The sequence below is a fragment of the Streptomyces daliensis genome (genome assembly GCF_054782395.1).
Genome location: NZ_BAAGSO010000094.1, coordinates 384481 through 439710, shown reverse-complemented (window position 1 = coordinate 439710; position 55230 = coordinate 384481). Strand labels below are relative to the sequence as shown.

The 55230-nt window shown below is 70.8% G+C and carries 51 protein-coding genes (1 of these 51 only partly in view); 25 read left to right on the top strand and 26 right to left on the bottom strand.

From position 1 onward, the window contains the following. Positions 1-41 precede the first annotated feature (41 nt). Positions 42-1322, bottom strand: a complete 1281-nt coding sequence (locus ACYVOO_RS24405) for a lytic transglycosylase domain-containing protein (RefSeq protein WP_461017826.1) — start codon at positions 1320-1322, stop codon at positions 42-44. A 616-nt stretch (positions 1323-1938) separates the two neighbouring features. Here ACYVOO_RS24405 and ACYVOO_RS24400 point away from each other — a divergent pair. Next, positions 1939-3207 carry a helix-turn-helix domain-containing protein gene (locus tag ACYVOO_RS24400; RefSeq protein WP_461018108.1) on the top strand — a complete coding sequence of 423 codons (1269 nt, stop codon included), beginning with the start codon at positions 1939-1941 and terminating at the stop codon, positions 3205-3207. A gap of 81 nt (positions 3208-3288) precedes the next feature. On the opposite strand, the gene ACYVOO_RS24395 is transcribed toward ACYVOO_RS24400, so the two are convergent. Continuing rightward, a complete protein-coding gene (locus ACYVOO_RS24395) occupies positions 3289-4092 on the bottom strand; it encodes an alpha/beta fold hydrolase (RefSeq protein ID WP_461017825.1) in 804 nt (267 codons plus the stop codon). Positions 4093-4164: 72 nt separating this feature from the next. Further along, positions 4165-5427, bottom strand: coding sequence for an MFS transporter (locus tag ACYVOO_RS24390; RefSeq protein WP_461017824.1), 1263 nt, complete (start codon positions 5425-5427; stop codon positions 4165-4167). Between the two features lie 98 nt (positions 5428-5525). On the opposite strand from ACYVOO_RS24390, the gene ACYVOO_RS24385 reads away from it, so the two are divergent. After that, complete coding sequence (locus tag ACYVOO_RS24385; RefSeq protein ID WP_461017823.1) at positions 5526-6122, top strand: TetR-like C-terminal domain-containing protein; 597 nt, start codon at positions 5526-5528, stop codon at positions 6120-6122. A gap of 28 nt (positions 6123-6150) precedes the next feature. Here the strand turns inward: ACYVOO_RS24385 and ACYVOO_RS24380 are convergent, their stop codons facing one another. The 3 genes from ACYVOO_RS24380 to ACYVOO_RS24370 form a co-directional block, all read right to left on the bottom strand. Then, positions 6151-6396 (bottom strand): ferredoxin, encoded by a 246-nt coding sequence (locus ACYVOO_RS24380; protein ID WP_461017822.1) that lies wholly within the window; start codon positions 6394-6396, stop codon positions 6151-6153. After that, positions 6393-7592 (bottom strand): cytochrome P450, encoded by a 1200-nt coding sequence (locus tag ACYVOO_RS24375; RefSeq protein WP_461017821.1) that lies wholly within the window; start codon positions 7590-7592, stop codon positions 6393-6395. The genes ACYVOO_RS24380 and ACYVOO_RS24375 overlap by 4 nt, the downstream gene beginning before the upstream one ends. Before the next feature lie 193 nt (positions 7593-7785). Then, positions 7786-8895 carry a terpene synthase family protein gene (locus ACYVOO_RS24370; RefSeq protein WP_461017820.1) on the bottom strand — a complete coding sequence of 370 codons (1110 nt, stop codon included), beginning with the start codon at positions 8893-8895 and terminating at the stop codon, positions 7786-7788. A 313-nt stretch (positions 8896-9208) separates the two neighbouring features. Here ACYVOO_RS24370 and ACYVOO_RS24365 point away from each other — a divergent pair, with 313 nt between their 5' ends. Beyond that, the gene (locus ACYVOO_RS24365; RefSeq protein ID WP_461017819.1) at positions 9209-9634 is read left to right on the top strand and encodes a helix-turn-helix domain-containing protein; all 426 of its coding nucleotides are present in this window, start codon (positions 9209-9211) and stop codon (positions 9632-9634) included. A gap of 146 nt (positions 9635-9780) precedes the next feature. On the opposite strand, the gene ACYVOO_RS24360 is transcribed toward ACYVOO_RS24365, so the two are convergent. Together ACYVOO_RS24360 and ACYVOO_RS24355 are read right to left on the bottom strand one after the other, a co-directional pair. Then, positions 9781-11001 (bottom strand): beta-ketoacyl-[acyl-carrier-protein] synthase family protein, encoded by a 1221-nt coding sequence (locus tag ACYVOO_RS24360; protein WP_461017818.1) that lies wholly within the window; start codon positions 10999-11001, stop codon positions 9781-9783. After that, positions 10998-11240: an acyl carrier protein gene (locus tag ACYVOO_RS24355; RefSeq protein WP_461017817.1), complete on the bottom strand. Its 243-nt coding sequence runs from the start codon at positions 11238-11240 to the stop codon at positions 10998-11000. Before ACYVOO_RS24355 ends, ACYVOO_RS24360 begins: the two co-directional genes overlap by 4 nt. Positions 11241-11522: 282 nt before the next feature. Between ACYVOO_RS24355 and ACYVOO_RS24350 the strand changes: the two genes are divergently transcribed. Both ACYVOO_RS24350 and ACYVOO_RS24345 read left to right on the top strand, forming a co-directional pair. Beyond that, the gene (locus tag ACYVOO_RS24350; protein ID WP_461017816.1) at positions 11523-13523 is read left to right on the top strand and encodes an ATP-binding protein; all 2001 of its coding nucleotides are present in this window, start codon (positions 11523-11525) and stop codon (positions 13521-13523) included. After that, positions 13520-15076: a type 1 periplasmic-binding domain-containing protein gene (locus tag ACYVOO_RS24345; RefSeq protein ID WP_461017815.1), complete on the top strand. Its 1557-nt coding sequence runs from the start codon at positions 13520-13522 to the stop codon at positions 15074-15076. Before ACYVOO_RS24350 ends, ACYVOO_RS24345 begins: the two co-directional genes overlap by 4 nt. Before the next feature lie 51 nt (positions 15077-15127). On the opposite strand, the gene ACYVOO_RS24340 is transcribed toward ACYVOO_RS24345, so the two are convergent. Together ACYVOO_RS24340 and ACYVOO_RS24335 are read right to left on the bottom strand one after the other, a co-directional pair. Continuing rightward, positions 15128-16594, bottom strand: coding sequence for an aminotransferase class I/II-fold pyridoxal phosphate-dependent enzyme (locus ACYVOO_RS24340; protein ID WP_461017814.1), 1467 nt, complete (start codon positions 16592-16594; stop codon positions 15128-15130). A 128-nt stretch (positions 16595-16722) separates the two neighbouring features. After that, positions 16723-17334 (bottom strand): hemerythrin domain-containing protein, encoded by a 612-nt coding sequence (locus ACYVOO_RS24335; protein WP_461017813.1) that lies wholly within the window; start codon positions 17332-17334, stop codon positions 16723-16725. 303 nt (positions 17335-17637) lie between these two features. On the opposite strand from ACYVOO_RS24335, the gene ACYVOO_RS24330 reads away from it, so the two are divergent. Both ACYVOO_RS24330 and ACYVOO_RS24325 read left to right on the top strand, forming a co-directional pair. Beyond that, a complete protein-coding gene (locus tag ACYVOO_RS24330) occupies positions 17638-18174 on the top strand; it encodes a Dps family protein (RefSeq protein ID WP_453350608.1) in 537 nt (178 codons plus the stop codon). A 225-nt stretch (positions 18175-18399) separates the two neighbouring features. After that, positions 18400-18816 (top strand): CBS domain-containing protein, encoded by a 417-nt coding sequence (locus ACYVOO_RS24325; RefSeq protein WP_461017812.1) that lies wholly within the window; start codon positions 18400-18402, stop codon positions 18814-18816. A 142-nt stretch (positions 18817-18958) separates the two neighbouring features. On the opposite strand, the gene ACYVOO_RS24320 is transcribed toward ACYVOO_RS24325, so the two are convergent. The 4 genes from ACYVOO_RS24320 to ACYVOO_RS24305 form a co-directional block, all read right to left on the bottom strand. After that, positions 18959-19522: a hypothetical protein gene (locus ACYVOO_RS24320; RefSeq protein ID WP_461017811.1), complete on the bottom strand. Its 564-nt coding sequence runs from the start codon at positions 19520-19522 to the stop codon at positions 18959-18961. A gap of 81 nt (positions 19523-19603) precedes the next feature. Beyond that, positions 19604-20551: a TauD/TfdA family dioxygenase gene (locus ACYVOO_RS24315; RefSeq protein ID WP_461017810.1), complete on the bottom strand. Its 948-nt coding sequence runs from the start codon at positions 20549-20551 to the stop codon at positions 19604-19606. 37 nt (positions 20552-20588) lie between these two features. Then, complete coding sequence (locus ACYVOO_RS24310) at positions 20589-22535, bottom strand: ABC transporter ATP-binding protein (protein ID WP_461018107.1); 1947 nt, start codon at positions 22533-22535, stop codon at positions 20589-20591. Between the two features lie 167 nt (positions 22536-22702). Continuing rightward, on the bottom strand, positions 22703-22918 hold the full coding sequence (locus ACYVOO_RS24305) for an MbtH family protein (RefSeq protein ID WP_453350612.1): 216 nt from the start codon (positions 22916-22918) through the stop codon (positions 22703-22705). A gap of 249 nt (positions 22919-23167) precedes the next feature. Between ACYVOO_RS24305 and ACYVOO_RS24300 the strand changes: the two genes are divergently transcribed. Together ACYVOO_RS24300 and ACYVOO_RS24295 are read left to right on the top strand one after the other, a co-directional pair. Next, positions 23168-24760 (top strand): MBL fold metallo-hydrolase, encoded by a 1593-nt coding sequence (locus tag ACYVOO_RS24300; protein WP_461017809.1) that lies wholly within the window; start codon positions 23168-23170, stop codon positions 24758-24760. Between the two features lie 39 nt (positions 24761-24799). Next, positions 24800-25633, top strand: coding sequence for an alpha/beta fold hydrolase (locus tag ACYVOO_RS24295; RefSeq protein WP_461017808.1), 834 nt, complete (start codon positions 24800-24802; stop codon positions 25631-25633). Positions 25634-25675: 42 nt separating this feature from the next. Here the strand turns inward: ACYVOO_RS24295 and ACYVOO_RS24290 are convergent, their stop codons facing one another. The 4 genes from ACYVOO_RS24290 to ACYVOO_RS24275 all read right to left on the bottom strand — a co-directional run bounded on the left by ACYVOO_RS24290 (position 25676) and on the right by ACYVOO_RS24275 (position 30703). After that, positions 25676-26365: a response regulator transcription factor gene (locus ACYVOO_RS24290; protein WP_461017807.1), complete on the bottom strand. Its 690-nt coding sequence runs from the start codon at positions 26363-26365 to the stop codon at positions 25676-25678. A gap of 169 nt (positions 26366-26534) precedes the next feature. Continuing rightward, positions 26535-28433 (bottom strand): molecular chaperone HtpG, encoded by a 1899-nt coding sequence (gene htpG, locus ACYVOO_RS24285; RefSeq protein WP_461017806.1) that lies wholly within the window; start codon positions 28431-28433, stop codon positions 26535-26537. Between the two features lie 225 nt (positions 28434-28658). Beyond that, the gene (locus ACYVOO_RS24280) at positions 28659-29705 is read right to left on the bottom strand and encodes a transcriptional regulator (RefSeq protein WP_461017805.1); all 1047 of its coding nucleotides are present in this window, start codon (positions 29703-29705) and stop codon (positions 28659-28661) included. Between the two features lie 116 nt (positions 29706-29821). After that, positions 29822-30703 carry a transcriptional regulator gene (locus ACYVOO_RS24275; RefSeq protein WP_461017804.1) on the bottom strand — a complete coding sequence of 294 codons (882 nt, stop codon included), beginning with the start codon at positions 30701-30703 and terminating at the stop codon, positions 29822-29824. Positions 30704-31445: 742 nt separating this feature from the next. On the opposite strand from ACYVOO_RS24275, the gene ACYVOO_RS24270 reads away from it, so the two are divergent. The 3 genes from ACYVOO_RS24270 (at position 31446) to ACYVOO_RS24260 (ending at position 34668) form a co-directional block, all read left to right on the top strand. Next, positions 31446-31916 (top strand): cold-shock protein, encoded by a 471-nt coding sequence (locus ACYVOO_RS24270; RefSeq protein WP_461017803.1) that lies wholly within the window; start codon positions 31446-31448, stop codon positions 31914-31916. Between the two features lie 383 nt (positions 31917-32299). Next, on the top strand, positions 32300-33505 hold the full coding sequence (locus ACYVOO_RS24265; RefSeq protein ID WP_461017802.1) for an MBL fold metallo-hydrolase: 1206 nt from the start codon (positions 32300-32302) through the stop codon (positions 33503-33505). 41 nt (positions 33506-33546) lie between these two features. Next, complete coding sequence (locus ACYVOO_RS24260) at positions 33547-34668, top strand: VOC family protein (RefSeq protein WP_461017801.1); 1122 nt, start codon at positions 33547-33549, stop codon at positions 34666-34668. A gap of 73 nt (positions 34669-34741) precedes the next feature. On the opposite strand, the gene ACYVOO_RS24255 is transcribed toward ACYVOO_RS24260, so the two are convergent. Further along, positions 34742-35758, bottom strand: a complete 1017-nt coding sequence (locus tag ACYVOO_RS24255; RefSeq protein ID WP_461017800.1) for a LacI family DNA-binding transcriptional regulator — start codon at positions 35756-35758, stop codon at positions 34742-34744. A gap of 318 nt (positions 35759-36076) precedes the next feature. On the opposite strand from ACYVOO_RS24255, the gene ACYVOO_RS24250 reads away from it, so the two are divergent. The 4 genes from ACYVOO_RS24250 to ACYVOO_RS24235 all read left to right on the top strand — a co-directional run bounded on the left by ACYVOO_RS24250 (position 36077) and on the right by ACYVOO_RS24235 (position 41248). Further along, positions 36077-37393 carry an ABC transporter substrate-binding protein gene (locus ACYVOO_RS24250; protein ID WP_461017799.1) on the top strand — a complete coding sequence of 439 codons (1317 nt, stop codon included), beginning with the start codon at positions 36077-36079 and terminating at the stop codon, positions 37391-37393. 263 nt (positions 37394-37656) lie between these two features. Beyond that, on the top strand, positions 37657-38694 hold the full coding sequence (locus tag ACYVOO_RS24245) for a carbohydrate ABC transporter permease (protein ID WP_461017798.1): 1038 nt from the start codon (positions 37657-37659) through the stop codon (positions 38692-38694). After that, positions 38691-39623 carry a carbohydrate ABC transporter permease gene (locus ACYVOO_RS24240; RefSeq protein WP_453351227.1) on the top strand — a complete coding sequence of 311 codons (933 nt, stop codon included), beginning with the start codon at positions 38691-38693 and terminating at the stop codon, positions 39621-39623. The genes ACYVOO_RS24245 and ACYVOO_RS24240 overlap by 4 nt, the downstream gene beginning before the upstream one ends. 146 nt (positions 39624-39769) lie before the next feature. Beyond that, positions 39770-41248: a GH1 family beta-glucosidase gene (locus tag ACYVOO_RS24235; RefSeq protein ID WP_461017797.1), complete on the top strand. Its 1479-nt coding sequence runs from the start codon at positions 39770-39772 to the stop codon at positions 41246-41248. Positions 41249-41316: 68 nt separating this feature from the next. Here the strand turns inward: ACYVOO_RS24235 and ACYVOO_RS24230 are convergent, their stop codons facing one another. Both ACYVOO_RS24230 and ACYVOO_RS24225 read right to left on the bottom strand, forming a co-directional pair. After that, complete coding sequence (locus tag ACYVOO_RS24230; protein ID WP_461017796.1) at positions 41317-42327, bottom strand: Gfo/Idh/MocA family protein; 1011 nt, start codon at positions 42325-42327, stop codon at positions 41317-41319. A gap of 93 nt (positions 42328-42420) precedes the next feature. Beyond that, on the bottom strand, positions 42421-43083 hold the full coding sequence (locus ACYVOO_RS24225) for a hypothetical protein (protein WP_461017795.1): 663 nt from the start codon (positions 43081-43083) through the stop codon (positions 42421-42423). Between the two features lie 188 nt (positions 43084-43271). Here ACYVOO_RS24225 and ACYVOO_RS24220 point away from each other — a divergent pair, with 188 nt between their 5' ends. Beyond that, complete coding sequence (locus ACYVOO_RS24220) at positions 43272-43877, top strand: GNAT family N-acetyltransferase (RefSeq protein WP_461017794.1); 606 nt, start codon at positions 43272-43274, stop codon at positions 43875-43877. A 45-nt stretch (positions 43878-43922) separates the two neighbouring features. Here the strand turns inward: ACYVOO_RS24220 and ACYVOO_RS24215 are convergent, their stop codons facing one another. Together ACYVOO_RS24215 and ACYVOO_RS24210 are read right to left on the bottom strand one after the other, a co-directional pair. Beyond that, positions 43923-45197: a ricin-type beta-trefoil lectin domain protein gene (locus tag ACYVOO_RS24215; RefSeq protein WP_461017793.1), complete on the bottom strand. Its 1275-nt coding sequence runs from the start codon at positions 45195-45197 to the stop codon at positions 43923-43925. A gap of 185 nt (positions 45198-45382) precedes the next feature. Next, complete coding sequence (locus tag ACYVOO_RS24210) at positions 45383-46702, bottom strand: glycosyltransferase (RefSeq protein ID WP_461017792.1); 1320 nt, start codon at positions 46700-46702, stop codon at positions 45383-45385. 144 nt (positions 46703-46846) lie between these two features. Here ACYVOO_RS24210 and ACYVOO_RS24205 point away from each other — a divergent pair, with 144 nt between their 5' ends. Then, positions 46847-47254 carry an SH3 domain-containing protein gene (locus ACYVOO_RS24205; RefSeq protein ID WP_461017791.1) on the top strand — a complete coding sequence of 136 codons (408 nt, stop codon included), beginning with the start codon at positions 46847-46849 and terminating at the stop codon, positions 47252-47254. A 75-nt stretch (positions 47255-47329) separates the two neighbouring features. Here the strand turns inward: ACYVOO_RS24205 and ACYVOO_RS24200 are convergent, their stop codons facing one another. Then, a complete protein-coding gene (locus ACYVOO_RS24200) occupies positions 47330-48217 on the bottom strand; it encodes a ScbA/BarX family gamma-butyrolactone biosynthesis protein (protein WP_461017790.1) in 888 nt (295 codons plus the stop codon). 180 nt (positions 48218-48397) lie between these two features. Between ACYVOO_RS24200 and ACYVOO_RS24195 the strand changes: the two genes are divergently transcribed. From ACYVOO_RS24195 to ACYVOO_RS24185, 3 genes are all read left to right on the top strand, one after another. After that, positions 48398-49012 (top strand): ScbR family autoregulator-binding transcription factor, encoded by a 615-nt coding sequence (locus ACYVOO_RS24195; protein ID WP_461017789.1) that lies wholly within the window; start codon positions 48398-48400, stop codon positions 49010-49012. Then, entirely contained in the window at positions 49009-49941 is a 933-nt protein-coding gene (locus tag ACYVOO_RS24190; protein ID WP_461017788.1) for an NAD-dependent epimerase/dehydratase family protein, read from the top strand. Before ACYVOO_RS24195 ends, ACYVOO_RS24190 begins: the two co-directional genes overlap by 4 nt. A 162-nt stretch (positions 49942-50103) precedes the next feature. Next, positions 50104-50757, top strand: coding sequence for a TetR family transcriptional regulator (locus tag ACYVOO_RS24185; RefSeq protein ID WP_461017787.1), 654 nt, complete (start codon positions 50104-50106; stop codon positions 50755-50757). A gap of 105 nt (positions 50758-50862) precedes the next feature. On the opposite strand, the gene ACYVOO_RS24180 is transcribed toward ACYVOO_RS24185, so the two are convergent. After that, entirely contained in the window at positions 50863-51174 is a 312-nt protein-coding gene (locus ACYVOO_RS24180) for a hypothetical protein (RefSeq protein WP_461017786.1), read from the bottom strand. Between the two features lie 142 nt (positions 51175-51316). Further along, positions 51317-52006 carry a TetR family transcriptional regulator gene (locus ACYVOO_RS24175; protein ID WP_461017785.1) on the bottom strand — a complete coding sequence of 230 codons (690 nt, stop codon included), beginning with the start codon at positions 52004-52006 and terminating at the stop codon, positions 51317-51319. Positions 52007-52276: 270 nt separating this feature from the next. Here ACYVOO_RS24175 and ACYVOO_RS24170 point away from each other — a divergent pair, with 270 nt between their 5' ends. From ACYVOO_RS24170 to ACYVOO_RS24155, 4 genes are all read left to right on the top strand, one after another. Continuing rightward, on the top strand, positions 52277-52552 hold the full coding sequence (locus ACYVOO_RS24170; RefSeq protein WP_461017784.1) for a hypothetical protein: 276 nt from the start codon (positions 52277-52279) through the stop codon (positions 52550-52552). A gap of 101 nt (positions 52553-52653) precedes the next feature. After that, on the top strand, positions 52654-54498 hold the full coding sequence (locus ACYVOO_RS24165) for a S8 family peptidase (protein ID WP_461017783.1): 1845 nt from the start codon (positions 52654-52656) through the stop codon (positions 54496-54498). Between the two features lie 81 nt (positions 54499-54579). Then, positions 54580-54834, top strand: coding sequence for a hypothetical protein (locus ACYVOO_RS24160; protein WP_453349454.1), 255 nt, complete (start codon positions 54580-54582; stop codon positions 54832-54834). A 17-nt stretch (positions 54835-54851) separates the two neighbouring features. Next, positions 54852-55230: the 5' portion of a hypothetical protein gene (locus tag ACYVOO_RS24155; RefSeq protein WP_461017782.1), read on the top strand. It continues 11 nt past the right edge of the window; the window shows 379 of its 390 coding nt (coding positions 1-379); it begins with the start codon at positions 54852-54854; its stop codon lies beyond the right edge, outside the window.

The following is a 55230-nucleotide window of genomic DNA, read 5'->3' as shown; positions in this document are numbered from 1 at the left end:
CCGCCCCTCCGTTCCGCGCCGCGCGGCGCACCTCGCCCCCGTCAGCGGCAGATCTCACCAGGCGAGGGCGACGCGGTGGGTGAGCCGCTTCCCGAGGGGGAGGCGGACGGCGAGGGCGAGCCGGGCGAGGGCCCCGAGCCGCTGGGCGAGGGGCTGCCCGTAGGGGAGGGGCACGGCGGCTCGGAGGGATCAGGGCCGCCCGGGTCCCCACTCTCCGAGGGGGTGGGTTCTGGCGGCTCGGGGGCGGGGGAGTCGTCGCCGGGACGCTGCGGGCCGCCGCCGGAAGAGCCGCCTCCGCCCGAACCGTTCCCTCCTGACCCGCCCCCGCCCGATCCGGCGCCTCCGCCCCCGCCTCCGCCGCCGTTCCCGCCCTCGCCCCCGCCCCTGCTCCCGCCCTCGTGCGCGCCGGAGCCCTTGCCGCCCCGGGGACGTTCGGCGGGCCGCTCCTCGTTCCCGGCGCCCGCTGACGTCGGCAACGGACCCTGCCCGTCGGGCACCTCGTGGACGCCCTCGCGGTAGAAGGCGTACCAGGACAGCACCGTGCGCAGATACGCGCGGGACGCGTTGTAGCTGAGGACCGCCGCCTCCAGACCGGCCCGCGACGTCAGATCCCGGCCGCCCGTGCACAGATAGCGGCCCGCGGCGAGGGCCGCGTCGTAGATGTTCGCCGGGTCCTCGCGTCCGTCCGCGTTGCCGTCCGAGCCCCAGCGCGCCCAGGTGGAGGGGATGAACTGCATCGGGCCGACCGCGCGGTCGTACACGCCGTCCCCGTCCCACCGCCCGCCGTCGGTGTCCGTGATGCGCGCGAACCCGTTCCCGTCGAGCACCGGCCCGAGGATGGGCCGCAGCGTGGTGCCGTGCGCGTCGACGGCGCCGCCGCGCGCCTGCCCCGACTCCACCTTGCCGATGGCGGCGAGCAGTTCCCAGCGCAGTCCGCACCCCGGCGCGGAGGCGGCCAGCGCTCGCTCGGCCCTCCGGTACGCGTCCAGCACGGTCGCGGGGAGGCCCGACTGGCTCGCCCTGTCCGCGCCGGGCGACCAGCCCGGTGTGCCCGGAGAGAGCGCCGGGGACTCCAGGGGCGGGAGTTCCGTGTGGTACGAGTCGTCGCCCTGCGCACCGTCCCGCGCGCCGCCCTCACCGGGTGCGGAGTCGGCGCGTACGGAGCCGCTTCCCTCGTCGCCGAACCCGTCAGGCGCCTGCGAGGCGGTGAGCGCGGCCATCGCCGCCGTGGCCAGCGCGGCGGCGCTGACTCCCCTGCGCAGCCTGCCCGTTCGCCGCCGCACCCCCCTGGCCGCCGCGTGCCGTCCCCGGTACCGCGTCATGAGCCGACCTCCCTCTTCCTCGCCTCTTCCTCACCCTGGAATGCGCAGTCGTGCGGCCGTTCCACGGATCTTGCGCGGATCTTTCGCGGCACGACGTTACGAGCGGGTAATGTGCGGTGCAATGCGTCCCCCGGCCGAATGGGACCGCTCCGTAATGCCGGAGCATTTCTTGTTCGCGCGGCGACAAGGAACCGCTATTCCTTTGTACTGAAGTGAGCAAGGACGGGGGCGCGCGGAACATCTCCCTGGCGACTCCTCATGCGAGGGTGAGCACGGCCGCCTTTTTTCTGTGCGCGAGGTGCTGTGTTCCGGGGCGCGTTGGCCTATGTTGCGTACCGGACATCACATGTCATCCGTATTTCGGAGTGCTGTCACCACCCCGGTGCCCCCACGGCACCACTTCGCCGACGCACCACGTCGGTCCACCGGCATGCACGGCCGTGCCCGGCCGGACGTCCGCACCGTCCGGAGCCGACCAGTGCCCAGGAAGCAAGGGGAGAGCATGACCAGTGCGACAGAGGCAACCGAACTGAACGGGCTCACCTTCGACGGCCCGGCAGCGCCCGGCACCCCCGGCACCCTCGGCGGGACGGGCGGTGCGGGCAGCCCGAGCGGCATGGGCGGCATGGGCGGCCTGAGCGGGGAGCACGGCACCATGGGGCGGCTGCCGCCCGAGTTCGCCGCCATCATGCGCCCCGAACTCTCCAGCCTCCTGCTGGAGATCTACACCGAGATCCGCCGCACCATCCCCGAGTACGGCCCCGTCCTCGCGGGCCCCTACGGCCGCTCCATCCAGCTCGCCGTCGAGCAGAACCTCGTCACCTTCGTCGACAAACTCACCTCGCCCACGGCACCCTCGGCCGAGCGGCGCGACAAGATGTGCCGCAGGCTGGGCCGTTACGAGGCGTACGAGGGCCGCAGCCTCGACTGCCTCCAGGCGGCGATCCGGCTCGGGGCCCGGCTCGGGCTGCGCCGCGCGCAGAAGGTCGGCCGCCGCTACAACCTGTCGCCCGCCGTCCTCCTCACCTTCGCCGACGCGCTCTTCGGCTACGTCGAGGAGCTGGTCAGCGTCGCCAGGGAGGGCTATCTGGAGGCCAAGGCCGAACTGGAGGGCGGCCAGGACATCTTACGAAGACGGCTCCTCCAGCTCATCCTCGCGGGCGGCACCGTCGCCCACGCCTCCCTCGCAGAGCTGTCCGACCAGACCGGCTGGCCCCTGCCCGACGAGGTCACCCTCGTCGCCGTCAGCCCCGACGCACGCCCTGAGCGCGGCACCCTCTCCGGGGACGTGCTCGCCGACCTCGACGGCGCCGAGCCGCACTTCCTCATCCCCGGCCCCGTGGACGCCGACCGGCGCACCGTGCTGGAGGCGGCCCCCGACGGGATACGGCTCGCCGTGGGCCCCACCGTGGCCAGGGGCGAGGCCGCGCAGTCGCTGCGCTGGGCGCGGCAGACCCTGGGGCTCGTCGAGTCGGGAGTCCTGGAAGAGCGGCCCGTCACCTTCAGCGAGAACCATCTGATCACCCTCTGGCTCCAGTCCGACGCCGCGCTCCTCGACCAGCTCGCCAAGCGCCAGCTCGCCCCGCTCAGCGACCTGACGAGCAATCAGCGCGAACGGCTCGTCGAGACACTGGAGGCGTGGCTGGCCACCCGCGGCAACGCCGTACGGATGGCGGAGCTGCTGCATCTGCACCCGCAGACGGTGCGCTACCGGCTGCGCGGCCTCGACCGGGCCTTCGGCGACCTCCTCAACGACTGGGACCACCGCTTCGCCACCGAGGTGGTGCTGCGGGCCCTGCATCTGCGCGAGCGCTCCGCGCTTCCTCCCCCGAGGTCCGCTGCCGCCAACGGGGGCACGTCGCCCCGCAGCCCCCGCCCTCTCTGACGGGGCACGCGGAGGACGTCACCCGGTTGAGGGCGACACCCTCAAGGGGCCGCCCTCAACAGGGGCCCTCAACAGGGGCCCTCAAGAGGACGGCATCACCCCGGCCAGCAGCCGCGCCGTGGCCTCGGGGGCCTCCACAGGGAAGTGGTGGCTGCCGAGGTCGGTGAGCACGATGTCGAGGCGGTCCCCGTAGCGGTCCACCGCCTCGCGGGCGACCAGGTCCCGGATGGCGAACACCGTGACCGGCTGCACCGTCGCACGCAGCGCCGCGTCCATGTCCCAGCGCACCAGACCCTCGATGGCACGCAGCCCCGCGGGCTGCCTGACCTTGACCATCTTCTCGAAGTACGCCTCCACGAGGGCGGGGTCGGTGCCTGCCGGTGAACCTCCCTCGACGAGGCCCCGCACCCCTCGGGCGAAGTCCTCGCGGAACACGCGCACCACCGCCTCGGTCCGTTCCTCGCTCATCGCGGGGAAGAGGGACAGATAGTGCAGCGCGTCGAGCCCGACCACATGGGACACCGTGTCAGGGAGCAGCCGTGCGGTCTCGACGGCGACAGCGCCGCCGAGGGAGTGCCCGGCCACGACCGCCGAGTCCACCGACTCGGCCTCCAGCACGGCGGCCACGTCGCGCGCGAACTCCTCCATGGTCCACACGTCCCGCGTCGAGCGCGACTCCCCGTGCTCGGCGAGGTCGATCGCGAGGACGCGGTGGTGCTCGGGCAGATGGGCGGTCACCGCGTCGAAGTCGCCGCGGTCGCACGCCCAGCCGTGGACGAGCGCCAGGACGGGGCCTCCGGCCGGGCCGCTGGCCGTGTACCGGATCGTCGTGTGGTCCGCTCGCCGAACCGTGCGGTTCTTCTTGGTCCTGCCGGTGGTCGTCATGGTGTCTCCGTGAGTTCGGTGTGCTGACGGGCCGTATGTATCGGTCGGTGTGCGGGAACCGGTGCGGATGGCTCAGCCGCACGGTGCCACGACGGCGCGGCGCCGCCGCGCCCGTATCCGGTTCAGGCGCAGGAGGAGGGCAGCGAAGGTGATCAGCACGATCGCCAGCGCGTAGATCCCGGTGGCGGTGCGCAGCCCCAGCGCGGTGACGGCGATTCCGCCGAGCACGGCGGGCACGCTGTTCCCCAGGTAGCTGATGACGTTGGCCAGGGCGAAGACCGCGCTGCGTTCGTGCGGCCCGGCGACCCGGGCGAAGGTGCCGAACGTCGCCAGCACCGACGCGCCGAAGCCGAGACCCGCGACGAGGGTGCCGACGGCGGCGAGCGGGAGGATGTCCTCCGTCACCCCGGCGAGCGACATCAGGGTGCCGAGCCCGAGCAGCGCGGACGAGGGTGCCAGCAGCCAGGACGCGGGGCGGGACCGGAGCAGGAAGACCGCGAGCGCCCCGGTGCCCGCCAGGAGCGTCACGACGACACCGCCGATCAGATGGTTCCGCAGCCCCAGCAGTTCGGCCGCGACGGACGGACCGAGCGAGAGGTACATCCCGGCCAGGGCCCAGGCGGCGATCATCGCCGGTATCACCGGGAGGAGGTCGGCGCGCAGGTGCGGTGGCATCGCGACGCGCGGGCGCAGGGAGGCCAGGGCTCCGGGGCGGCGGAGCGACGTCTCCGGCAGGAGGGCCACACCCACCGCGGCCAGCAGCATTCCGCCGAGCAGCAGGGCGTAGACCAGCCGTGTGGGCGCGGGGCCGAACTCCACCAGCACACCGCTGCCGAGCGCGCCGAGGGCGAGCCCGGTCAGGGGCGCTACCGAGGTGACGACACCCGCCCGCCCACGTGACGGTTCGAGATCGGCGAGGGTGGCGCTCAGCGCTGTCGTCGCCGCTCCGGTCGCGATGCCCTGGAGCACGCGGGCGGCGGAGAGCACGAACACGTTCCCGGCGGTGAGGAACAGGACGAGCGCGGCCACCTCCAGCCCGATCGCCGCGGCGAGCACCGGTCGTCGGCCGAGGTGGTCCGACAGCGCTCCGACGACGAGCAGCGAGCCGAGCAGGCCGAACACGTAGAGGGCGAAGACGACGGTCAGCACCCACGCGGTGAACTGCCATTGCTGCTGGTAGATCACATAGAGGGGGGACGGGGCGCTGGAAGCGGCGAGGAAGAGCACGAGGACGGCGCCCACGAAGGGGAAGGCGCCCTTCCATGGCGCGCGGCGCTGACCGCCGACGGGCGGTGCGGTGGTGGGCGGTGTGGTGGCGGAGGATTCCGTAGGCATACGAGCCTCGCAGTGATCGTTGCGTTAGTGGTGAGAACGTACCACAAACGCAGCGATCACTGCGCTAAAAATGCAGTGATCAGTGCAATAATGAACGCATGCCCGCTCCGACATCCCCTCCGTCCTCCACTGGCGGCCCCGCTGGCGGTCCCACCGGCAGCCGCCCGGGCGGCCGGTCGGCCCGGGTCCGCGTCGCCGTCCACCGGGCCGTCCAGGAACTGGTCGTCGACGAGACCGGCGAAGGGCTGACCATCCCGGTCGTGGCCGCCCGCGCGGGCGTGCACGCCACGACGGTCTACCGCCGCTGGGGCTCCGTCGGCGAACTGCTCGCCGACGTCGCGACCAGCCGCTTCTCCGGCGACATCGTGGTGCCGGACACCGGAAGCCTGCGCGGGGACCTGGAGCGCTACGCGTTCGATCTCGCGAAGGACCTCGGCGACCCGGACACCCTCGCGCTGGTGCGGGCCACCATCGGCACGGGCGGGGAGCAGGGCGCCGCCGCGTGCCGCGGGGAACGTCAGCGGCAGCTCGAAGCCATCCTCGGACGGGAGCAGGCACGGGGCGAAGAGCCACCGAGCCTGGAACGCACCACGGACGCCGTGCTCGCCCCCCTCTACTACCGGGCCGTCTTCACCGACGACCCCCTCACCCCCGACTGGGCCCGCGGCCTCGTGGCGCACCTGCTGGCGGACTGAGCGCCATGGGACCCGGCGAAGGTGCGTCTCACACGGGCCGGTGCGGGTCCTCGTCGTCGGACGTGTGCTCCCGGAGGGTGATCGCCCCGGCGGGGCACGCACCGGCGGCCGTCCGCGCGGCCGTGCGACGAGGGGCGGGCGGCTCGGCGTCGAGCAGGAGCACGAGGCCGTCGTCGAGGTCCTGGTCGAAGACCTCGGGGGCCGTCAGCGCGCACATCCCCGAGCCGATGCAGCGCTCGCGGTCGACGTCGACGCGCAGGCGCGGTGTCGTCATGACTCCTCCCTGTCCCAGGTGACGGGGAGGCTCTTCACCCCGTAGATGTCCGCGGTCTCCGGGCGCAGCCTGACCTCCTCGGCCGGTACGGCGAGACGCAGCGTGGGGAAGCGGTCGAGCAGCGCGCGGAACGCGACCCGCATCTCGACGCGGGCCAGTTGCTGCCCCAGGCACTGGTGGATGCCGTGGGTGAAGGCGAGGTGCCCGTCCTGCTCCCTCCGGAGGTCGAGCACATGGGGGTCGGGGAAGCGCTCCGGGTCGCGGTTGGCGGTGTGGTACGACAGGACGACCGTCGTCCCGGCCTCGATGGTGTGGCCGCCCAGCTCGACGTCCTCCAGCGCCGTCCTCATGGACGACTTGGCGACGCTCAGATACCGCAGCAGCTCCTCGACGGCGCCCTCGGTGAGCGAGGGGTCGTCGCGCAGCGCGGCCAGTTGCTCCGGGTTCTGGAGCAGTGCGAAGGTGCCGAGGGCGAGCATGTTCGCGGTGGTGTCGAACCCGGCGGCCAGCAGGACCAGGCTGATCCCCTTCAGTTCCTCGTCCGTCAGATCGCTGTCGGTGAGTTCGCTGAGCACGTCATCGGTGGGGTGCGCGCGCTTGGCTGCCACCAGCTTCGCGAGGTACTCCTGGGTCGCGGTGTAGGCCGCTATCAGCTCCTCGTCGCTCGTCTCCCCGCCCATGAAGGTGTCGATCTGCTCCTGGAAGGATCCCCGGTCCTCGTACGGCACCCCCAGCAGTTCGCAGATCACGATGGTGGGGATGGGCTTGGCGAACGCGGTCACCAGGTCCGCCGTCGGCCCGGCCTTCTCCATGGCGTCCAGGCAGTCGGCGGTGATCTCCTCGACGCGCTCGGTGAGCAGACGCATCCGCCGCACGGTGAACTTGCCCGCCAGCGGCTTGCGGTAGCGGCGGTGCTCCGGGTCGTCCATGAGCAGGAACTCGCCGGGGGGTGCCGGGGGCACCTCGAAGTCGACCACGTTCAGAAGGTCCTTGCGCGAGCTGAACCGCGAGTCGGCCAGGACCGATCTGGCGAGGTCGTATCCGGTGATCAGCCAGCCGGTCTGCCCGCCGGGGTGGGTGAAGCGGCTGAGGGGTGCGTGCTGACGGGCCTCGATCAGCTCGGCCGGAGGGTCGAAGGGGCAGCCCGGCCGGCGCTCTGTCGGCAGGGTTGCGATGGTGTGGACGGGCTCACCCATGACCATTCCTCTTCTCGCGATATGACGTGTTCAAGGTGCTCGAAAGCTACGTTGCATTCAGGGTGAGGTCAATCAATCGAAGGGCGATCAAAGGGCATTCCCCCAGGTGCATGCCCCGATTTTGATGCAATGGCGCTGCAAGTGAATGCAACGACGTGTTGCAATGAATGGCGGCGAAGGCAATGCCGTCGGCCTACGTGCGGTCCGGCGCGAGCTGCTTCCACCACCAGGCGACGCTCGGGTAGGGCAGTGGTCCGGGGGAGGGGTCAGAGGGGTGCTCCGCCCACCCGGGACGGGCGCCGTCACCCGCCCGCGAGGGCGGGCCGGACTCACGCATGAAGTGGTAGCGGTGGACGTCGAAGCTCCACTCCAGATTTCCTCGCACCACGTGGCCGAGACCGGTGAGGTAGGCCCGCAGCGGATCGCTCGCGTGGGGCATGAGCTGTTCCCGCAGCCGGAGAAGCAGCGCCGAGGTGCGGTCCCGGACGGCGACGGTGCGGCTGAGCGCTTCCTCGGGAGAGCAGCCGTGCGCGGCGCACAGCACATTGATCATGTCCTGGTCTCCTGTGGGCTCCAGCAGCCCCTTCTCGCGGGACACCAGATCGTTGTCGAGCGCGGCCGTTCCCGAGGTCGCTTCGGTGGCGGCCCGCACGGCCGGGGAATCCTTCTCCGCCTCGGGAATCTCGTCGCCGTTGACGAGTTCCATGAGGGTGAGGACCATTCCGCCCCCGGCGTCCTGGATGCGCATTGCCAGGTAGTCGTCCGGGCGGGGCAGCACACCACGCCGGTGGTTGCTGAGATGCCACAGGGCGCCGAAGAGGAGCTTCCTGACTTCGTGGATCCAGCGCGTCACCTGCGTGGGAGTGCAGTCGCGGTGGAAGAACGCCGCCACGTCGTGTGCCGCTGCCACGAACGGGTCGGCACCGGCGGGCAGTTGGTAGTCCGGCCATTCGATCGCGGTCATGATGCGCCCCGCCAGCTCGGCGAACTGTCCGGCCCCGCCGTGGGCGTACGCGGTTTCGCAGTGGTCGTCGAGGGTGAATGCCAGGTAGGTGAAGCACACGGCCTTGAGGAAGCGCTCCGGATGACCGGCTCGGGCGGCGCACCGTCCGAAGAACTCGGGCGTGTTCGTCTTCAGCGTCCAGTCACGGCGTTCCGCTGAGTCGCAGAAGCCGAAGTGGTCCATCCACGCGATGGCCTCGCTCCCGACGCTGTCCGTGTACGGGCTGCGGGCGAGTTCGAAGGGGCAGTACAGGGGAGGCAGACCAGGTGCGGGAGCCGCCTCCAGGATGGTGTCCGGCATGGGAACGTCCTCCTTGCGGGCTCTTGACGACGAGTGCGACGGGTAAAACGGGGGTACGGGTGCGTTCACCACACCGTGACGCCGCGTACGGCGAAAGCCCTCACCGGCAGCCCGTCACGTGAACACGGTGAACGCCCACACCCGCGGCCTCCGTCGGCGACGCGGCAGCACCGGATTTCGCCTCCCGCTTTCACCGCATTCAACAGCGCGGCCATCGGCGTCGGCTTCCGGGCCTGCTGGGAGGGTAGTCAGAGCAGGCACGCGGTTCATGCGGACTGGAGCTTTCATGGGTAACCCGACAGGTCGGTCAAGAGTGCCGAAGTACATTGAAGAAGCGACCGAGGAGCTTGAATTACTACAGGGCCGGATAACTCAGCTCCGGCAACACCTTTTGGCGGTGTCACGCGATCCGTGCGTGAACAACACGTCGCATACCGGCAATTCGCCTTCCTCTCCACCGGCGACGCCTCCTCCCCGTCCTTCGGAGGAATTCGCGAGTCTCACCCAACGGGAAGCGGAAATACTGACCCTCCTCTCGCAAGGACTCACGAACCGTAAGATCGCCCGCAGGCTCAGCATCGCCGAACTCACGGTGAAGAGCCATATGCGGGTGATCTTCCTCAAGCTCGACGTGGAGGACAGGACGCAAGCCGCGCTGAAGGCCGCGCTCGCGTCGAAGCCCCGACTGAACGGAGACGCCCTGAACCTGGACGGAGACGCGCCGAAGCGGTTCCGCTGAGGCCGCTGACCGCCTCCCGGCAGGCTCAACGCACGTTGCCGTAGAGGTAGTGGGTCCGGTCCGCTGCCGACACACGATGTGGACACGGCCGGGAAACCGGCGTCGACGTTCCTCCTCGGAGCACGCCAGCTCGGAGCACGCCGGGCTCATGTCCCCGCCACGGCGAGCACGGCGTTGTGTCCGCCGAATCCGAAAGAGTTGCTCAGCGCGAGGCCGGTGCGGTGCGGCCGGGCCGCGCCCCGCACCGTGTCGATCTCCATCCCGGGATCGGTGCGGTCGAGGTTGGCGGTGGGCGGCACGACGTTCCGCTCGGTGGTGAGGACCGTCAGCGCGGCTTCGACGGCTCCGGCCGCGCCGAGAGCGTGTCCGATGGCGCCCTTCGCGGAGGTGACAGGGGGGCGGTGGCCGCACACGCGGTGGATCACCTCGGACTCGATGCTGTCGTTGGGCCGCGTCGACGTACCGTGCGCGTTGACGTGGTCCACATCGCCGGGTCCGGCTCCGGCGTCCCGCAGCGCGGAACGCAGGGCCTGTTCGGCGCCGCGCCCCTCCGGATGCGGGGCAGTGGCGTGGTGGCCGTCGCCGCTCGCCCCGTACCCGATGATCCGTCCCCGCACGGGCGCGGCCCGCGCCCCGGCATCCGTCACCCGCTCCAGGACCAGCACGCCCGCGCCCTCGGCCAGCACGAACCCGTCCCGGTCGCGGTCGAACGGGCGGGACGCGCCGTGCGGTGCGTCCGTGCGCCGGGACAGGGCCCTCGTGCGGGCGAAAGCCGTGACGCACAGCCTCGTGAGCGGTGCCTCGGTACCGCCCGCGACGACGATGTCGCAGCGGTCGGCACGCAACAGGTCCAGGGCCGTGCCGATGGCGGTGGCACCGGCGGCACAGGCCGTGACGGTGCCCAGGTTCGGGCCGTGGAACCCCTGCTCGATGGCGATCTGTCCCGCCACCATGTTGGGCAGGAACATGGGGACCGCGAACGGTGAGACGGCACGGTGGCCGGAGTGCTGGAACCTGTCCCGCTGCGTCTCCCAGGTGCGCAGCCCGCCCATCGCGGAGCCCAGGACCACCCCGATGCGCGACGGGTCGACACCCGAGGTGTCCAGCCGCGCCTCGGCGACCGCTTCCCGGGCGGCGAGGAGGCCGAGCTGCGCACAGCGGTCCAGATTCGGTGCCTGCGCCCCGAACTCCTCGTCCTCGTCGAAGTCCGGAACGCGGCACGAGAAGTCGACGGGAAGGTCCTTCAGCTCCGGGTCGGGCGACGCGCTGGAACGTCCGGAGCTGATCCCGTCCCATGTGCGCTCCGTACCGATCCCGGCAGGGGTCACCAGACCGATGCCGGTGACGGCGGCATGATGGCCTTTCACGCTGCTACCGCTCCCTTGGCGGACAGCACGTCGGCGACGGCGCGGATGTCCATGTCGGCCGTGAAATCGTCCTCCTCCACGGCGACGTCGAAGGTCTCCTGGAGACGGAGGCCGAACTCGACGACGGCGAGCGAATCGATCTCCAGGTCCTGGAAGGTGCTCGTGGGCTGTACTTTCTCCTTCTCGATCTTGAAGCGTTCGGCGACCATGTCGATGATGACGCTCTCCAGCTTTTCCATGATTCCTTTCCTCGTTCTCTGGCAGCGGGCATGAGGGGGCCCACGCCTCCGCCGGTACGGCCGACCGGGCCGAGTCCGATACTCCGTCGTTCACGGACGGCCTGGCCATCGTCTCTTCGCAGGGCCCTGGGAGAGGTAGCACCAACGGACTGCTCGCGGAGCGGCCCGGACGTACCCACCCCGCATGACTCTTTGCCAAAACGCCTGCCGGCGGCCCTCGTTGGGGTGACCATAAGGAAGCCCACAAAGGCGTGGGCGTCAGCGAGCCGCGGGGAGTGAACGGTGTCGGGGGAGACCAAGTGGGAAGGCCGTTCGGAACGGGACAGGGCGATGGCCGGACACGTCGTCTCCCGGCTCTCGTTCACCTTCCCGCTCAGTGAACAGCGGCCCGTCACCCTGCTGCTCGGCGCACGGGGCAGCGGCAAGACCACGTTCCTGGAACACCTCCAGGAGAAGGCCGGCGGCATACCGGTCGCCCGCCTCGACCTCGCGCAGCTCAGCCGCGAGGGCAGCACACCCTTCGCGGTGACACACGCCCTCGCCAGCCGGATGGTGCCGCACCGCGCGGGCTTCCCCCGTATCGCACTGCCCGCGTACTTCGTGCTCGCGACCGCCGCCACCGTGCGGATGGACGGCGAGGCACCGCCCGCCACCGTCACAGCGGCGATCATGGACAAGCTGACCGGGCCGCCGCCCACCGGGCTCGACGGGATCACCGCGGCCGTCGAAGCACTCGGCGCACCCGCACCCGTACGGGCCGCGCTCCACCTCGCGCCGCTGGGACGGCGCGCCTGGATGCGCTGGCGCATCTCGCGCGTGCTCAGGGACTGGCTCAGCGGCACACCGTGGGTGGGCGTGCGGGACGGCCTGCTCGACCTGCAACAGCGCTTCAGCGGCGACGATCCGCGCGAACGCTGGGACATCGAGGTCGAACTGCTGAAGCTCTTCCTGAGCGGCCTGCGCCACGCCTACCGCAAGGTGCCACTGGCGATGCCCCCGCCCACCCGCTGCCTGGTGCTGCTCGACAACGTCGACAGCACCCTCGGCGACAGGTTCCTCTCCCAGCTCCTGGAGGCCAGGACGGACACGGCACCCGACCCCCTCGTCGTCACCGCCACGGCGGGCAGCTACCCCGAACCCCTCGGCGACCTCGTGGCACCGGGCGCACCCCTCCTCGCCCCCTGGTCCGACCAGGAGCGCGCCTTCTCCGAGAAGCCCGTGGACGACGGGCTCGGCGTCGGCCAGCTGCGCAACCTCCACCGGCGCGAAGCCGTCGCGCAGGCCACCGACTTCATCAAGACCATCCCAGGGCCCAGGCCCGACCAGGACAACGCACCCGGGTGGCTCGGCTGGGCCGTGCACGAGCTGACGCGTGGTCACCCGGCGGCCACCGCCCGGATCTTCGCCGCGCTGCGCCGCGAGGGCGGCCCCTGGGACCACAGGCTGCGGCGGATCTGGGACCCCAAGACCGGCCTCGTCGACGAACTGCTCCAGCGGCTGCTGCCGAGGGAGACCGGCGACCAGCTCAGAGCGGCACTCGTCCGCGGCTCGGCCGCCATCGGCCTGGAACACGCCGCCGTGGTGCCCCGCCTGTGGACCGAGCCCTACGCGGGCACCCGCGCCGAGTACGGCAACTTCGCGCAGAACCCCCTGCACACCATGCACGTCAGCACCGGCGACCCGGAGGCCGACGGCCCCGTACAGGTGCTGCACCCGATGCTCCGCTTCCTGCTGCTGCGCAAGCTCGCCGAGACGGGCCCAGCCGAGGACTTCACCTGGGACACGGTGCACACGGCGCTGCGCGACTGGGCCGAGGAGGAGGGCAGGCCCGGCATGGCCGCGTACCACGCACTCGCCCTCGGCGACGTGCCCTACGCCGCCGCCTACCTCAACGACCGCTTCGACAACGGCGAGGAGACACCACACCGCTGGTGCTCCCGGCTGTGCAGACTGCGCCGCGCGCCGCGCCGGGAGGACGCCCACGACGAGACACCCTCCGACCACTACGAACGCCTCGTCGGACACCTCAACCGCGGCCCCGTCGACGGCAGGCTGCGCACCGTGACCCGGCTCCTCGCGGCCTCCTGGATCTGCCCCGAGCCGCCCCAGGACCCGGCCACCGACCGCGTCGGCGACCCGTACCGCATGCCCCTGGGCGACCCCCTGCGCGAACTGAACGGCGAAATCGCGGGCCGCTTCCGCACCCTCGCCTACTCGGCGGGCGGCACCTGGAACGGAGTGCTGGGCGCCAAGGCCGTCCAGTACGAGAGGAGACCCTGGTGAGCGACGGACCGCCCTCCCGCTACCCCTCGCGCTGGCGGCCCCTGTGGCGGCTGCTCGGCGCCCTCGTCTGCCTGGCGGTCATCACCGTGACCGTCCGCCAGTGCGTGTTCCCCGACCCGCCGGCGAAGCCCGACCTCCACTGCGCCCCGGGCGTGGTCAAGCGCGGCAAGGGCGCCGAGTGCGTGGGGGTGACAGACGGCGCCTACGTGTTCAGCAAGGAACTGCGCGAGGTCACCAGGAAGATCCGCGCGGAGAACGCCGAGGCCGAGAAGTCGGGGGACTGGGTCGCCGTCGCCTACACCGAGCCGATGACACGGCGCGGGGACTGGAAGGCGGCGAACGACCGGGGCGCTGACGTGGTGCGCCAGTCACTGGAAGGCGCCTACCTGGCCCAGATGAAGTTCAACCACACCGGCGGCGAGGGCCGCACCCCCAAGATCAAGCTGCTGCTGGCCAACAGCGGCCAGAGCGGGGAGCAGTGGAAGCCCATGGTGCGCACGCTCGCCGCCATGGCGGACGATCCGGAGGAGCGGCTGGTCGGCGTCGCGGGCTTCGGGCAGAGCGTGAAGACTACCGAACTGGCCGTCGAGGCACTGCGCGAGAAGGGGGTGCCGATGGTCGGCTCGACGGTCGCCGCCGAGTCACTGTCCACCGTGCGCCCCATGTTCTTCCGGGTGGCCTCCACGACGTCGGACCAGGCGGCGGCCGCCGCCGAGTGGGTGCGTGAGCGGCGGCACGAGGACAAGGACCTGCGCATCGACCTCGTCGTGGACAACCGCGAGAAGGAGGAGTACGCGCACGACCTCTCGCGCTACTTCCAGGAGAGCCTGAAGAAGACGGACATCGCCCCCGAGACCCCCGACGGCCTCCCCTTCGTCTCCGGAACCGACTCCGCCGCCACCGCGCTCGCGTCCTACGCGGACCGCGTCTGCCGCCCCGAACACCCTCTGGACGCCGTCTACTTCGCGGGACGCGGCAGGGAGCTGAAGCTGTTCATCGAGGCACTGGCCGACCCGCGCCACGCCGACTGCGACCTCACCGTACTGTCCGGGTCCAGCTCCGTCGGCGTCTTCTTCGAGCAGCCGGGAGAACCGGCCCCGGCGGCCGAGGGCGATCTGCTCGGCACCTGGGAGAAGCGCGAGGGGCTCACCGTCCTCTACACCGCCTACGCACACCCCTCCGCACCAGCGGACATCTACGACAGGGACGACCCGTACCCCGACTTCGAGCGCCGCTACACCGGTGCCTTCGGCGGCAGACCGCAGGTGGAACTGGGCAGCGGCCAGGCGATGATGGGCTACGACGCCGTCTACGCGCTGGCCAAGGCCGTCCGCAACGCGGCCGGGCCCGCGGGGGACGAGGACGTGGACGAGGCGGCGGTGCACAACATGCTGCTCCAGCTCGGGCAGGGTCAGGGCGGCCCCGTGCACGGCCTGAGCGGCGAGATCGCCTTCGACTCCAGGGGGCGGCCACGCGACAGGGCGGTCCCGCTGGTGGAGCTGCGCCCGGAACCCGGACGCCACTACACCTACCGGGACACGCTCTGGCCCTGAACGTGTGACGTGACGGGTGACGCGTCACATGCGCGGCGCAGCACCCGTCCCTCACCCGTCCCTCATGACGCGGATCGTGCGCACCTCGGAGTCCCTGGCGTCGGGGAGGTTCATCCCCGCGTCGGCGCCCGTGCGCAGATAGCGCACCACGGGTGCCGTGAGCCGTTCCCCGGGGAGGACGGTGGGGATGCCCGGCGGGTACGGGGTGATCATCTCGGCGGCGACCCGCCCCACGGCCTCGTCCGCCGGAACGTCCTCGACGGCGCCGAAGTAGGCGTCCCTCGGCAGCCGCGCCTGTTCCATGCGCAGCCCGGACGGCGTCGGCACGGCCACAGGCACCGGCGCGTGGAACTCGCCCGCGCGGGCCGCGAGATCGCGCACGGCGCGCATCAGCGCGTCGGCCGTGTCGCGGTCGTCGGCATGCGTGAGCTGGGCGTTGATCCTGCGGTGGTCGCTCACGTGCACGTCCAGGTGGTGTGTCGCGCGCAGCCAGTCCGCCGCCTGATAGCCCGAGATGCCCAGCCCGGAGAGGTCCATGACGACGGGGAGGGGGTCCAGGTCGTCGGCCAGCCCGGGCCCGGTGAAGTCGGCGCGGTCGTTGACGTGGACGCCGTCGGTCTTCTCCAGCTCCTCGCGCACGTCGGCCGCCAGCTCCAGCGCGTGGGAGAGGAGCCGGCGGCCGTCCTGCGCCATCTGACGGCGCCATCCGTCCAGACCCGCGTAGACGAGGACACTGGGGCTGGTCGTCCCCAGCAGATCGGCCCGCGAGGAGAGCACGGCGGGGTCGAGCAGCTGGCCCCGGAGATGGAAGACCGAGCCCTGCTCCAGGCCGCTGCCCATCTTGTGGATGCTGGTGACACACACGTCGGCGCCCGCGTCCATCGCCCACGTGGGCAGCTCGGGGTGGAAGGGGAGATGCGCGCCCCACGCCTCGTCGACGATCAGGGGGCGGCCCCTGCGGTGGCACACCTCGGCGATCCCGGCGAGGTCGGCGCAGGTGCCGTACGGGGTGGGACTGGTCACCAGCGCGCCGCGCGCGTCCGGATGCGCGGCGAAGGCCGCCTCGAAGGAGGCCACGGACGGGGGATGTGCCAGCCGCCGTTCCTCGTCCCATTGCGGTTCGACCCAGACGGGGTGGATGCCCGAGAGCACCAGCCCAGAGACGACCGACTTGTGCGCGTCACGCCCCACGAGCAGCTTCTCGTGCGGTCCGGCGACCGCCAGCATGGCGGCCTTCACGGACAGCGAGCTGCCGCACGTCGAGAAGAAGGTGTGCTCGGCGTGGACGGCGTCCGCCATCAGCCGCTCGGCCCGCTCCAGCACGGCGCCGCGCGTACGGCGATCGTCCAGCCCGCCCGAGGCCAGGACGTCGCCGTGGAAGACGGCGTCGCCCAGCACCGCGCGGACGCGGGGGTCGGCGCCGCGGGCCTGCTTGTGGCCCGGCGGGGTGAAGGGCAGCTCGTCCGCCTCCTGGTAGTGGGCCAGTGCCTCCAGTACGGGTGCCGCTGAGTGATCCATGGCTTCCATGGCCTCCGTGGTGCCCGCGTCGGCCCGGAGGGAACCCGGTGCGCCGCCACTCGGGGGACGGGGCGGGCAGGGGAGGGGTGAGCGGGGGAGGGACGAGTGGTCGTGGCCGTGCTCCTGGCTCATGCCCGCTCGCAGTGGTGTTCCGTGAGCGCCCGGGTCCGGCCGACGGCGCCGGGGCCGAAGGCGGACGGTGCGCCGGTGTCGCCGCCGCCCTTGTCGTCCCCGTCGTCCCCGCTGCCCTCGCTGGGGTCGCGGGCCTCTCCCGTCGGGTCGTGGCGGGCCGTGGGCACGGCGAGCCTGACCCGCCTGACCTCGGCGTCCAGGTCCGCCAGCTCCCGCGGGGTGACGTGCTCCAGCAGCCGGGGTAGGAGGACCGTCCTGTCCTCCTCCGTGTGGGCCCGCGCCTCGCCGACGGCACGGCGGATGGTGTCCTCGAACTCGACGGAGCCGAAGGTGACGTCCTCCAGCTCCCGCAGGACGTCCTCGATACGTGCGTGCCGCCGCAGTGCGGAATCGGCCAGCTTCGCTCCGTCGGGCACCCTGTCGCGCAGCACGGGGTGCAGATACCTCTCCTCCGCGACGAGGTGCCGCACCAGCTCGACGGCCACCTGCCCGACGAAGTTCCTGCGCTGCCCGTCCATCGGCGGCAGTGCCTCCAGGTGGTTCAGCAGGGCCTCGATGTTCTCGTGGTCCTCGGCGAGTTGGTGCCCGATGTCCTCACGCGGCTCCATCGCGTATCTCCTCCACGGCCTTACGGCTTTACAGCCTCACGGTGCGCACTCTGGTGTCTTACGGCGCGGGGGTGGCGGCCCCGCCCCGGCCGTGCACGCGTACCCCCTGACCGGCGGGGCATGGGGGTGTGCCCGAGGTGCGGCCGAGGTGTGGCCGGTGGAGGGGCGCCGAGGTTTACCCGGCCCCCGGCCGCGGTACCCCTGATCACCGTCATTCGGCACGCCGTTGCCGGTCTCCACACGAACGAAAGGACCGCCGTGACCTCGAAGAACAGCTCCACGCCGTCCTACACCGTGCCGGGCATGACGACCAAGGAGGGTGGCGGCGTCATCGACGTGCTGCGCATGCGGCTGCACGCGCTGAACGATCTGGCCCTGACCCTCAAGCACGTGCACTGGAACGTCGTCGGCCCGCACTTCATCGCCGTCCACGAGATGCTGGACCCGCAGGTGGACGCGGTGCGCGACATGGTCGACAACACGGCCGAGCGCATCTCCACCCTGGGCGGCTCCCCGCCCGGCACCCCGGGCACGATGGTGGCCGAGCGCACCTGGGACGACTACGAGATCGGCAAGGCCGAAGCCATCGAACACCTCGGCGCCCTCGACGTCGTCTACACCGGCATCATCGAGGACCACCGCAAGGCCGTACGCGCGACGGACGAGCCCGACCCCGTCACGCAGGACCTGCTGATCGAGCAGCTCCGCAAGCTGGAGCTGTTCCAGTGGTTCGTACGCGCCCACATCGAAAGCTCCGGCGGCAAGCTCGCCACCGGTGCCCATGACGGTGAGTCCGCCGCCGCGCGCAAGGCCGCCGAGCAGGCCAAGGGCAAGCCCTGAGCGGTACTGCCCGCGCCCGGGCTTTTCCGGGCGTCCGGGCCGGAACCGGCCCGGCGGTCGGGCGGCCCGGCCCGCATCCGGCGTGCCCGGCGCGTTCGGCCGGCGGGTACACGGGTACCCGCCGCGGCGCCCGGGAGCGGCCGGGCAGAGCACCGTCCGAGAAGAGCGAGAAGAGCGAGAAGCCGCGAATCGAGAAACCGGGGGAACTGAGGAGAGGAGAAGGCTGTGACGACAGCACGCGAGATCATGAGCGGTGGCGCGGAGTGTGTGCGCACCGACCAGACCGCGGCCGACGCGGCGCGGATGATGGCCGATCTCGGGGTGGGGGCCCTCCCGATCTGCGGGCGCGACGACAAGATCAAGGGCGTGGTGACGGACCGCGATCTCGTGGTCAAGGTCCTCGCGGCCGGGCGGTCGCCGGAGGAGTTCCCCGCGGGGAGCCTGAACCAGGCGGAAGCGGTGACCATCGGCGCGGACGACGACGCTGAAGAGGTGCTGGCCACCATGACCCGGCACCGTGTGCGGCGGCTCCCCGTGATCGACGGCACGCGGCTCGTCGGCATGATCGCCGTCGCCGATGTCGCCCGTACCCTCCCGCACGCCAAGACCGGCGACCTCGTCGAGGCGCTCTCGGCGGACTGAGCCGGGCGCCGTCCCTCCGTCTCTCCGCCCCCTCTCGGTGACCCGCGCCGACGCGGCCACCGGGATGGGGCAGGCTCACGGAAGAACCTCATGGCACCTCACGGCACCTCGCGGAACCTCTGCGGGCGGGTCAGGGGAACTTTCACCGGCCGTCCTCCTCGGGTTCCGTGATCCCGAGATCGACGCGCATGACGTGCCGCATCCGCCACAGCGGGTCCCACAGCTTGTCCAGGCTCTCGCGGGCGGTCGCCACGCTCTCGCCCTGCCGGGGAGTGCCACCCTCGAGACGCATCAACAGGCCGTACAGGTCGCCGAGATGGCGGTTCGCGGTGCTGGCCGCGCCCGCCACACCGTCGGGCAGGACCATCTGCGCCTCGGCGTGCCGCATGCGGTGGTCGCGGCGCGCCCTGTCCAGCTCCGACCGCAACTCCTCGGTCACCTCGCCCCGCTCCAGGGCATGGAGAACCCGCGTCAGCACGTTGGCCAGGTCGCGCGTACCGGCGCTGACCGTCGCGTAGCACGTACGCCGCGCCTCGAGCTGAGCCTGCCGCGTGGCGTACTCGCGCTCGTCCCGCTGGAGCTGCCTCGCGTGCTCCAGCTCGCGGGCCCTGGCGCGGTCGGCACCGCGCTGTGTGATGACGGCGGCAGCGAGCGTTCCGCCGATGCCCAGCACCGCGACCACGATCTGGCTGACTGTGCTGCCCAAGCTGTTCCCCCGGCTCCGATCGGTCGCGGGGACTGTACCCACTCCTCGGGCGCTCGGTCTCGCTCCGGCACCGCCCGGCCGCTATGTGTCGGACATGGCCACCAGCACGCGACGTGTCCCCTCGAAGGGGCGCCGGCCGTGGGCGAGCAGGACGTTGTCGATGAGGAGTATGTCGCCGTCGTGCCAGGCGACGTCGACGGCGCCCTCCAGCCCGCGGCCGAGGATGTGCTCGACGTAGGCGTCGGGAATCGGGTCGCCGTCGGTGAACGTCACGTACTGCGGGAACTCGTCGGGCGAGAGGATGTCGTACAGCTCGGCCGACGCCTCGTCGCCCAGTCCGGCCGGATGCCACTGGTCAGCCTGGTTGAACCAGACCTCGGCGCCGGTGACGGGGTGCTTGGTGGTGGAGGGGCGCAACTGGACGATGCGCAGGCCGTCCTCCGTCCACTCCCACTCGGCCCGCGACTCCCGAAGGAACATCTCGACCGCCTTGCGGTCGTCGGTCTCGAAGGTGTCCTGCCAGCTCTTCCCGAAGCCGAGCCCGTCGTGCAGGTTCTGCACGTAGCGGATGCCCCCGGCGAACGCGTCCCGCACCTCCGCGTCGAGCGAGCGCAGCCACAGCTCGCCGTCGAGCACCGGGGTCGCGCCGCCGCTCTCCGCCGCCTTCTCGCAGTAGAAGGCGAGCCGCGTCGGCCAGCGGTGTGCGTAGCTCAGCTCGTTGTGCATCGAGATGGTGTACTGCTGCGGGTACTCGGTGGAGGTGTAGAGGTTGCCGCCGACCTTGGTGCGCGGCGAGTTGCCGTGCACATACGGCAGGCGGTCGGGCACCAGCCGCGCGAACACCGGGTCGACACCCTCCGCCGTGACGCCGAAGTCCCGGAAGACGAGCCCCTTGTGCTCGGTGAGCAGCTCGGCGAGCCGTCGCGCGCCCAACTGGTCCAGCCAGCCGACGAGGTCCCGCGTACCGGCCGCTTCACTGGTGATCTCGTGTGGCTGCCAGGCACCCACGCCCGGCTCGGCGGTGTCCAACACGTACCTCCCAAAACCGTGGTCTCCAGGACCGGTGCTAGATGTTTGCCTTCTTGGCGTCCTTGGCGCCCTTCGTTCCCTTGGCCCCGTTCTCCGGTGCGCCCCTCGCGGCCTGGCCGGAGAACTGGGTGCGGTACAGCTCGGCGTAGGAGCCGTCGGCGGCGAGCAGTTCGCCGTGGGTGCCGCGCTCGCGTATCCGGCCGTTCTCCAGCACGAGGATCTGGTCGGCCTCCAGGATGGTGGACAGGCGGTGGGCGATGACCAGGGAGGTCCGGCCCGACAGCGCGGTCTTGAGCGCGCGCTGGATCGCCGCCTCGGACTCGGAGTCCAGGTGCGCGGTGGCCTCGTCGAGGATGACGACCGGCGGGGACTTGAGCAGGAGCCGGGCGAGGGCCACGCGCTGCTTCTCACCCCCGGAGAGGCGGTGGCCGCGGTCACCGACCACGGTGTCGAGGCCGTCGGCCAGTGAGGAGATCGTCTCCCAGATCCTGGCCGCCTCGCACGCCTCTTGCAGCTCCTTCTCACTGGCGTCGGGCCGGGCGTACAGCAGGTTCGCGCGAATGGTGTCGTGGAACATGTGCGCGTCCTGGGTGACGATGCCGACGGTGTCGTGCAGGGAGCGGAGGGTCAGTTCCCGTACGTCGTGACCGCCGACGCGCACCGTCCCCGTGGTGGGGTCGTAGAGCCGGGGCACCAGGTTGGTGACCGTGGTCTTGCCCGCGCCCGAGGGGCCCACCAGCGCGGTGAGTTTCCCGGCGTGTGCCCGGAAGCTCACACCGTCCAGGACGACGGAGTTGTCACCGCGCTCCGACGCGGGCAGCGCGATCGTCTCCAGTGAGGCCAGTGACACCTCGTCGGCGGCCGGGTACCGGAAGGCCACCCCGTCGAACTCGATGTCAGGGGTGGTGTCGTCGTCGACGGGGAGCGGCTTGGCCGCAGGGGCTTCGTCGATGAGCGGCTTGAGGTCCAGCACCTCGAAGACGCGGTCGAAGCTGACCAGCGCGATCATGACGTTGACCTGCATGTTGGACAGTTGGTTGATCGGTCCGTACAGCCGGAGCAGCAGTGTGGCCATGGCCACGAGGGTGCCGATCTCGAAGGTGCCACCGATGGTCAGCAGCCCGCCCAGACCGTAGACCAGCGCGCTGGTCACCCCGGTGATCAGCGTCGTGATGAGGAAGAGCATGCGTGCCCACACGGCCGTGGTGACGGCGACATCGCGGACCTGCGACGCCTTGTGCGCGAAGCGCTCGGCCTCCTCATCCGGCCGCCCGTAGAGCTTGGCCAGCATCGCGCCCGACACATTGAACCGCTCGTTCATCATCGAGCCCATGTCGGCGTTGAGGCCCATGCCGTGGCGGGTGAGCCGCTGGAGCCTGCGGCCGACCAGCTTCGCGGGGAACAGGAAGAACGGGATCATCAGCAGCGCCGCGACGGTGATCTGCCACGACAGGTAGAACATCATGCCGAGCACGAGGACCAGGGTCAGCAGGGTCGAAACCGTCTGCGACAGCAGTGTCGTGATCGCCTGCTGCGCCCCGACCACATCGGTGTTGAGCCTGCTGACCAGGGCACCGGTCTGGGCGCGGGTGAAGAACGCCAGCGGCTGCCGCTGCACATGGCCGAACACCTTGCAGCGCAGGTCGTAGACGATGCCCTGGCCGACGCGTCCGGAGAACCAGGTCTGGGTGAAGGTGGCCAGCACGTCGATCAGCGCCAGGCCCGCGATGGCGAAGGCGAGGCCCACCACGACATCGCCCCGGCGGGGTGTGATGCCGTCGTCGATGATCATCTTGAGCAGCAGCGGGCTCGTCGCCGTGATGGCCGCGCTCACGGCCGTCATCAGCATGACCACCGCCAGCGACCAGCGGTAGCGCGAAGCGTAGGGAATGATGCGCCGCACCGTGCCGGACTTGATTTTCTGTTTGGTGATCGAGCTGTCGACGCCCAGCGGCATCGGGCCCCTTCGCGGGCCGCCCATCATGGCCACGGGTTCTCCCTTTGTCGGCTTTTCGGCCGAGGCTGACGCCGCGCGACCGTACTCGCGCGGCGGAAGGCTGCGAAAGCGCGCACAGCGGCCATACGCCACAGAACGAGTCCAGGCCGACGGCCGGAAGGGGTCGTCGGCCTGGAATCAGGGCCGTGATGCTGTTAGCTGGTGCCCTTCATGGCTTCGATCAGGCTCTTGGGGCGCATATCGGTCCACGACTTCTCGATGTACTCGAGGCACTCCTCGCGCGGCGCCTCGCCGAACACGGATTTCCAACCGTCGGGTACATCCACGAATACAGGCCACAGTGAATGCTGGCCTTCGTCGTTGACCAGAACCAGATAGCTTCCTTCGGGATCCTCAAAAGGATTTGGCACCGCACTGTCCTCACTTCTCGGCGACAAGGGACCGCAGCGACGGGCTGATGCACTGTGACACAGGGGCGGCGGGCGGCTCAAGAAGACGGAACCCGCACTGTTCAACTGCCGCTTCCCGCAGTTGAACGGCAGCGGTCGTCCGTTGACGCGTCAGCGGCACTGTGGTGATTTGGTGCTCACCGCGCGGTAAAGACGCGTGCCCGGAATCCGAGCGGAACGGCAGTGGAAATGCCGGACGGGAGGGGCTGGATGCCTGACAGTCAAGAGCGGTTGTTTCTCCGCTCGAATGCGATCATCGAACCACTGGTCGACAAATTCTATGCCTGGATGCACATCGTCGCGCCGGCTCAGGCGTCCATGAACCTGGCGAACGTCCAGGTGCCGCTTCTCGAGTCGTATCTCCACTCGCCGCAGGTACACATAGCGGCGAGTAGCAACCCCGCCCTGCGCGGCGGATACTTCATCAACGTCGAGGAGTCCCGTGCGACGGAGGTCGGCGAACTGCTCGACGTCATCAAGCGTGAGCGTGCGGACATGCTCGCCTTCGCCGCCGCCGTGGCCGAGGCGCACGAGCTGCTGCGGCAGAACGCCACGGGGTTCGACCTCACCCCGCTGTACCCACAGCTCCCGGCGGCACTGAACGGGCTGGTGGAGCTGGCCTACGACACCAGCAACCAGCCGTCCCTGCGGTTCATCGAACCGCTGCTCTACCACAGCGCGGCCTTCGACAGGCGCCGCCAGTCCGTCCAGCTGTCCCTGGACGACGGCGTGGAGCGGCCCTTCATCCTCAGCACCCCGCGACTGCCCTCGCCCGGCACACTGGACCTGCCGGTCCCCTTCGACCACCCGGGCCTGGACGAGCTGACGAAGGCGCGGGTCGAGGGCACGACCCGCGCGCGTCTGCGCGAGGCGCTGGAGCTGGACGACGGCCAGGCGGCGGAGCTGGACCGGCTGCTCGCCCCGGAGCCCAGCCTCGCGCCGGACCGGCACATCGAGGGCGGCGGCCGGATCCGCTACTTCGGGCACGCCTGCCTGGTGCTCCAGAGCCCGGAGGCCGCCGTCGTGGTGGACCCCTTCATCAGCACGGACAACCGCCACGGTGACCGCTACACCCTCGACGACCTGCCGGACCACATCGACCTGGCGCTCATCACCCACGGACACCAGGACCACATCGTGCTGGAGACCCTGCTCCAGTTGCGCTCGCGCACCGACGCCGTCGTCGTTCCCCGCTCCTCGCGGGGCAATGTGTGCGACCCGTCGATCGGCCTCTACCTCAAGTCCATGGGCTTCACGGTGATCGAGGTCGACGACTTTGACGAGGTGCCGCTGCCCGGCGGCGCGCGCGTGGTGGCCACACCGTTCCTCGGCGAGCACTCCGACCTCGACATCCGTGCCAAGTCGACCTACGTGGTGCAGCTCGCCGGCCTCACGGCGTTCATCGGCGCGGACTCCTCCGGCATCGACCCGGTGCTGTACCAGTACATCCGCTCGCACCTGGGCGGCGTCGACAAGGCGTTCCTGGGCATGGAGTGCGACGGTGCTCCGCTGACGTGGCTCTACCAGGGCCTGCTGACCCGCCCCGTGACGAAGAAGATGAGCGACTCGCGGAAACTGTCGGGGTCGAACGCGGAGCAGGCGGCGGCCATCATGACCGAGCTGGGCGCCGGCGAGGCGTACATCTACGCCATGGGCGAGGAGAGCTGGCAAGGCCACGTCATGGCGACCACGTACACACCGGACACCTACCAGATCAAGCAGATCGAGGAGTTCCTGGGCTGGTGCGGGACACACGATGTCGCTGCTGAACATCTGTTCAACAAGCGGGAATGGTGCTGGTGAGAGGGCCGGTAACCGGTAACTGGTAAGAGGACACCGAGAATGCCATACCTGCACACCAACGGAATCCGGCTCGCCTACCAGCGGCAGCGGTCGGGGCGGAGCGATTCGGGGCGGAGCGACGAGGACACCGTCCTGCTCATCATGGGCTCGGCCGCCGCGGGCTACATCTGGGACATGCACCAGACACCCGCACTGCGCCGGGCGGGGTATGCGACGGTCACCTTCGACAACCGCGGCATCCCGCCGTCGGCGGCCCCGCCGGGCAAGTACACGCTGGCGGACCTGGTGGCCGACACCAAGGGACTGATCGAGGAGCTGCGGCTGGCACCCTGCCGGATCGTCGGCACCTCACTGGGTTCGCTGATCGCCCAGGAACTGGCCATCAGCGAACCCCACCTGGTGCGTTCGGCGGTGCTCATGGCCACCCGCGGCCGGTCCGACGCACTGCGCCGGGCGCAGGACGCGGCGGACCGGTTGCTCCAGGAGAGCGGCATCACGCTGCCGGCGAAGTACCGGGCCGTCAACTCGGTGCTGCGGATGCTCTCCCCGGCGACGCTCAACGACGACACGTCGGTGTCCACCTGGCTGGAGATCTTCGAGCTGGCCGGAGGCGGCGCGGAATCCGCCGCCCACGGGCAGGCGTGGATCGACACGCACCAGGACCGCCGCGAGGACCTCAGCGGGATCGGCGCACCGTGCCGGGTCATCACCTTCACCGACGACGTCATCACCCCGCCGCATCTCGGCGCCGAAGTCGCGGACATCATCCCGGACTGCGACCTCGTGGAGATCTCCGGCTGCGGGCACCTCGGACATCTGGAGCGCCCGGAGGCGGTCAACGAGGCGATCGTGGAGTTCTTCGAGAAGCACTGATCAGGGCGCGCCGGAACCCGGACCGAGGCATCGCCGATGTCCTCACGACTCCGGTTCCGGGGCGCCCTGCCCGGCGTCCATCACCCTGTACCCGCTGCCCGGCACCGTGACGATGACGGGCGGGCCGCCGAGCTTGGCGCGGAGCTTGCTCATCGTCACCTTGACGACGGTGGTGAACGGGTCGGTGTGCTCGTCCCAGGCCCGCTCCAGCAGCTCCTCGGTGCTGACGACCGCGCCCTGTGCCCGCATCAGCACCTCCAGCACGGCGTACTCCTTGCGGGAGAGCGGCAGATAGCGCCCCTCGCGGGACGCCTGCCGGTGGGCCGTGTCCAGGGTGATGCCGCCGCACTCCAGCACCGGGGGCACGGGTGGCGCCGCCCGACGGCCGAGTGCGTGGACGCGTGCCACCAGTTCGTCGAAGGCGAAGGGCTTGGCCAGATAGTCGTCGGCGCCCAGGTTCAGTCCCGCGACCCGTTCGTGCACCGCGCTGGAGGCGGTCAGCATCAGGATGCGTACGCGCCCCCCTAACTGGGCCAGGGCGCGGCAGATCTCGTCGCCGTGCACCCGGGGCAGGTCGCGGTCCAGCACCAGCACGTCGTAGTCGTTGACCGCGAGGCGTTCCAGCGCGGTGGCGCCGTCATACGCGACGTCGACCGCCATCGCCTCGTCACGCAGCCCCTCGGCCACCAGATCCGCGAGGAAGCACTCGTCCTCGGCCACGAGAATGCGCATGCCGAACATTCCTCCAGATCTGCGATAAGGAGACGGTTAACGCACGCGATCACCACGGTGAAACCAGCGGAGGGCCAGGCTGGCCGATGTGATGCCGCCTCCTCTCCACCGCCGTTCCCGCGGCCCCCACCGGGGGCCGCACGCCGACGGACAGGGGCAGAGGCAGGGATCAGTCGGGGGTGTCCGCCGTACGGGTCGTGGTGTCCGCGGTGAGGGCCGTCAGCAGGTCGTTGAGCCGGGTGACGAACGTGGCCGGTTCCTCGATCCGCGCACCGGCGGTGAGGACGGACTGGTCGAACAGGACATGTGCCCACTCGCGCACGCGCGGGTCCTCCTGGTCGCGGTTGAGCCGCTCGACCAGGGGGTGGCGGGGGTTGATCTCCAGGATCGGCTGGTTCGGCAGGCCCGAGCCGCGCATGCGCTGCACGACGGTGAAGTCGGTCTCCTCCCCGTCGGCGACGATGCACGCGGGGGAGGTGGTCAGCCGGTTCGTCACGCGTACGTCCCACGCCTTGCCCGCCAGATGCGCCTTGAGCTTGCCGAGGAGCGCGGCGTAGTCGGAGTCCGCCTGCTCGGCGGCCTCCTTCTCGGCCTCGTCCGTCAGCTCGCCGAAGTCGGGCGCGCCCTGCGCGACGGACTGGAGCCGCTTGCCCTGGTACTCGCGCAGCGAGCCGGAGACGACGAAGTTGTCCACGGCTTCGCCCAGCAGCAGCACCTCGATGCCCTTGGCACGGAACGCCTCCAGATGCGGGCTGGCCGCCGCGGCTGCCAAACTGGGGGCGAGCAGGTAGTAGATCTTGTCCTGGCCCTCCTTCATCCTGGCCACGTAGTCGCCGAGCGAGACATCGGCGTCCTGTGTGTCCGAACGGGTGGAGGTGAAGCGCAGCAGTTCGGTGAGGTCCTCCCGGTGGGCGGGATCGTCGGCGATGCCCTGCTTGAGCACGCCGCCGAACTGCTTCCAGAAGTCGGCGTACTTGCCCGGCTCCTTCTCCGCCAGCTCCTTGAGCAGCTTCAGCACCCTCTTGACCGCGCTGGACCGGATGTGGTCGACGGCCTGGCTGCCCTGGAGGATCTCCCGGGAGACGTTCAGCGGCAGGTCAGCGGAGTCGACGATCCCGTGCACGAACCGCAGATAGCCGGGCAGCAACTGCCCGGTGTCCTCGAGGATGAAGACCCGCCGCACGTGCAGCCGCACACCCCGGCGCGCCTGCGGCACCCACAGATCGTGCGGAGCACGAGAGGGCACGTACAGCAGCATCGTGTACTCGTACCGGCCCTCGACCTTCGTGTGCACATAGGCGAGCGGGTCGGTGTAGTCGTTGGTGAGGTGCCGGTAGTAGGAGTGGTAGTCCTGCTCGCTCAGCTCGCTCTTGGGCCGCGCCCACAGCGCCGAAGCCTGGTTGACCGGGGCTTCGTCCTGCCCCATGACGATCGGCTGGCTGATGTGGTCCGAGTACCGCTGGACGATCGAGCGCAGCCGGTGCTCGTTCAGCAGCTCGTCCTCGCCCTCGCGCAGCTCCAGCACGATCGTGGTGCCGCGCTCGGCGCGCTCGACGGCCTCCACCGCGTACTCGCCCTTGCCGTCCGAGGACCAGCGCACGCCCTCGGACGCGGGCAGTCCGGCCCGTCGCGTGGTCAGCACGACCCGTTCGGCGACGATGAACGCCGAGTAGAAGCCGACGCCGAACTGGCCGATCAGCTCGGCGTCGCGGCGCTGGTCCCCGGTGAGCGTCCGGAGGAATTCGGCCGTGCCCGAGCGGGCGATGGTGCCGATGTTGTCGATCACTTCCTGACGGCTCATGCCGATTCCGTTGTCGGCGATGGTGAGCGTCCCCGCGTCCTTGTCGAACGCGACCCGGATCCGCGCCTCCTGCTCCGGTTCCGCGCCGACCGACTCGGGGTGCGCGTACCGCTCGGACCGCAGCCGGTCGATCGCGTCGGAGGCGTTCGAGACGAGTTCGCGCAGAAAGATTTCCTTGTTGCTGTAGAGCGAATGCGCCATCAGGTTCAGAATCTGGGCGGCCTCGGCCTGAAAGCTGTACGTCTCCGCTTCCGACTGCGATGTCATCGCTTCCCCCTGTGGACGAACCGTCGAAGAATCCGCCCAAAGATAGGAAACGGGACACCGCACGGTCAACAGACCGCCGCCGGAGCGGAGCGGTTCTGGACAGCGGGGCCCGTTTCCCCCTTTCTCGTCCGACGGCCGGAACCGGAGCCGGAGCCGGAGCCACAACCGGAACCAGAACCGGGGCCGGGGGTGAGCCCGGTCCCGGTCCCGGTCCCGGGACCGGGCTCAGTCGGAGGCGCGCAACTGCTCCTCGAACTTGACCCAGCTCTCGGCGTACTGCCGCGCCAGATCGGCCGTCGTGCGCGTGCAGTGCTGCGGCACGGCGGCCAGCAACTCGGACCAGTCCTGCGTGACGACCGCGTTGTGGTGAAGGAGCCGCAGCAGCTCGCGGCCCATCTCCTTGTGGCGCAGCGAAGGGTCGCGCAGCAGCTTCTCCAGGGCGTGACCGGGGTCGAGCTGCATCGGGTCCGCACGGCGGCGGGCCTGGGGCCGCCCGTCCTGTTCCGGGTCCGACGGGTGGGTGTGGGCCTCAGCGTCGGAAGCGGAGGCCAGGGCTCCTGCGGGTGGCTCGCCGATCGCCAGCCGCCTCTTGACGTCCCGCACTGTCGCGGGCGATATCCCCGCAAGCCTGGACACCTCGCGCAGCGAGGCGTGCGGGTTCGCGGTGAGCACCTGGGCGGCCCGCAGCCGCCCCTCGGCGCTGTTCAGCGGGCGGGTCTTGCCATCCATGCCGACCCGTGCGTGCACATGCGGCCCGGAGAGGTCCAGGCGGCGCCGGAGCGCCGCGACGGTCTTGGCGCCCAGGCCGGTGGCCCGGGCGATCGCACGGTCCGAGATCCGGGCGTGCGAGACGACGATCCGCTCGGCCGCGGCGCGACGGTCCGCGAGCGACAACGGAAGACCATGGGCCATATTGGCCCGGACAGCGCACAGAAAGGCATCCTCCGTGCTGCCGTCGAAAAACACCGCGCGTATTCTTTCCTCGCCGCGCAATATGGCGGCGAAGACGCGATGCACTCCGTCGATCACCTGCATATTGCACCTGTTGACGAGTATGGGAGGAAGCAGGCTTTCGGTTTCCGCCAGGCGAATGATATGTTCTTGATTCTGCCCCTCGGTGCGCGGAGATTCCCCCAGGTGCAGCGCCGATATCGCGACGGTCGTGATCTCTTGCGCGAGCTCGAAATGGTGTTCTTCCGGCCATTCCGTTGTGCTGGTGTCCGGTTCCTTGATGGCAGGGGCAGACCCGTTGATGGAGTCGGGCTGCTGCAATGAAATCACCTCGCGTGCGGGCGGCGACGGTCATTTCGCAGGGGGTAGCACCAATGTCACACGTCGGTTATGCGCTGTCCAGTGCCACACCGCTTGACAGAATGACGCCTCGTCCCTCACGTGGCCGGAGCCGCCCGGCCCTCGTGATGCGCGGCGAGCCGGCGTCGGCGCGGCGCGGGGGCCCGCTCGTCCAGCGCCTGCGCGAACTCCAGCCAGGTGTCCGCGTTCTGCCGCGCCAGCGCGATGACCAAGGCGTCGCAGTGCGGTGGTACGGCCTCGGCCAGCTCGAACCACCTGTGTATCCCGATGACGTTGAACTGCATCACGCGCAACAGCCGTCGCCCCATCTCCGAGTTGCGGACGGAGGGGTCGTGCACCAGCGGCTCCAGCAGGGAGGCCGATTTCTCCCGCGGTCTCCGCGCCCAGCTGTGCCGGGGCTTGGGCTCCGAGAGCTGCTCCGTGAGCGGGGGCGGCTCTGCCGGCGGCTCCGGAGGAGGAGCGGCGGGCGGCTGCGCCGGCTCGGCGACGACGCTCTCGCCCGCGAGGACGCGCCTGCGCACGTCGCTCGCCGTCGCCGGTGAGATCCCGGCCAGCCGCGCCACTTCCCGCAGGGATGCCGTCGGATTCTGGGCGATCACCTCTGCCGCCCGCCGCCGGCCTGCCGCGCGGTCAACCGGCCTGACCCTTCCGTCCTTGCCGATACGGGCGTTCAACTGCGGCTCGGAGGCATTTGAACGCCGGATGGCCGCCACACTCTTCGCCCCGAGGCCGGAAGCGCGCGCGATGGCCCGGTCCGACATGTGGGAGTGGGAGGCGATGAGCCGCGTCGCGGCCGCTCTCCGGTCCGCCTGTGACAGGGGCAGGCCGTGCTGGGTGTTGGATTCCACGGCGAGCAGGAAGGCGTCGTCCCGTGAGACGTCGACGAGTACGGCCCCGATCGTCTCCCGCCCCTTGAGGATGGCGGCGAGAACGCGATGCACGCCGTCGACGACCTGCATGCTCCGCCGGTTCACCAGGATCGGCGGAAGCGGCGTCTCGCTCTCCGCGAGCTGCTCCGTGTATTTCTTGTCCTGCCCCGCAGAGCGGGGCGAGTCACCGAACTGCAGAAGCGATATGGGGAGATGCGTGAATTCCCCCCGCAGACGGATCTCCCCGCTGCCCGTATCTGCCGATTCGATTGCCGGGTCGTTTGTCGGGCCAATGCGTGCCGTGTTCGATCCTGGGTGCAAAATGTTCACACCATCCCCCTGTGGTGTAGCGGTGCAGGAGTGCGACCCCTGCGAAACCAGCGCGGAAAATCCCTTCTATATCCGCAACGGCGGCGCAAAGGGGTGTGAACGCGCCGGATGAGAGATGGGAAGGGATACGCTGTGCATACACCGGAAGAGTGGTCGTTTTCCCCAGCGGATACGCATCAGTATCGAGTGGATTCCTCAGCCGGCCGACCGATTCGCAAGCCCCCGCAAGCCCCCGCAGCGTATGGTTGCTTTGCATCGATTGCTTTGCACCAACGCATGTGACCTTCGATGCTAGCGGGGTCTGTTGTGATGTCAACCGAGCGGAAGGACGCGGTAAAGAACGCGAAAAGATCCTTTTGGTGGACGTCGATGTTCCGGTACCGAGTTACCGGTAGTACATCGACGTGCGGAACGCGGGACCCCCCTCGCTGGCCGGGCGGGTGAAGAGCTACGATCCCTGTGTGGTCGGGCAAAGGGCCCGGGTGTGTTGGGGGTGTGGTGTATGGCTTCTGGGCGTGTGGTGCGGTTCGACAGCATGCGGGGCTACGGGTTCATTGCTCCCGATGACGGGGGAGAGGACATCTTCCTGCATGTGAACGATCTGCTGATCCCCGAGGAATATCTCCGTTCGGGACTGGCGGTCGAATTCGAGGTCGAGGACGGTGATCGGGGACAGCGGGCATCGCACATCAAGCTCTCGCAGACGGCCGAAGCGCCGTCCGCGCCCGCCGCCGGGCGAGCCGCCCAGGCGGCACCGGGTTCCTCCTCGGCCGGGGGCCGAGGACCGGATTCGGCCAGAACGGCGGCGGACGGCGAGTATCCGATGTGTGACGTCCTCACCGCCGAGGAGTACACCAGGGATATCACCGAGCTTCTGCTGAAGACGGGGCCTTCCCTGACGGCGGAGCAGATCCTCCAGCTCCGGCATGAGCTGATGAAGTTCAGCGAGAGCCACGGCTGGATCGAGGACTGAGTGACGCGGGGCGGGCCCCGCGTGTGAAGCGATGAGCCGGCCGCCGCCAAGGCGTCCGGCTCACCGCCGTTTCGAGCCCTATGGAATGGCGGCGGGCGTTCAAGTGCGTGTCGCGGCAGTTGAACACATCAGTGCGGTCTTGTTCTTCCGAAGTGCCGCATGCCATAGTGCGGAGCACGAGCGCTACAAGTCCAGGGCAGCGACTGGAAGTCGCGCCGGAGTCCTCGAACCGTCAAGTGCGGGTTCTGTTCTGTTTCTCTTCTGGGAGATTGAGGGCGCACATGGTGGATGAGCTGATGTTTCTCCAGCAGAAGGCGCCCGTCGGGCTGTCAGGGGAAACATTCTCCGCCCGGCCTCATGCGGGAGAACGGATAGCCGACGCGATGAATCCCGTATTCCTGGAATCTCCCGTGCTGGAATCCTGCGCGCGGTCGCCGGAAACGTACGTCACAAGGCACGCCGCAACACACGTCACGGCGAAGCGGAATCCGGAACCGTACGGCGGATCGTCCGGCCTGGGCGGCTCCCGGGCGCCGGACGCGCTCGGCCGCCTGCGCGAGACGCTCGGGCTCGACGCCGCCCAGGCGGAGCAGTTGGCCATGCTGCTCCGCGAGTCCGCTGGCCCCTCGCCGCACCGGCACATCGAAGCCGGCGGACGCATCCGCTACTTCGGGCACGCCTGCCTGGCGCTCCAGACCCCCGAGGGCGCGGTGGTGACGGATCCCTTCATCAGCGCGGACGGCGGCACCGAGGACCACTACACGCTGGACGACCTGCCCGACTTCATCGACCTCGTGCTCGTCACCCACGGGCACCAGGACCCCATCGTGCTGGAGACGCTTCTGCAACTGCGCGGTCGCATCGGCACGATCGTCGCGCCCCGCGCCTCCCGCACGTCCCGCGCCTCCCCGGGCCCCTGCGCGGACCCGGACGGCCCCTCCACCGGGCTGTACCTCAGCCGGCTCGGCTTCCCGGTGGTCGAGGCCGACGACTACGACGAGTTCCCCTTCCCCGGCGGCCGGGTGGTGGCCACACCGTTCCTGGGAGAGCGCGCTGCCCAGGATCCCGCTGCCATGGATCCCGACGCCGACGCCGACGCCGACGCCCTGGGCCTCGGCCTCCCGGCCTTCGGCGAAGGGGCGACGTACTGGGTGGAGCTGGCCGGCCGCTCGGCGTTCATCGGCACGGACTCGTCGGGCACCGACCCCGCGCCCTACCGCTGCGTCCGGCAGCTCCTGGGCACGGCCGACTACGCCTTCCTCGGAATGGAGCGCGACAGCGCCCCGCCGAGCCCGCTCCACCGCCCCCCGCTGTACCTGCCGGGCAGGGAGAGGCCGAGCAGCCACCCGCGCAAGCGGAAGCCGACGGGTCTGAGCGCCGCACAGGCGGCCACGATCACCACAGAGCTGGGAGCCGGCGAGGCGTACGTCTACGCCGTGGGCGAGGAGCCCTGGCCGGGAAACCTCATGGCCGCGACGCGTCGCGAGGACACGTACGAGGCCGAGCAGATAGACGAGTTCATGATGTGGTGCGCGGATCACGGAATCAGGGCCGGACACCTTCACAGCCGACAGGAACGGCACTGGTGACGGCCACCACCTTCGTCATACGTCCGTCCAGGAGAATCTCAATGACTGTGCACGACATCGCGTACGTCGAGCTCTACACGAGCAACAAGAAGTCCGCCGTCGACTACTTCGTCTCCTCGATGGGGTTCTCGCGGGTGGCGGAGGCCGTGGGTGTGGACCACAGCTCCGCGCTGCTGCGGCAGGGCACGGTGCAGCTCGCCGTCACCACGGGTCCGGCCACGTGGAGGTTCCTCGGCGAACATGGGGACGGCATCGCCGACATCGCCCTGACCTGCGACGACGTCGAAGAGGCCGTGCGGTCGGCGGTGGCGGCCGGAGCCACGGTGACGGGCCCAGGACAGAGCCGTATGGGCCTGGCCCAGGGCAACCCGGCGGTCTCCGCCTTCGGCGGCACGACACACACCCTCCTGCCCCGCGACCACGGCCCGGCGGCGGGCCCGCCGCCCGGACGCAACTGGACCACACTGCCGGACGCATCGTTACAGGACACATCGTTACCGGACGCAGCGGCACCGGAGGCGCCGGGACCGGAGGCGCCGGAACAGGACGCGCCGAGCGGCCCGCACACCGGCCGGATCCAGTTGCTCGACCACATCGCGGTATGCCTCGAAGGTGCCACGCTCGACAAGTACGGCGACTTCTACCGCGATGCCTTCGGCATGTCCTGCTACTCCTCCGAGTACGTGGACGTCGGCGCGCACGCGATGGACTCCGTCGTGATGCGCAGCTCCTCCGGCCGGGTCACCTTCACCCTCGTCGCGCCGGACCCGGGCAAGGGGACGGGCCAGCTCGACGCCTTCCTGGAGCGGAACGGCGGCCCGGGTGTGCAGCACCTGGCGTTCCTCGTCGAGGACATCATCCCGACGGTCCGCGAGTACAGGGACCGTGGCATGGAGTTCCTGACCGTTCCGGACACCTACTACGACAGCCTGGAGAAACGGCTTCCGGGCATGCGGGCAGAGGTCGGCATGCTGCGCTCGGCGCAGGTGCTGGCGGACCGCGACGAGTGGGGCGACCTCCTGCAACTGTTCAGCCGTTCACCGTACGAGCGCAACACGCTCTTCTACGAGCTGATACAGCGCCGCGGCTCCCGCGGCTTCGGCAGCTCCAACATCCGGGCACTGTACGAGGCGGTGGAGCGCGACCGGCTGACCGCCGAGTGAGCCACGGGCGGACCCGGCCGGACCCGCCCGGGCCCGCTGCCGGGCAGTCTCCGGACAGCCTCCGCCAGGAGACTCACGACGAGTCGCGGACGACCAGTTCCGTGGGCAGCACAATGTGCTGCCGCGAAGCCTCCGGATCGGCGATCTCTTCCAGGAGGATCCGCGCGATGCCGCTGCCGATCTCCTCGACGGGCTGGCGCACGCTCGTCAGGGACGGATTGGTGTGCCGGGCGAGGATCGAGTCGTCGAAGCCGACCACGGCCACGTCGTCCGGGATGCGGCGTCCCTGAGCGCGCAGCTCCGCCATCGCGCCCGCCGCCATCACGTCGGACGCGACGAACACGGCGTCCAGCTCAGGGGCCCGTTCAAGAAGCGAACGCATCGCTCGCTGGCCACCCTCCTCGGTGAAGTCTCCGGTGGCCACGAGGTGTTCGTCCGTCGCGCGGCCCGCCTCCGCGAGCGCTTCCCGCCAGCCCTGGAACCGCCCTCGGCCCACGTCCATGTCGAGCGGGCCCGTGACCGTGGCGATCGTGCGGCGCCCCCGTGCCAGGAGGTGCCGCACCGCCTCGGCGGCGCCGCCGAGGTTGTCGGAGTGCACATGGCTCAGTGACTCGTCGGGGGAGCGGCGCCCCGCGAGCACGGTGGGCAGCCCCATGTCCTCCAGCAGTCCCGGCAGCGTGTCGCGCTCGTGCACCGACACCAGCAGCACCCCGTCGACGCGTCGCTCGGCGACGGACTCGGTGAGCCGGTCCTGTTCGCCCTGGTCGCGTACGAGCATGAGCTGGAGCTGGGTCCTGGTGTCCATGAGCGCCGTGCTCACGCCGCGGATGACGGCGGAGAAGTACGGCTCGGAACCCAGCCTGCTCTCCGACTCCGGGATCACGAGTGCGACGGAGTTGGTCCTGCGGGTCACCAGTCCGCGGGCTACGGAGTCGGGTACGTAGTTCAGCTCGGCGATGGCGGCCAGAACGGCGGCCCGCGCCTCGTCGCTCACGAGTGTCGATCCGTTGATGACACGGGAGACCGTGGTGCGGCCGACACCGGCACGCGCGGCCACGGTCTTGATGGTCGGCCGCCGGCTCGCCCCCATGGCTTCCTCCCTCGTCCCGCCTGCCGCTCTGGCCCGCTCGCCAGCGCATTGTGCCAGAAGGACCGCCGCGCCGAGCGGTGCGCGAGGGGCGGGGGAGGGGTGGCGGAGGGCGTCGGAGCCCCGGGACACGGGACACGCTCCCGAAATCCGTTGGTTTCAACTTCTTGACAGAGCCATAGCGGGGCGGCCAGTCTTCGGGTCACTTGATGGGAACGTTCCCACCCTGAGTTGGGAACGTTCCCATCGCAGACTTGAGCCGCGGAGCGGACCGACAGGCGCGTACTCCGGTGCGTCGGGGCCGCCGCTGGGGAGGACGAAATGGGCAGGGCTCGCACGCTAAGGCGTACAAGAATTACGGCCACGGTCTCGGCCGTTGCCGCGCTCGGACTGATCGCGGGCTGCGGTGGCAGCAGCGGCGGCGGCAACACGGGCGGGGGAGTCAAGGACGGCAAGACGACCATCACCATGGGCCTGTTCGGCGTGATGGGCTTCAAGGAGACCGGCCTGCTGGACCGGTACATGAAGGAGCACCCGAACATCGAGATCAAGGCCGAGGTGGCGGGGGACGAGCAGACGTACTACACCGCGCTCCAGACCCACCTGGCCGCCGGAAGCGGGCTCAAGGACATCCAGGGCATCGAGGTCCTGCGGGCCAAGGACATCGTCGACACCCAGTCGGACAAGTTCGTCGACCTCTCCAAGACCCCCGGCAAGGACCACTTCCTGCCCTGGAAGCTCAACCAGGTCACCGGCTCGGACGGCAAGGTCGTCGGCCTCGGCACGGACATCGGCCCGATGGCGGTCTGCTACCGCAAGGACCTCTTCGAGCAGGCGGGCCTGCCCACGGACCGCGACGAGGTCGCGAAGCTGTGGGAGGGCGACTGGGCGAAGTACGCCGAGGTCGGCGAGGACTTCAAGAAGGGCTCCAAGGACGACGACGTCGCGTTCACGGACAGCTCCAGCGGGCTGTTCAACGCGATGATCTACGGCAACTCCAAGCAGTTCTACGACGAGGACGGGGAGCTGATCTACCAGAAGAACCCCGTGGTCAAGGACGCCTGGAAGCTCGCCTCGAAGGTGGCCACCTCCGGTCTGACGGCCAAGCTCCGCCAGTTCCAGCCCGGCTGGGACCCCGGTCTGGCCAACGGCACCTTCGCCACGACCGTCTGCCCCGCCTGGATGCTCGCCCACATCAGCGAGAAGGCGGGCGAGAAGAACAAGGGCAAGTGGGACGTGGCGAAGGCCCCGCAGGGCGCCAACTGGGGCGGCTCCTTCCTCGGTGTCACGGAGGCCAGCCCCGTCAAGAAGGAGGCGAAGAAGCTCGTCGCCTGGCTCACCGCGCCCGAGCAGCAGGAGTACCTGTTCAAGAAGCTCGGCAACTTCCCGTCCTCGGAGGAGGCGCTGAAGGCGCCCGCCGTGTCGGGGGCGAAGTCCGAGTACTTCAGCGACGCGCCGATCGGTGAGATCTTCGGCGCCGCCGCCACGGAGATCCCCGACAAGCAGGTCCTGGGCCGCAAGGACGGCACGATCAAGGACATCTTCTCGCAGGGCCTCCAGCTCATCGAGTCGAAGAACGAGGACCCCGACAAGGCGTGGGACACCACGGACGGCCGCATCAAGAAGGCCGCGGGCTGACCGGGCCGACCCGTCGCTGACCCTTCGGGGCTCACCGGGACGCGCCGGGTCACGGCCAAGGCCCACGGCCCACGGCCATCCGCCGCACCGCCCGGCGGCCGCTCCTCGCCGGTACGGGCGGGCCGCAGAGCCCCGTACCGGCCGGCCGCCGGGCCCCGGGCGGGCGTCCGTCCTCCGGGGCGGGCGCCCCCCGCCCGCCCCGTCCACCCGTTCCGCTTCGTCCCGTCCCTTCTCCGCAGAGCTTTCAGGAAGGATGCCTTCCGGTGGCCACCTCCACCCCCGTACCCCGGACCGGCGGGTCCGCCGAGGAGCCGGGCGCCGTACCGGTGCCCGGCGGCCCCGGTCACGACCGCCAGGGCCGCCCCCGCCAACGCCGGCGCGCGCTGCTGCACCGTCTCGACGTGCGCGCGGCGCCTTACGCCTTCGTCGCGCCGTTCTTCGTCGTCTTCGCGGCCTTCAGCTTCTATCCGCTGATCTACACCTCCTGGATCTCCCTGCACCGCGTCGAGCTGGCCTCGATGAACCTCATGGAGTGGGTGGGCTTCGACAACTACACGGCCCTGTGGGCCGACGCGCGGTTCTGGAACGCGCTGCTCAACACGATCACCATCGGTGTGATCTCCACCGTCCCGCAGCTGCTGATGGCGCTGGGGCTCGCGCATCTGCTCAACTACAAGCTGCGCGGCTCGGTGTTCTTCCGGGTCGCGGCGCTGACGCCGTACGCGACCTCGGTCGGCGCGGCGGCGCTCGTCTTCACCATGCTCTTCGAGCGCGACTTCGGCATGATCAACTGGGTGCTCGGCCTCTTCGGCGTCGAAAGCCTCGACTGGGAGAACAACAAGTGGGCCGCGCAGATCGCCATCTCCTCGATCGTGATCTGGCGCTGGACCGGCTACAACGCGCTGCTCTACCTGGCCGCCATGCAGGCCATCCCGCGCGACCGGTACGAGGCGGCGGCCATCGACGGCGCCTCGCGCTGGCAGCAGTTCACCAAGGTCACCGTCCCCGGCATCCGCTCCACGGTCCTCTTCACGATCGTGCTGTCGACCATCGGCGCCACCCAGCTCTTCGGTGAGCCGCTGATCTTCGGACAGGGCCCCAACGGCATCACCGGGGGTGCTGACAACCAGTACCAGACCCTCGGACTGCTGCTGTACGAGGAGGGCTGGAAGAACTACCAGATGGGCCGGGCCGCCACCGTCGCCTGGGCCATGTTCCTCCTGCTGATCCTCGTCTTCGTCCTCCAGCGCGTCGTCAAGCGCCTCGCGTCCCGTACGTCGACCAGGAGCAGCACGTCATGACCACAGACAGCCTTCCGGCACGGACGGAAGCCCGCACCCCCGTCCCCGCCGAGACGGACACCGCGCCAGGGGCGCGGCGAAGGCGGCGCTCGCTGCGGACGGGCGCCGGGCGGCAGCACCACGCCGGGCCGCTCGCCTACGTACTGCTCGGCCTGGCCGCCGTCGTCTCGCTCTTCCCGCTGTACTGGACGATGGTCGCCGCATCCAGCGACAACACCCGGGTCACCCAGACGCCGCCGCCGTTCCTGCCGGGCCCGCACCTGCTCGACAACCTCGGCAAGGCGTGGCAGGACGCGGCGCTGGGCAAGGCCATGGCCAACAGCCTCATCGTCGCGGGCGTCATCGCGCTGTCCACGGTGCTGTTCGCCACCCTGGCGGGCTTCGCCTTCGCCAAGCTGCGCTTCAAGGGGCGCAACATCCTGCTGATGCTCGTCATCGGCACGATGATGGTGCCGCCGCAGCTCGGTGTCGTCCCGCTGTTCATGATGATGACCGAGCTGGGCTGGGGGCAGCGGCTGCCCGCGGTCATCTTCCCGACGCTGGTGAGCGCGGTCGGCGTGTTCTTCATGCGGCAGTACCTCTCGGAGGCGCTGCCCGACGAACTCGTCGAGGCGGGCCGGGTGGACGGGGCGCACTCGCTGCGCATCTTCTGGAGCATCGTGCTCCCCGTGGCGCGGCCCGCGATGGCCGTCCTGTTCATGATCACGTTCGTGCACGCCTGGAACGACTTCTTCTGGCCGTTCATCGTGCTGGACATGACCAACCCGACGGTGCCCGTCGCCCTGACCCAGCTCAGCGCGGGCTATGTGCGGGACCAGTCGCTGATCATGGCGGGCGCACTCCTGGGCACGCTGCCGCTGCTGGCCCTGTTCGTCGTCTTCGGCCGCCAGATCGTCGGCGGCATCATGCAGGGCGCGGTCAAGGGCTGACCCCGCGCCGCCGCTCCTCCCATGCCGTCCCTCGGCGCCTCTCCGTACCTCCGCGTACCTCTCCGCACCACCCAGTACCACCCAGTACCACCCCGTACCAACCCCGTACCGCGATTCCTCATCGCTCCCCACCCGGAAGGACCTTCGTGACCACAGCGACCCGACGTTCGGCCCCCGGCCCCGAGACCGCCGCGAGCCCCGCGAGCGCGGAGCCCCGCGTCTTCCCGCCCGGCTTCACCTGGGGGACGGCCACCGCCGCGTACCAGATCGAGGGCGCAGCCGCGCTGGACGGGCGGACCCCGTCCATCTGGGACACCTACGCGCGCACCCCGGGCAAGGTGCGCAACGGGGACACCGGCGACGTCGCCACCGATCACTACCACCGCTGGCGCGAGGACGTCGCGATCATGGCCGACATGGGGGTCGGCGCCTACCGCTTCTCCCTGTCCTGGCCGCGCGTCCAGCCGACGGGGCGCGGGCCCGCGGTGCAGAAGGGGCTCGACTTCTACCGTCAACTGGTCGACGAGCTGCTGGAGAAGGGCATCAAGCCCGTGGCCACGCTCTACCACTGGGACCTGCCGCAGGAGCTGGAGGACGCGGGCGGCTGGCCCGAGCGGGCGACCGCCGAGCGCTTCGCCGAGTACGCGGAACTCGCGGCGCGGGCGCTGGGCGACCGGGTGAAGACCTGGACCACCCTCAATGAGCCCTGGTGCAGCGCCTTCCTGGGCTACGCCTCCGGCGTCCACGCGCCCGGACGCACCGACCCTGTCGCCGCGCTGCGTGCCGCACACCACCTCAACCTCGCGCACCAGTGGGGAGCGGAGGCGCTGCGCGGGGAACTGTCCCCCGACGCGCAGGTGTCGATCACGCTCAACGTCCACCACGTGCGCCCGCTCACCGAATCGCCGGAGGACGTCGACGCGGCGCGCCGCATCGACGCGCTGGCCAACCGCGTCTTCACAGGGCCGCTCCTCAAGGGCGCCTACCCGGCCGATCTGCTGCGCGACACCGAGCGGCTGACGGACTGGTCGTTCGTGCGCGACGGCGACCTGGCGCGCACCCGCAGGCCGCTGGACTTCCTGGGCGTCAACTACTACACACCCACCCTGGTCTCCGCCTCGACGGGGGAGGGCGCCCACACCTCGGACGGGCACGGCAACAGCGCCCACAGCCCCTGGCCCGGCGCCGACAACGTCTCCTTCCACCGGCCCCCCGGCTCGACGACGGCCATGGGCTGGGCGGTCGACCCCAGCGGGCTGCACGATCTGCTGATCCGGCTCGGGGACGACTTCCCCGGTCTGCCGCTCATGATCACCGAGAACGGCGCCGCTTTCGACGACTACGTCGACCCGGCGGGCGAGGTCCGCGACCCCGACCGCATCGCCTATCTGCACGGCCACCTCGACGCCGTCCACCGCGCGATCGAGGCGGGCGTGGACGTCCGCGGCTACTTCCTGTGGTCCCTGCTGGACAACTTCGAGTGGGGCTACGGCTACAGCAAGCGCTTCGGAGCCGTCTACGTCGACTACCCGACGGGCAAGCGCATCCCGAAGGCCAGCGCGGGTTGGTACGCGGGGGTGGCACGCGCCAACGCCCTGCCGGGGACGGCCGATCCGGTGAGCTGACCCTGTGTCAGGTCTGGTGGGGTGGGGCCGCCGCGGACACGTCCGCGACGGCCCCACCCCATACGCGTTCACGCGCCGGGGCGGCGCACCTCCTCGCCGGGGTAGCGCACCCCGGTGAGCGAGCGGATCCTGTCCAGGGTGCCCATGACCTCCAGCGTCCCCGCCATCGGCACCAGCGAGGACCCCGTCGCACCCTCGCGCAGACACCGGGTCACCTCGCGTATCTGGTGCCCGTAGCCGTTGCCGCTCCGGGGCGGCTCGGGGAAGGACTCGGGCTCACGGCCCTCGCGGGTCAGGACGAAGCCCCTCGGGTTGAAGAAGTCCGAGGGGATGTCGATGCGCCCCTCGGTGCCGTGGACGACGGCGCTACGGGCGCTGTCCGCGGCGATCGAGCAGGACAGCACGGCCATCGCCCCGCCCTCGTACCCCAGGACAGCGCCGGTGCTCTCGTCCACGCCGTCCGGTGTCAGATGCGACCACGCCGTCACCTCGTCGGGCGGACCCAGCAGCAGATGCGCGAGCGCGACGGGGTAGGTGCCGAGGTCCAGCAGCGCGCCGCCGCCCGCCGCCGGATCGCGCAGCCTGTGCCCGGGATCGGCGGGAGCGCGCGCCCCGAAGTCGGCGTGCAGCGACCTGACCTCGCCGATGGCGCCCTCGTCCACGAGCTGCCGGACCCGGCGGACGGTGGGGTGCAGATACGTCCACATGGCCTCCATGAGGAACACCGACCGCCGCTCGGCCAGCGCGGCCATCGCGGCGGCCTCGGCCCTGTTGAGGGCCATCGGCTTCTCGCACAGCACCGCCTTGCCCTCCTCCAGGCAGACGGTGGCGGCGGCGAGATGGTGCGCGTGCGGGGTGGCGACGTAGACGACGTCCACCTGGGGATCGCCGGCCAGCTCCTTCCAGGTGCCATGGGCACGGGGGATGCCGAAGCGCTCGGCGAAGCGCCGCGCCGACGCGTCGGAGCGGGAGCCCACGGCGGTCACCTCGGCGTCGGGCTCGGCGAGCAGATCCTCGGTGAAGGCGGCGGCCATGGGCCCGGTGGCGAGAATGCCCCAGCGGACGGGTGTGTCGGTCATACGGGCCCAACGAACCGGCTCCCGCCTCCGGTTCCGGCTCGGTGGCCGGAGGCGGGACCGTTCCGGGCGTGTCCGGTGCCCGTCAGCGTCGGGTCAGCCGCCGTACGGGTTGCCGTTGCCCTGCTGCGGGGGTGTCTGCGCGTAGCCGTACGGAGCGGGCTGGCCCTGGCCCTGCTGCTGGGGCGCCGGGTTGCCGTACTGGGCCTGACCCTGACCCTGCCCCTGGAGCAGGTGCCGGGGGTCGGGCTGCGGGTGGCCGCCGTACTGGGGCGGGGCCTGCGGTGCGGCCTGGGGTGCGTAGCCCTGCTGCTGGGGTGCGGCCTGCGGCGCGTAGCCCTGCTGTTGCGGCGCGGCGCCGATCGCGGACAGGAACTGCTCCAGCTCGCCGCGCCACATCCGGTGCACGTTCAGGCGGATGGGGTTCGTGGTCCCGGGGAGCGCCATGTGGAAGGAGCTCCAGAGCGGGTTGAGCCCGACCTGCGAGACCGTCGCCGGGGCCTGGTCGCGCGGGATCACGTACGAGACCTCCTGCGGACGCTGGCTGAACCGGTGCATCCGGTGGAGGACGACGGCCTGGTCGGTGAGCGTGACGAAGTAGTACTTCACCATGAGCTGCCCGATCAGCCCCAGTGCGCCGGTGAGCCAGGGAGTGGGTCCGGTGAGGCAGGTGACGGTCACCAGTGCCCGGTCGCCCGGCGCGGCCTCGGCTATCGCCGCCGAGACCTGCTCTTTCATCGTGGCCTTACGCATCGCCATGCGGCTGTTCCCCCGATTTCCGTTCGTTCGTGTGCGTCGTTCGTATGCGCCGGACGGCGCGTTCCGGAGGGGAGCCTACATGTTCATGATCAGCCTTCGGCCCCGGCCCTGGAGCCCGTGCCGGAGCCCGCGCCGGGCCGGTCGGCGCCCTACGGTGGACACGCCCGCAGCGCCCCCAGGAGGCACCCTTGCCCGACGCATCCACCCCGTCCGGCGCACCGCAGGCCGGACTCCGTACTCCCCGCCTCCTGCTGCGCCCCTGGCGCCCCGATGACCTGGCACCGTTCGCCGAGCTGAACGCCGACCCCGAGGTGACCGCGCACTTCCCCGCGCCCCTGGACCGGGCGGCCAGTGACGCGCTCGCCGCCCGTGTCGCCGGGCTGATCGAGGAGCAGGGCTGGGGGCTGTGGGCCGTCGAAGTGGTGGCGACGGGGGCCTTCGTCGGGTTCACGGGGCTGTCGCGGCCCGCCTTCGAGGCGTCCTTCACGCCTGCCGTCGAGGTCGGCTGGCGGCTCGCCCGCTCCGCATGGGGCCACGGCTACGCGACGGAGGCCGCCACGGCCGCGCTCGACTTCGCCTTCGACGGGCTGGGCCTGACGGAGGTGGTCTCCTTCACCGCCGCGGACAACCGCCGCTCCGTCGCCGTCATGGAGCGGCTGGGGATGACGCACGACCCGCGGGGCACGTTCGACCACCCCCGCCTGCCGGCGGACGACCCGCTGCGCCGCCATGTGCTGTACCGCGTCACGGCCGAGCGGTGGCGCGACGGCCGTCGCGGCGCGCGCGAGGGGTGACCGGTTCACGGGCCCGCCGTGCCGTGGTGCGCGCCCGCGCGGGTGTCAGCCGCTCACCGTCCACTTCTGCTGCGCGGCGCCGGTGCAGGTCCAGATCTGGGTACGGGTGCCGTTGGCCGTGCTGCCGTCGCGCGCGTCGAGGCACTTGTCGGCCTGCGGGTTGACGATGTCGCGTGCCGCCGTGACGGTCCAGCGCTGTGCCGCCGTGCCGTTGCACTCCCACAGTTGCACGGCCGTGCCGTTGGCTGTCCCCGCGCTGGTGACGTCCAGGCACTTGCCGAGGGCGCGCAGGGAACCGTCGCTGCCCTTGCTCCAGCGCTGTGCGTCGGTGCCGTTGCAGTCGTAGAGCTGCACGGGGGTGCCGTTGGCGGAGTTCGCGCCCGCCACGTCCAGGCACTTGCCGCCGATGCCGGTGATGGGCCCGCCGGAGCCCGAGCCGCCGTTGCCGGTGCTGACGCGTACGTAGTCGACGACGAGCTGCTGCGGGAAGGTGGTGCTGCCGTCCGGGTCGCCCGGCCAGTAGCCGCCCACGGCCAGGTTGAGGATCAGGAAGAACGGCTTGTTGAACACCCAGGCTCTGCCGCCGAGATCGGCGGGGGTGCGGCGCTGGTAGACGTTCCCGTCGACGGACCAGGTGATGGCGTCGGGCGACCAGTCGATGGCGAAGGTGTGGAAGGCGTCGGCGAACTGCTGGCCGCCCGCCAGCGTGTAACCCGCGCCGATGCCGCCGGAGCCGGAGTACCCGGGGCCGTGCAGGGTGCCGTGCACGGTGGAGGGCTCGAAGCCGACGTTCTCCATGATGTCGATCTCACCCGAGTTGGGCCATCCGACCTGCCCGATGTCGCTGCCCAGCATCCAGAAGGCGGGCCACATGCCCTGGCCCCTCGGCACCTTCATGCGGCTCTCGACGTGCCCGTACTGCGTGGTGAACTTGCCCGAGGTGTTGAGCCTCGCCGAGGTGTACTCGCATCTGCCGTACCAGCACTGGTAGTTCTCCGGGTTCTCCCGGCGCGCGGTGATGACGAGGTTGCCCTGGCCGTCGAGCGCGGCGTTGCGGTTGCCCGCCGTGTAGTACTGGCGCTCGTGGTTGTTGACGTTGTCGCCGGTCTCGATCTGCCACCGGGAGGAGTCGACGGCGGAGCCCGCGGCACCGTCGAAGTTCTCCGTGAACGTCTCGGCGAGGGGGACGGCTTCGCCACCTGCGGACGGTTCCGGCACCCCGGCCGGGCTGGCGCTCGCGGGCGCGGCGAGGACGGGGGCGACGAGGACGACGGACAGCAGAGTGAGGAGCAGACGCCGTGCTGAGCGCGGGGAGTTCATGACTCTCCCTTCCGGTACACGGGACGGAAATGCTGTGGGGGTGGCGCCGAACCGGTGCGGACGGGGTTACTTCACAGCGTGATTTAAGAAGTGAACTAACCCTCTGTCAAGGTCTTGGTATGGACCACTCCCGTGTGCCGCGCACGCACACCGGCAGGATTCCGCTTCATCCGGCCACCCGCTCCTCAGCCCTTCGCGAGCCCGTCCACCGAGGCGAGGACCGCGCCCGCGCCGTCCTCGGCGCGCAGCCTGGCGGCCACCTCGGCGGCCCGCTCGCGGTAGGGCGGGCGCCTCGTGGCCTCCACCAGCGCGGCCGTCAGGGCCCGTTCGTCCAGGCGGCGCAGCGGGACCGCGCACGGTGAGACGCCGAGCGCGGTGAGGCGGGAGGCCCAGAACGCCTCGTCGAACTGGATGGGCACGGGCACGGCGGGGACACCGGCACGCAGCCCCGCGGCCGTCGTACCGGCGCCCGCGTGATGGACCACGGCGGCCATGCGGGGGAACAGCAGCGAGTGGGGCACCTCGTCGACGGTCAGCATGTCCTCGCCCCCGCCCCCCTCGCCCCAGTGGTCTCCGTCGCCCGTGCCCTCGGCCCGCAGCCCGCCCCACCCGCGCTGCACCACGCCCCGCAGCCCGGCCGCGCGCAGCGCCCGTACCAGCAGCGCGCTCAGCCGCGCCGGGTCGGGCACCGTCGCGCTGCCGAGACCGACGAAGACGGGCGGCGGGCCCGCGTCCAGGAAGGCCAGCAGCCGGTCGGGAAGCCGGGCCTCGGGCGGATCGTGGGGCCACCAGTAGCCGTCGACGGTCAGTCCGGCGCGCCAGTCGCCGGGCCGCGGCACGACCAGCGGGCTGAACCCGTGGTGCACGCGCCAGCTCTGGCGCTCTCGCGCCCGGTGCCCGGTCCGCACGGCGGCACGTCCGTGTCCATGGGCACCGCGTCCACGGGCGTCGCTGAGCAGTTCCCGTACGGCGGTCCGCGTGGCATCGGCGAAGACGCGGTCGACGGCGTGGTTCACCGCGTGCCCGGCCAGGAGGTTCGCCGGGCCTCCCCAGGAGCGGGTTCCGGTGACCGGCGGCGCGAACGCGCGGGTGGGGGCGAGCGGCTGGAGATAGACCCCCATGCTCGGCAGCCCCAGCTCCTGCGCGACGGCGTGGCCCAGCGGCGCGAGGGAGGCCGACAGCAGCAGCGCGTCGCTGTGCCGCGCGGACTCCACCAGACCGTCCGCCATCCGCCCCACCACGGCCTGCGCCAGCCCGATCACCCGCGCCAGCTTTCCGGCGCCGGTGCGGCTGCGGTGCAGTCCCCGCCCGCGCGCGGACTCCAGCTCGGCTCGCGGATCGACGGGTAGCGGGTGGAAGGCGGCTCCCGAGGCGGTCACCAGCTTCGCGAACGAGGCGTGCGTGACCACGGTGACGCTGTGCCCGCCGGCGGCCAGACGGTGGGCGAGGCCGGTGTAGGGAGCGACGTCGCCTCGCGAACCCGCGGTCATCAGTGCCACACGCATGGCCGTCAGTATGTCCCGGCCGAGGGTCCGTTCCGGGTAAGCGCGTACGGGACGCGCGCGGAAGGACCCTTCTTTGGGCAACCTTTCCCCTGCTCGACATGTCATAAGGCGTGCAACGCTCATAAAGAAAGAAAAAGGGGAAACATGACTACGTTTCGTCTCAAGCGTCGCGTCACGGCCGGGGTCGCTGGCCTCGTGCTGACCGGCTCCGCTCTCCTGGCGGCCACCCCGGCCCTCGCCTCGGACGCCGCCCCGGCCTCCGCCTCCGCCGCGCGGGGGAGCACGTCGGCCAAGGAGGCCGGGACCGCTTCCGCACTGCCGCAGGGCAAGGTGGTCTCGCGCATCACGCTGAACATCCGTGAGAAGCCGACCACCCGCTCCGCCTACCTCGGCGGCCTGAAGCCGGGCACGGTCGTCGCCCTGTACTGCAAGGTCAGAGGCCAGAACGTCGACGGCAACAACCTCTGGTACCTCCTGGGAGGCCCGAAGCCCGGCTATGTCGCGGCCCGCTACGTCAAGAACCTGTCCCACGTGGACTACTGCGAAAGCTGACCCCGTACGCCGGTGTACCGGCGCGGCGGTACGGGGCCGGGCCCGGCGCGTGCAGGGCCGGCCCCGTACCACTCCCTACGACGCCGAAGCGTCCGGCGCGTCAGCCACCCGTACGGTCCCGGACAGCGCCTCCTGGCCGTCCTGGCTCACGGACACCCGGAAGGTGTCGCAGCCCTCCGCCACGGGCGCCGCGATCTCGATCCAGCAGGGCTTGTCCAGCTCGACGTACCGGATGAAGGTGACGTCGATGCCCGTCAGGACGGTCTCGCGCGGGAGGGCCGCCGCGTGGGCGCCCTGCCGGGCCGCCTCCATCAGCAGCATCCCGGGCGCGTGGTCCACCGGGTGGTCGAACAGCCAGGGACTGGTGGTGTCCACCCGTAGCTGCCACGGCCCCGAGCCCGCGAGGCCCGGTGAGAGGACGACTTCGCGGGCGAGTTCCCGCCCGGCGCTCGCGGGGGAAAGTGCAGGCGGAAGAGGGACGGCGCGTGCCCTGCTCATCGCCTCCTCGGGGGACGCGCTGGGTCCGCGCAGCCGCCGGTAGATCTCGGCGGGGTGGGCGGTGTAGACCGTGGAGACCGTGCCCACGATCTCCCCCTCGTGCTCCACGACCATCTCCAGCGCCGCGCCCCGGAAGCGGCTCCCGGCCTTCGGGCCCTGCGCCGCGGCGATCCGCACGGTGATCTCGGCGGGGCGGTCGGTGACCCGCAGGAAGTGCGCCGAGGTCTCGAAGCTGAAGGTCTTCCAGACGAGCTGGTGCCCGTGCGGCATGCCGTAGGCGGCGTGGGACAGGAGCGGGAGGATCTGGCGGGCCGTCTCCACCATGAGCATCGGATCCTGCCGTCCGTCCCGGGTACGCCAGTATCCGTGGTCGCGCGGCCACTGGGCCCACACCTCGAAATCCGCCTCGCCGGTTCGGCGCCAGCCGGTCGGCAGCACTTCGCTGACCGCGGACTTGTGGACCACCGCGCGCTCCACAGCCTGGGAGTACGTAGAGTTCTGCGATAGTCCGGGCACGACGGTAGTGGCAGGCATGAGGCGTCCTTCGCGTCGACGGGGCCAGACTTGCTGTCGGAAGATCCGCCAAACGTAGCGGACAGTCGTTTTGATTTGCGAGGACAGATGGGGCAGTCAGGCAACAAACCCATGCAGCAAAGGGCCATCGAGACACGGCAGATGATCCTGGAAGCGGCGGCCGAGGTCTTCGACCGCGACGGCTACTCCGGCGCGACGATCGCCAAGATCCACCAGCGCGCCGGGGTCACGCAGGGAGCGCTGACCTTCCACTTCCGCACCAAGCTGGATCTCGCCCACGAGGTGATGAACGCCCAGAAGAACCACTTCTCCCTGCCCCCGGGTGAGGACGGTCTTCAGCGGCTCATCGACACCACGCTGCTGCTGGCCCAGGAACTCCAGACCAACATGCTGCTGCGCGTCGGCGTCCGCCTCGCCGTCGATCAGGAGCTGATCGGCATCCATGACCCGACCCCGTACCAGATGTGGGTTGACGAGTTCAAGGGTCAGCTCTCCGCCGCCGCGGCGCGCGGCGAGCTGCGGGAGCACGTGGACGTGGAAGAACTGGCCGAGCTGCTGGTCGGCATCTACACCGGCATCCAGCTCTTCAGCCAGTCGGCCTCGCGCCGTGCCGACCTGCCCGAGCGCCTCGTCTCCTTCTGGCGGTACTGCATGGGCGGCTTCGTCCCGCCCCATGTGCAGGCCGAGATGACCGTCGACGCCGACCAGTTCACGGCGGCCGTATGACCGGCCGGATCCTGCTCACCGGGGCGAGCGGCTTCATCGGCTCGACCGCCCTGCGCACCCTCCTCGACCTCCCCGAGCCGCCCCGCGTCCGTGCCCTCACCCGTGGCGCCCGGCCGCTGCCGGCCGGAGTGGAGCCCGTCCCGGCCGACCTGGCCAGGCCCGAGTCGCTGACCGGCGTGTGCGCGGGGACCGATGTCCTCGTCCATCTGGCCTCCCACATCGGCTCCGACGAGGAGGAGTGCCATCGGGTCAACGTCCTGGGTACCGCAGCGCTGATGGCCGAGGCGCGCGCCTCGGGCGTCCGCCGCGTCGTGCACCTCTCCACCACCGCCGTCTACGGCCCGGGGCCGCACAGCGGGCCCGACGTGGACGAGGTGCCCCGCCGCCCCGTCTCGCCCGCGAGCCGCACCAGGCTGGAGGGGGAGGCCCACGCGCTGCGCGCCGGTGCCCTCGTGCTGCGTGCCGGCCTGGTCACGGGCGCGGGCGACCGCTGGGTCGTGCCCGCGCTGGCCCGCCTGCTGCGGGACGTGCCCGGGTACTGGGATGCCGGGCGCGGCCTCATCTCCCTGATCGCCGTCGAGGACCTGGGCCGTCTCGTCGCCGCCGCGGCGCTCGGCGCCTCCGCGACGGGCGTCCAGCACGCCGTCCACCCCGAACCGGTGCGCACCCGCGACCTCCTGGACACCCTCGCGGACGGGAAGGTCCTGCCCGCGCCGCCCCGCGATCTGACGTGGGAGGAGTCCCTCGTCCGGCTGAAGGAGAGCGGATCGCCCGTCAGCGAGCGCCAGTTCTCGCTGCTCGCGCGGGACCACTGGTACCGCGGCGACGCCGTCTGGCAGCGGTGCGGCACAGCGCCTGGGCCCGGCCCGCTGGCGCGCCTCGCGCACGCCGCCGAGTGGTATCGGTCACATCTCACGCCTCAGGGTTAGCAGCGGCCCCTGGAATACCCCCGACCCGCCGCAGGGGTGCTTCATGGCCCGCGAAAGAAACGAGGCGTCCTGTATGTTTATCCTCGCTGCAACTGCTCGATCACCGGGATTCTTTGTCCGAGCGGCCCGTCGGAAGGGCGGGCCCGACGAGAGGGCGTACAGATGAGGCAAGAGCGCGCGGAGCGAACGAAGAGCGCCCTGGTGCTGGCGGCGGCCTCCCTGTTCGACGGCGTCGGCTACGAGTGCACGACGCTCTTCCAGGTCAGCAGTCTCGCCGCGGTCAGCAAGGGAGCCCTGTCCTTCCACTTCGCCAACAAGGCCGATCTGGCCGACGCCGTACAGTCCCTTGCGGTGAAGAGGGCGAGCACCCGCATCCGGGAACTGCGCTCCAGGGACCTGCCCGCGCTCCAGAACCTGATCGACCTCACCCACCTCATCGCTCACCAGCGGTCGCAGGACGAGGTGATCAGGGCGTGCGAGAAGCTCGACAGGGAGCTGCACGCCGAACGCGAGCCGCGGCTCTCCGCGCTCTGGCGCGCGGAACTGCACGACATCGCGCGGGAGGCGGAGCGGGAGAGCGGTCTCGCGTCCGGCCTCGGCGTGCACGCCGTCGCGTCCATGGCCTACGCCGTCAGCACCCGTCATCTGTCGGCCGACGTCGACGTCCACGAGGAGCAGACCGGGCTGTGGCAACTGGTGATCCCGCAGATCACCGCCGTCAACAGTCCCTGGCCGCTGTGGCCGCAGGGCACCGAGGACTTTTCCCCGTCCGTTCCTTCCCCGCGGACGCCGCAGCCGGAGGCCCAGCCCGCCTGAAGCGGGCGGGCCTCCGGCGTGGGGGCTCGGGTGCGTCGAAGAGCGGGGCGAGGACACGGGCGCGGTCGCACCGCGACACGCTGACCGCTCCCCGCTCCTGCGCCACTACTGCTCCCAGTCGTCCTCCAGGCTGCGGTTGACGATGACGTCGAGCCGGTAGACCTCCTCCGTCTCGTCCGGCTGGATGCCGTGCGCGCACTTGTGGTGCGGGGTCCACGACAGGCTCTCGATCAGGGCGTTGCGGTGCTGCTTGCACCACTCACCGAACCGGATGAACAAGTCGCCCTCGTCCGGGCCCGTGAAGGTCAGCATCTGAGTCCTGGTCACACGCGGTTCGACGGGCCCGGGATCGGGCAGCTCCCGCAGCGCCGGTGGAGGGAAGACGGCGCCGGTCTCCCGACGGTTGACTGTGGTCATCGCAAGCGGTCCTTACGGAGAAGGGCGGCGCCTGCCGCGGCGGGCGGCAGGCGCCGTATCACTGAGGAGCGGTGGACAACGGTGACAGTGACCCGCCGGGACGGCGGCAGGGGAACGGTCTGGACGGTCTGGGTGCGCGGGCTCAGCTCGCGCGCCGCGCCGCGGGCACGAGCGGCAGCGGATCGTCGCCGAGACCCGCGCCGAACGAGTCCTCGCTGCCCTGTGCCCGCAGGGGCCAGGGGCTGAGCGGGGCGACCAGCGAGGGGAGTATCAGCTCCCACGCCTCCGTGAGCCGGGCACGGACCCCGGCCACCGGATCGCCCTGGAGGATCTGCTGGCCCGCGCTGAGCGAGAGCGCGGTGTGCGCCGTCGTACGGGGATCGGTGTCGGGCCGCAGGCTGTGGTCCTGCTGCGCCTCGACCGCGACCTCGACGAACCTGCGCTGCCAGTTGTGGAACAGGTGCAGCGTCGGGCTGACGGAGCAGTCCGACTCCCGCTGGTGCTCGGCCACTTCGCGCCAGGCCCGCACGATGTAGTCGTGTGTGAGCTGGTGGGCGACGAGATGGCTGAGGTCGATGAGCGTCTGGAGCGCGGGGAGATCCCTGGCCCGCAGCTCCTCGACCCGCTGCTCCGCGTGCTGACAGGCCAGTTGCTGGACCGTCACGGCGAGATCGGCCTTGCTCTGGAAGTGGAACGAGAGGGCGCCCTTGCTCACGGCTGCGGTGCGGCTGACCTCGGAGAGGGTGGCGCGCTCGACCCCGACCTGGTCGAACAGTTTCGCCGCCGCCAGAGTCAGAGCGTATCTGGTGCGCTCAGCGCGCTCTTGCCTCATCGGGGGACCTTCTATCAGGCGGGCCCATGTCCTGGGCAGTTACGGGTGGGGACGGAAGACAGCACGAGTATAAAACAAAAGGGATACTCTGTTTTGTTTGAATGCCGGAGTATTTTTCCCGCGGGGGTAAAAAGACGCGGGGCGCCGGGTGATGACGGCGTGACGGAGCGGTGACGGCGCCCCCTGTAGCGTCGCGGTCCCGGTGGGCGTCCGCTGATGCGCGGGCGGGCGGCCCGCGGCAAAGGGCGGGGGGTTCGGGGGTGTTCGGACATGGCCACGGCGGGCGAGGTGGTGGTCCAGCTCAGCACGTCACAGGGGTACGGCGCCGCACGGGCACCGGGCGGTGCCCTGGACTGTCTGCGGGAGCGGTTCGGCCTCACGGCGCGGCCCATGTACCCGGGCGCGGACGACGCGTCACTGCTGGACTGGTACACGGTCGCCGTACCCGCCGGGGCTGGGGCCGACGCCGAGGACGTCGCCGCCGCACTGCGCGAGCGGCCCGACGTCGACGCCGCCTATGTGAAACCACCGGCCGAGCTTCCCTAGCCGTTTCCGGCGGGTCCCGGAGCGGGGGAGCCCGGGGGAGTCCCGAGGTCCGGGCCACGAGGTGTGGCCGTACGGCGTACGCGAGTGGTGAAGGAGAGACCGTGTCACAGCGACCAGGTGCAGCAGACGCAGGGGGCGGCAGCCCGGCAGAGATCATCGAATCGCTCTTCGGCCGCGCGGAGCTGGTGTGCGTGGCGCGCGCCGACGCGGGGGTGCGCATCACCCCCACCGGCGCGACCGCCTCGGCCGAGGTGGAGGTGAGCGGCCTGGACGCGGTCGCCGCCGATCCCGACGTCACCATCAGCCCGCTGTTCGGCAGCCCCGAGCGCCTGCTCGCCCAGGAGGTGACGGCGGCGCCCGGAGCGGGACCCGGGGCGGGATCGGGCACGGGGTCGGACATGGTGTCCGACCGCGAAGTCCTGACGAGGATGGGCCTGTTCTACCAGGTCGAGGCCCCGGAGGACCGCCTGGAGGAACTCGCGGACCGGCTGCGCGCCTCCGACGCGGTCGAGGGCGCGTACGTCAAACCCGGCGTCGCGCTCGCGGGCCCCGCGACCTCCGGTCATCGCAGCGCACCCGCCGCGCGCAAGACGAAGAAGCAGGCGCAGGACGTCGACCTGCCGCCGCTCAACGACATGGCACCCCAGGAGGTCGAAGCACCGCCGGCGACCCCCGACTTCACCGCCAGGCAGGGCTATCTCGACGCCGCACCCGGCGGCATCGACGCACGCTACGCGTGGACGCTGGCGGGCGGACGCGGTGCGGGTGTCCGCGTGGTCGACTGCGAGTGGGGCTGGCGCTTCACCCACGAGGACCTGCTGCTCAACCAGGGCGGCATCATCTCGGGCACCGGCAGCACCGACACCAACCACGGCACAGCCGTCCTCGGCGAGATCGGCGGCGACGTCAACACCATCGGCATCACCGGCATCTCACCGGACGCGGTGACCAGCGCGTCCGCGTTCTCCATCGCGACCGCCACCGCCATCCGCAACGCCGCCGACCGCCTCGGCCCCGGCGACGTCCTCCTGCTGGAGATCCACCGCGCAGGGCCCAACGCCACCGGTGTCGGCCAGCAGGGCTACATCGCCGTCGAGTGGTGGCCCGACGACTATCTGGCCATCCGGTACGCGGTGAACAGGGGCATCGTCGTCGTGGAGGCGGCGGGCAACGGCGCCGAGAACCTGGACGACGCGGTGTACGACACCCCGCGCGCGGGCTTCCCCTCCTGGTGGCGCAACCCCTTCCGGCGCAGGGAACTGGACGCGGGCGCCGTCCTCGTCGGAGCGGGAGCGCCGCCGCCCAACACCCACGGGCGCGACCACGGCCCCGACAGGTCCCGGCTGGACTTCTCCAACTACGGTGCCGCGCTCGACACACAGGGCTGGGGCCGTGAGGTGACCACCACCGGCTACGGCGACCTCCAGGGCGGCGCCAACCAGGACCTCTGGTACACCGACCAGTTCAGCGGCACCTCCAGCGCCTCACCCATCGTCGTCGGCGCGGTGTGCTGCACCCAGGGCGTGCTGCGGGCACAAGGCCGCATCCCCCTCTCGCCCTCCCGGGCCCGCCAGTTGCTGCGTGCCACGGGATCGCCGCAGCAGGACGCGCCGGGCCGCCCGGCGACCCAGCGCATCGGCAACCGGCCCAACCTGCGCCAGCTCATCCCGGCGGCACTCCAGACGCAGAGCTGGACCGGGGTGCAGTTCCGCGGCTCGCTGAGCGGGGGGCAGACACGCCGCTGGTTCACCTACCAGTGGCCCGCGCACTGGCATGTGCTCTGGACGGTCGTGCCCACCACACCCCGCCCCGGAGCGCCGCAGATCCGCTGGCGGGTACGGGTGGAGCGCGCCAGCGACATGTACGCCACGTACTGGATCGACGTGACCAACCTCGTCGGTGACCCGGTCGACTTCGAGGCCCGCTTCGCGGTCCTCGGCTGGTGAACGGGTTCCGCGACACCGACAGGCTCCGCAAGGCGGACAGGCTCCGCAACCGCGACAGGTGACAGGTGAGAGGAAACGACCATGCGAGTGGGTACGCAGTTCACGGGCACGCTGGCCCCGGGCCAGAGCGGGCGCTGGTTCACCTACGGCTGGCCGCAGGAGTGGCACGTCGTCTGGTACTTCATGCCGACGTCCCCGCAGGCGGGCAACCCGCAACTGGAGTGGGAGACCGACGTGGAGCGTGCCTCGGGTTCGGCGGTGACGTACTGGCTGACGGTGAAGAACCTCAGCAACAGCCAACTGAACTTCGAGGGCCGCTACGCGGTGCTCAACTGACGAAGGCGAGGAGCGCCATGAAGCTCAACATCATCGTCTCCGACGACGCCGGGGCCGCCTCGTCCGAGGGCACGGCGCGGTCCGGTGCCCAGGCCCAGGCGCCCGGTGCCCAGGCGGCGTCGCCCGCCGCGGGCGCCACGGCCGGTGGCGCGGCCGACGCGGGCGCGGCGCCCGGCGGTGTGGGGGCGAGCGGGCAGACCGGGCAGTCCGTCGCCGCATCAGGGTCCGCGGTGGACGGTGGCCCTCCGCCCAGTTGGCTGACCGAGATGGTCCGGCAGGCCGAAGCGGGCCCGGGACAGGGGGGCGGGAGCCAGGGGCAGGGCAACGGCGCGCTCGCCCCGCCCACGGCGGCCGGGACGCACCTCCAGGCCGCGGACGCGGGCGCGGCGCCGGGCG

Coding starts and splice junctions, on each gene's coding strand:
- ACYVOO_RS24395 (WP_461017825.1), bottom strand. CDS start 4,092: ATGACGACCACCGGCAGGACCAAGAAGAACCGCACGGTTCGGCGAGCG.
- ACYVOO_RS24380 (WP_461017822.1), bottom strand. CDS start 6,396: ATGACGACACCGCGCCTGCGCGTCGACGTCGACCGCGAGCGCTGCATC.
- ACYVOO_RS24240 (WP_453351227.1), top strand. CDS start 38,691: ATGACCACAGACAGCCTTCCGGCACGGACGGAAGCCCGCACCCCCGTC.
- ACYVOO_RS24275 (WP_461017804.1), bottom strand. CDS start 30,703: ATGCAGGTCGTCGACGGCGTGCATCGCGTTCTCGCCGCCATCCTCAAG.
- ACYVOO_RS24190 (WP_461017788.1), top strand. CDS start 49,009: ATGACCGGCCGGATCCTGCTCACCGGGGCGAGCGGCTTCATCGGCTCG.
- ACYVOO_RS24210 (WP_461017792.1), bottom strand. CDS start 46,702: ATGCGTGTGGCACTGATGACCGCGGGTTCGCGAGGCGACGTCGCTCCC.
- ACYVOO_RS24270 (WP_461017803.1), top strand. CDS start 31,446: ATGGCTTCTGGGCGTGTGGTGCGGTTCGACAGCATGCGGGGCTACGGG.
- ACYVOO_RS24370 (WP_461017820.1), bottom strand. CDS start 8,895: ATGCCGGACACCATCCTGGAGGCGGCTCCCGCACCTGGTCTGCCTCCC.
- ACYVOO_RS24385 (WP_461017823.1), top strand. CDS start 5,526: ATGCCCGCTCCGACATCCCCTCCGTCCTCCACTGGCGGCCCCGCTGGC.
- ACYVOO_RS24160 (WP_453349454.1), top strand. CDS start 54,580: ATGCGAGTGGGTACGCAGTTCACGGGCACGCTGGCCCCGGGCCAGAGC.
- ACYVOO_RS24215 (WP_461017793.1), bottom strand. CDS start 45,197: ATGAACTCCCCGCGCTCAGCACGGCGTCTGCTCCTCACTCTGCTGTCC.
- htpG (WP_461017806.1), bottom strand. CDS start 28,433: ATGACATCGCAGTCGGAAGCGGAGACGTACAGCTTTCAGGCCGAGGCC.
- ACYVOO_RS24355 (WP_461017817.1), bottom strand. CDS start 11,240: ATGGAAAAGCTGGAGAGCGTCATCATCGACATGGTCGCCGAACGCTTC.
- ACYVOO_RS24205 (WP_461017791.1), top strand. CDS start 46,847: ATGACTACGTTTCGTCTCAAGCGTCGCGTCACGGCCGGGGTCGCTGGC.
- ACYVOO_RS24400 (WP_461018108.1), top strand. CDS start 1,939: ATGGGCGGCATGGGCGGCCTGAGCGGGGAGCACGGCACCATGGGGCGG.
- ACYVOO_RS24405 (WP_461017826.1), bottom strand. CDS start 1,322: ATGACGCGGTACCGGGGACGGCACGCGGCGGCCAGGGGGGTGCGGCGG.
- ACYVOO_RS24390 (WP_461017824.1), bottom strand. CDS start 5,427: ATGCCTACGGAATCCTCCGCCACCACACCGCCCACCACCGCACCGCCC.
- ACYVOO_RS24300 (WP_461017809.1), top strand. CDS start 23,168: ATGCCTGACAGTCAAGAGCGGTTGTTTCTCCGCTCGAATGCGATCATC.
- ACYVOO_RS24185 (WP_461017787.1), top strand. CDS start 50,104: ATGAGGCAAGAGCGCGCGGAGCGAACGAAGAGCGCCCTGGTGCTGGCG.
- ACYVOO_RS24175 (WP_461017785.1), bottom strand. CDS start 52,006: ATGAGGCAAGAGCGCGCTGAGCGCACCAGATACGCTCTGACTCTGGCG.
- ACYVOO_RS24230 (WP_461017796.1), bottom strand. CDS start 42,327: ATGACCGACACACCCGTCCGCTGGGGCATTCTCGCCACCGGGCCCATG.
- ACYVOO_RS24265 (WP_461017802.1), top strand. CDS start 32,300: ATGAATCCCGTATTCCTGGAATCTCCCGTGCTGGAATCCTGCGCGCGG.
- ACYVOO_RS24330 (WP_453350608.1), top strand. CDS start 17,638: ATGACGACCAAGGAGGGTGGCGGCGTCATCGACGTGCTGCGCATGCGG.
- ACYVOO_RS24255 (WP_461017800.1), bottom strand. CDS start 35,758: ATGGGGGCGAGCCGGCGGCCGACCATCAAGACCGTGGCCGCGCGTGCC.
- ACYVOO_RS24225 (WP_461017795.1), bottom strand. CDS start 43,083: ATGGCGATGCGTAAGGCCACGATGAAAGAGCAGGTCTCGGCGGCGATA.
- ACYVOO_RS24375 (WP_461017821.1), bottom strand. CDS start 7,592: ATGGGTGAGCCCGTCCACACCATCGCAACCCTGCCGACAGAGCGCCGG.
- ACYVOO_RS24310 (WP_461018107.1), bottom strand. CDS start 22,535: ATGATGGGCGGCCCGCGAAGGGGCCCGATGCCGCTGGGCGTCGACAGC.
- ACYVOO_RS24260 (WP_461017801.1), top strand. CDS start 33,547: ATGACTGTGCACGACATCGCGTACGTCGAGCTCTACACGAGCAACAAG.
- ACYVOO_RS24180 (WP_461017786.1), bottom strand. CDS start 51,174: ATGACCACAGTCAACCGTCGGGAGACCGGCGCCGTCTTCCCTCCACCG.
- ACYVOO_RS24250 (WP_461017799.1), top strand. CDS start 36,077: ATGGGCAGGGCTCGCACGCTAAGGCGTACAAGAATTACGGCCACGGTC.
- ACYVOO_RS24290 (WP_461017807.1), bottom strand. CDS start 26,365: ATGCGCATTCTCGTGGCCGAGGACGAGTGCTTCCTCGCGGATCTGGTG.
- ACYVOO_RS24335 (WP_461017813.1), bottom strand. CDS start 17,334: ATGGAGCCGCGTGAGGACATCGGGCACCAACTCGCCGAGGACCACGAG.
- ACYVOO_RS24170 (WP_461017784.1), top strand. CDS start 52,277: ATGGCCACGGCGGGCGAGGTGGTGGTCCAGCTCAGCACGTCACAGGGG.
- ACYVOO_RS24295 (WP_461017808.1), top strand. CDS start 24,800: ATGCCATACCTGCACACCAACGGAATCCGGCTCGCCTACCAGCGGCAG.
- ACYVOO_RS24195 (WP_461017789.1), top strand. CDS start 48,398: ATGCAGCAAAGGGCCATCGAGACACGGCAGATGATCCTGGAAGCGGCG.
- ACYVOO_RS24340 (WP_461017814.1), bottom strand. CDS start 16,594: ATGGATCACTCAGCGGCACCCGTACTGGAGGCACTGGCCCACTACCAG.